Source organism: Nocardioides stalactiti (assembly GCF_014180715.1).
In the GTDB taxonomy this organism is placed as follows: domain Bacteria; phylum Actinomycetota; class Actinomycetes; order Propionibacteriales; family Nocardioidaceae; genus Nocardioides; species Nocardioides stalactiti.
This window is the reverse complement of sequence record NZ_JACEFC010000028.1, coordinates 1-42,646: the sequence shown is the minus strand read 5'-3', so window position 1 is coordinate 42,646 and position 42,646 is coordinate 1. Positions and strand designations below refer to the sequence as shown.

Sequence of the window (42,646 nt, the reverse complement as noted above, 5' to 3'; positions counted from 1 at the left end):
CGCCGACCAGGAGCACGACCGCGGCGGCAGCGAGGCCGCCGATAAGGAGCGGGGACCGGCTCCGCCGTGGCGCGGTGCTCGGCGTTCCGCCGGAGTACGGCGGCACCTGTCCCGGCACGTAGGGGGCCACCGGCCCCGGGGTGTAGGGCGCGAACGTGGCCGGCGCCGGAGCGGGCTGCTGACGCAGCACCCGGCGGAGGTCCTCGCTCAGGGCGTGGGCCGAGGGGTAGCGCTGCCCGGGGTGCTTGGCCATCGCGCTGCGCAGGACCCGGTTGATCTCGTGCTCGAGCGGGCCGGTCTCCACGACCTGCGGCACCGGGGCGCCGACATGGGCGCTGGCGAGCTGGAGGCCCGTCGTACCGCCGTAGGGAGCCTGGCCGGTGACCGTCGCCCACAGCAGGCAGCCGAGGGAGTAGATGTCCGTCGCCGGGCCGGGCGCCCCGGTCCCGGTGTGGAGCTCGGGCGCCATGTAGGCCGGCGTTCCGACGGCGAAGCCCTGGAGCGAGACGGTCTCGTGGAGGCCCGTGCGGCGCGCGATCCCGAAGTCGGCGAGGTAGGCGTTGACGTCCTCCCCGCGGATGCGCAGCAGCACGTTGGCCGGCTTGATGTCGCGGTGGACCAGGCCGGTCGCGTGCGCGTCGGCGAGGCCGGCCGAGATCTGGGCGAGGATGTCGAGCGCGATCCGGGGCGGCGGAGCGCCGGAGGTCCGGATCATCGCGCCGAGGTCGCCGCCCGGGATCAGCTGCGAGGCGATGTAGAGGTGACCGTCGGCCTCGCCGTGGGCGAACACCTGGACCACGTGCGGGGAGTCGAGGGAGGCCTGCGCCTGCGCCTCGTGGGTGAAGCGGACCCGGAAGTCAGGATCGTCCGCGAGGTGCGGCGAGATGACCTTGAGCGCCACCCGACGCTTGAGCACGGAGTCGGTGGCCTCGTAGACCACCCCCATCCCGCCCAGGCCGAGCTGGCGGACGACCTCGTAGGGGCCGATCCGCTCACCGGGCTGGGGGAACCCCTCCGCGGGCAGGGACATGGGACCTTCCTACCCTGCCCGCGGCGGGACTACTCAGCCGTTCTCAGAACAACCCGGCCGGATCAAAACAGCAAGGCGTTCGCCGGGTCGGCGACGATGTCGGCGACGTCGGCGAGGAACTGCGAGCCGGTCGCACCGTCGATGTGACGGTGGTCGAACGACAGCGCCAGTGTCGTCACCTGCCGCGGCACCACCTGGTCGCCCACGACCCACGGCTTGGGCTTGATCGCGCCCATGCAGAGGATCGCGGACTCGCCGGGGTTGATGATCGGCGTGCCGGCGTCGATGCCGAACACCCCCACGTTGGTGATCGTGAAGGTGCCGCCGGCCATGTCGGCGGGCTGGGTGCGGCCCTCGCGAGCGGTGGCCGTCAGTCCCTCGATCGCCTGGGCGAGCTCGACCAGGGTGAGCGCGTGGGCGTCCTTGACGTTGGGCACGACCAATCCGCGGGGGGTCGCCGCCGCGATGCCGAGGTTGACGTAGTGCTTGACCACGACCTCGCCGGCGGCCTCGTCCCAGTAGGAGTTGATCATCGGTGTACGACGCGCCGCGAGGACGACCGCGCGGGCGAACACCAGCAGCGGCGACACCTTGACGCCCTTGAACTCGCGCCGCTGCTTGAGCCGGGCGACGAGCTCGAGGGTCGCGGTCGCGTCGACGGTGACCCACTCGGTGACGTGGGGCGAGGTGAACGCCGACTCCGTCATCGCGGTGGCCATCATCTTGCGGACGCCCTTGATGGGCTCGCGGGTCTCGCCGCCGGCGACCGGTGCGGCGACCGCAGCGGGCACCGGGCTGACCGGAAGGACGGCGCCGAGCGCACCCTCGACATCGGCGCGGGTCACCGTGCCGCCGGGACCGGTCGGGGCGATCGTGCCGAGGTCGACGCCGAGGTCCTTGGCGAGCTTGCGCACCGGCGGCTTGGCCAGCGCCCGGACGTCCCCCGCCGGGGCGGGGACCTCCGGAGCCGTGGCCGGGACCGGCGAGGTCGGCGCGCCCGCGGCCAGTGCCTGGTCCTCGGCGTCGTCGAAGACCGCGTGGACGAGGTGCTTGACCTTGGCGTGCTGGTCGGTCGCGTTCTGGTTGTAGACGTCGTGGACGTCGGCCAGTGCGGTGCGGACGCCGGCCGCCTCCGCGAGCGGTCGCCGGGCACGACGCTGGGCGACCCGGTCGGCCTTGATCCGGCCGACGAGGGATTCGCCCTCGCCGCCGCCGCTCGCCGCGGGGTTGGAGAGGTCGATGTCCATGCCACCGTCGGCGCCACCGCCGGCGGGGACCTCGGAGGGGTCGCCGATCGCGATGATCGGGGTGCCGACCGGGACCGTCTCGCCCTCGGCGACGAGGATCGCGGTCACCGCTCCGGCGTACGGCGACGGCAGCTCGACGAGCGACTTGGCGGTCTCGATCTCTACGACGACGTCGTTGACGGCGACGAGGTCACCGACCTTGACCTTCCAGGAGACGATCTCGGCCTCGGTGAGGCCTTCGCCGACGTCGGGGAGGAGGTACTCGGGCACGGTCAGAACTCCAGGCTTCGGTCGACGGCGTCCAGGACTCGGTCGAGGTCGGGGAGCCACTCCTCCTCGAGCCGTGATGCAGGGTAGGGCGTGTCGAAGCCGCCGACCCGGAGCACCGGCGCCTCCAGCGCGTAGAAGCACTCCTCGGTGATCCGCGCGGCGATCTCCGAGCCGAGGCCGAGGTTGACGTGCGCCTCGTGGACCACGACCGCCCGGCCGGTCCGGCGGACCGATGCGAAGACCGGGTCGAGGTCGAGGGGCGAGAGCGTGCGCAGGTCGATGACCTCCAGCGACGTCCCCTCCCCGGCCGCGACCTCGGCGGCCTTCATGGCTGTCTTGACCGTCGGGCCGTAGGCGAGCACGGTCGCGTCGGAGCCGGGCCGCACGACCTTCGAGGTGAAGAGCGGGGCGGGGGTGGCGTCCTCGTCGAGCTCGGTCTTCTCGGCGTGGTACTGCCGCTTCGGCTCGAGGAAGATCACCGGGTCGTCGTGGGCGATGGCCTGCTGGATCATCCAGTAGCCGTCGACCGGGTTGGAGCAGGTGACGACCTTGAGGCCGGGGGTGTGCGCGAACTGCGCCTCGGGGGACTCCGAGTGGTGCTCGACCGCGCCGATGCCGCCGCCGAACGGGATCCGGATGACCATCGGCATCTTGATCCGGCCCTGGCTGCGGAAGTGCAGCTTGGCGACCTGGCACACGATCTGGTCGTAGGCCGGGTAGACGAACCCGTCGAACTGGATCTCGACGACGGGCCGGTAGCCACGCATGGCCATGCCGACCGCGGTGCCGACGATGCCCGACTCGGCGAGCGGGGAGTCGATGACCCGGTCCTCACCGAAGTCCTTCTGCAGCCCGTCGGTGATCCGGAAGACCCCACCGAGCTTGCCGACGTCCTCGCCCATGAGCAGGACCTTGTCGTCGGCCTCCATCGCCTTGCGCAGACCCATGTTGAGGCCCTTGGCGAGGGTCACCTTGCTGGTCGTGCCGGCCATCAGTGGCTCCCCTCGAACGAGGAGAGATAAGCCGTGAAGGCATCGCGCTGCTCGGCGAGCTCGGGCGTGATCTCGGCGTAGACGCGGTCGAAGATGTCGAGCGGCTTCGGGTCCGGCATCGCCTTGGTGCCCTCGCGCAGCGCGTGGCCGAGCTGGTCGGCCTCCTCCGCCAGGTCGGCGAAGAACGCGTCGTCGGCGTAGCCGTTGCGCTTGATGTAGACCTCCAGGCGCGAGATCGGGTCCTTGAGCTTCCAGCTCTCGACGTCGGCGCTGAGCCGGTAGCGGGTCGGGTCGTCGGTCGTCGTGTGGGCACCCATCCGGTAGGTGAACGCCTCGATCATCGACGGACCCTGGCCGTCCCGGGCACGCTGGAGCGCGGCCTGGGTGACGGCGTACGTCGCGAGCACGTCGTTGCCGTCGACGCGCACGCCGGGGAACCCGAAGCCGAGCGCCCGTTGGTAGAGGGGGATCCGGCTCTGGCGCTCGATCGGCTCCGAGATCGCCCACTGGTTGTTCTGGCAGAAGAAGACCACCGGCGCGTTGTAGGAGGCCGCGAAGATGAACGACTCGTTGACGTCGCCCTGGCTGCTGGCACCGTCGCCGAAGTGGGCGAGCACCGCCGCGTCGCGGTCGGGGTCCCCGGTGCCGACGACCCCGTCGCGCTGCATCCCCATCGCGTAACCGACGGCGTGCAGGGTCTGGGCACCGATGACGATCGTGTAGAGGTTGAAGTTGTGGTCGTGCGGGTTCCACCCGCCGTGGTCGACCCCGCGGAACAGGCTGATGAGGTGGAGCGGGTCGAGCCCGCGGCACCACGCGACGCCGTGCTCGCGATAGGTGGGGAACACGAAGTCGTTGGGGCGGACGGCCCGACCGGCGCCGATCTGCGCCGCCTCCTGGCCGAGCAGCTGCGCCCAGATGCCGAGCTCGCCGTGCCGCTGGAGGGCGGTGGCCTCGACGTCGATCCGCCGGACGAGCACCATGTCGCGGTAGAAGCCGCGCAGCTCCTCGGCGGTGAACTCCATGTCGAACTCGGGGTGGTGAACCCGCTCACCCTCCGGCGTCAGGAGCTGGATCAGCTCCGGCCCGCCGTCTTCGTGCTTCGGACCGAAGACCTCGACGAGGTCGGGCCCGAAACCAGTGTCCTGATGAGTCACAGCACTCCTTCGTGTCGCCGGACCGCGGGGTCTCCGCCGTCCGGTGGCCGGTGTCTTTTCCGAGCACGGGCCGCGGGGGTGGTGCGGCCATGTGAGCGGGGCCACAATCGTAGCGGCGCTCACGCTAGCCGCGTGCTTCGACGGCGGCGAATCAGTCAGGACTTCCGAATATCGGAGGTCCGATAGTCGGGCGCCCGAGCATCACCCCGGACATCACCCCTGGCGAGGGACACGGACCCGCGTCAGTGCATCTCGCCGAGGTCCTCGTGATCGCGGTGCGAGGCCGGCTCGACCTGGAAGGTCGTGTGCCGCACCCCGAAGTGGGTGGCGACGCAGTCGGCGAGCACGTCGAGCACCGCGCCGACGCCCTCGTCGCGCAACACGTCGTCCTCGACGGTCACGTGGGCGGAGAGGCTGGCCATCCCGCTCGTGATCGTCCACGCGTGGAGGTCGTGCACGTCGACCACACCGGGCGCGTGCGCGAGGTGGTGGCGGACGTCGTCGAGGTCGAGGTCGGCAGGCGCCAGCTCGAGCAGCACCCGGCCGGAGTCGCGGATCAGCAGCGCCGCGCGCGGCAGGATCATGACCGCGATGAGCAGCGAGGCGATCGGGTCGGCCTGCTGCCACCCCCACACCCAGATCACCACGCCGGCCGCGACCGCGAGGACCGAGCCGAGGAGGTCGGCGAGCACCTCGTTGAGGGCACCGCGCAGGTTGAGGGAGCCGGTGTCGCCGCCCGCGAGCACGCGCAGCGCGATCGCGTTGGCTGCCAGGCCGATGAGGGCGAAGGCGACCAGGCCGGGGCCGTCGACGTCGGGCGGGTCGGTCAGCCGGGTGAGCCCGGACCAGCCCAGGTAGCCGCAGACTCCGAGCAGGACGACCGCGTTGACGAGCGCAGCGACCACCTCGACCCGGTGGTAGCCGAACGTCGAGCGGGCGCTCCCGGGCCGCGAGGCGACGTACGACGCTCCGAGCGCGAGCACGACTGCCCCGGCATCGGTGGCCATGTGCCCCGCGTCGGCGAGCAGGGCGAGCGAGCCGGTGACCCAGGCGCCGACGAGCTCGACGACCAGGACCGTGCCGGTGACCGCGAGGACCCAGCGCAGGCGCNACCGTGCCGGTGACCGCGAGGACCCAGCGCAGGCGCACCCGGTCGGCGGCACGCGACCCCGCGTGCCCGTGCCCGTGACCGACGCCCATGGGGTCAGCCTAGGAGGCGGGCCGGGCTCGCGCCCGGCCCGCCTCCGCAGGGATCAGACCAGCTGGAACGCGCTGACCAGCCAGGGCAGCTCCGGGTCGGTGTTGGGACTGAGCACCCACGTCGCGGTGTACTGCGTGCTCGTGTCGGTGCTGTCCACCACGGTGGCGATGACCGTCACCGAGCCGTCGCCGTTGTCGATCGGGTCCTGGAACTCGTACTGGACGCTCGACATCTCCTGGGTGCCCGCGTCGCGCTTGCACGCCTTCTGGCTGCCGTAGGCGGCCGCCCACCACTCCGGCGTCGAGAGCCCCTCGACAGCAGGGCAGTTGCCGGTCACGAGCGAGTCGAGGTAGGCCTGCGCGGTGATCGCCGGGTCGGCCGACGGGTCACCGGACTCGGTCGTCGTCTCCGTGGTCGCCTCGGTCGTCGGCGGCGCGATGCTCGTCGTGACCTCGGTCGGGATCGAGGTGTCGACCGTGGTGGGGACGTCCGTCGGGGGGACCGTCTGGGTCACGGTCCTCTTGGGCTTGTCGTCATCGTCGTCACCGCCGAGCACGACGGCCGCCGCGATGCCGCCCCCGATGAGGACGAGCAGCGCGACGACGATCGCGACGATCAGGATGACCTTCTTGCCGCCACCCCCGCCGCTGGTCGGCGGAGCACCGAAGCCGCCGCCCGGAGGGCCCGGCGGGAAGCCGCCGCCCGGGTTGGCGCCGTAGGGCTGCTGCGGAGCCGGCGGGTAGCCGCCGGGCTGCTGCGGAGCCGGCGGGTAGCCGCCGGGCTGCTGCGGAGCCGGCGGGTAGCCGCCGGGCTGCTGCGGAGCCGGCGGGTAGCCGCCGGGTTGCTGGGGGGGTACGCCGCCACCGGGCGCCACCTGGGTCGGGGGGAGGTCTCCGGGCTGACCGGGGCCGGGGTAGTTGGTCACGTCGAGGAGCGTAAGGGGCGATCGGCGCAGAATTGGCCGATTTGGCCGTGAACCGTCCTCAGGAACGAACCGTCGCACCGTGGCTGCGGGTACGACCGCCGGGCACCAGCGACGCGCCGATGAACAGGGCGGCGACCACCAGGCCGCCGATCACGCCGGCCCAGGCGGACTCGTCCAGGGTGGACACGACCACCTCCACCACGAGCCGGGCGAGGTCCTGCTTCGCGGGGTCGACCTGGTCGACGACGGCGTCGGTGAGGGCGGGGGTGACGGCCAGGACCAGCCCGCCGCCGATGGCCGCACCGATCGCGGCGGCACCCGCGGCCCGCATCCGGCCCCGCATGCCCGGCGTCGCGATCACCGCGACGAGGACCAGGCCGAGCCAGAACAGCGGCACCCAGAAGGCCAGACCCTCCAGCACCTGGTAAGCCCCACGGGCCCGCTCCAGCTCGGACTCGGGCAGCACCGGCAGCGGCAGCGGCGGTGCTTCGACCAGCGCGGCCGGCGGGAAGGTCCGCGCGATCTCGTCGATGACCTGCTGGAGCAGGGGCTGGAGGTCGACGATCACGTAGCCGTCGTCGTCGACCTCCTGGCCGCGCTCGTGGACGATCGCGAGGAACTCGCGGTGCGCGTCAGCGTTGGCCTGCCGCCAGAAGTCCGGGAAGGCCTTGCTCTCCACGACCATCGTGGTCGCCCTGCGCACGCCCTCGCTGAACGCCGCGGGGAGACCGACGGGCACGCTGCTCTCCATCGCGCTGATCGCCGCGGCGGCCAGCTCCTCGCCGAGCTCCTTGCGCAGCGCCGGCTCGTCCGCGAGCGGAGCCACCGTGTCGACGTACGCGTCGGTGTTGTCGACGCGCAGCGACAGCCACGTCGACGTGATGCCGATCGGCACCAGCACGGTCGCCAGCACGACCGCGAACGCGGCGAGCCCGAGCCTCATCCGTGTCTCCCCCTCGACGCGTCAGCAGTCCTCGCTGTACTCCTCGTCGTAGTACTTCTCCTTGACCTTCCAGTCACCGTCCTCCTTGCAGAGGAGCGCGGTGCCCTTGTCGGAGGTCTTCTCGTCGCCACCGAGGTAGTCGTCGAGGTAGTCGTCGTTGTCGCCCTTGTACTCGGACGTGGTCCGCCACTCGACCTCGGCCTGGTCGTCGTCCTCCTCGACGTCCTTGATCTCGACCTCGAACTCGAAGTCGCCCAGGACGTCGTCGAAGGACTGGTCGACGTCCTCCTCGAAGTCCTCCTTCTGGTCCTCGAAGTCGTCCTCGACCTCTCCGAACCACTCACCGCAGTCCTCGGCGTCCTCCTCCTCGAACTGCTCCTTGAAGGCGTCCTCGACCGACAGCTCGCACAGGCGCTCCTGGTCGAACTCGAAGTCGGCCTTGAGGTAGTCCTCGGTGACGCTCTCGGGCGAGCCACCACCGACGACCTTGAAGAGGACGACGACCAGGATCACCACGAGGAGGAGCGCACCGACGCCACCACCGATGATCGCGATCAGCTTCTTGTTGCCGCCGCCGGAGGAGGCGCCGCCGCCGAACGACGGCTGACCGAACGCCGGCTGGCCGAACGCCGGCTGGCCGGCGGGCTGGCCGTAGACCGGCTGACCGGCGGGCTGACCGGTAGGAGCGCCGTAGACGCCCTGCGGCTGGGCCGGCTGCCCGGGCTGGCCCGGATAGTCAGCGGCGCGGTTGGGCGCGACCTGCGTCGGCAGGTCGGCGCCGGGGATGCTCGGAGCGGCCGGGGCGGCAGGCGCGGCCGGGGCGGCCGGGGCGGCCGGGGCGGCCGGGGCGGCCGGGGCGGCAGGAGCCGCCGGCGGCTGGGTGTGCTCGGTCCACTGGGTGCCGTCCCACCAGCGCTGGCCACCCTGGCCGTCGGGATACCACCCGGGAGGGGTCGAGGGCTGGTTCGGGTCGGACATCGCGCACTCCTGGCAGTCGGGCCGCCGTGGTGCACGGACGGCAATCGCCAGGAATCATCGCATCCCGGGCAGAACGATCAGTGCAGGACGCTGATGATGAGGACGAGGAAGGCGAAGCCGAGCAGGCCGATCGTGGTGATGAGCCCCATCAGGAAGCCGATGGTGCGCTTCTGGCTCGGCGGGGCCGGGGGAAGGCCCCCGCCGTAGCCACCACCGAAGCCACCACCGGGCACTCCTACCGGAGCACCCGCGGGCGGAGCGCCCTGGAGGTAGCCCGGGGCCGCAGCCGGCTGCGGCGGGTAGCCCTGCGGCGGCGCGGCCGGGTAGCCGGGCTGTTGCGGATAGCCCTGCGGAGCAGGCTGACCCGGATAGGGCTGCTGGCCGGGCTGCGGCGGTCCACCGTACGGGGGCTGGCTCATGGGCCCAGCCTAGTGGCGTGCGCGTGAAGTGTCTGGACGGTTGGCGTGTTCAGGGTGCGTGCATCGCAAGGCGCCGGCGCGCCGCCATACCGGGTCGTCTCGCAAGCGTCGGCAACGCCGCGAGGTGCGTGCCCTGGGCGCGCCAACCGTTCAAGAACTTTGCGCGCACGCCACTGAGTGACCTAGTAGGTGAAGAGGTCGGAGAAATTGGAGAAGTAGTCCGACAGGTACGACTCGAGCTCCGACGGGTCGGTCGGGAAGTCGGTCGGGAAGTCCGAGAACATGTCCGTCGGGAAGTCCGTGAAGTCCGTGTAGTCGGAGAAGTCCGTGTAGTCGGAGAAGTCGGTCTCGACGTCCGTGCTGCCGGTGACCGGCCCGGTCGGCGACTCCCCGCCGCTCTCGTCGAACTCGTCGACCAGCCACTCGTCGTCCTCGACGACCATCGCGAGCGTGACCGGCGCGGACTGTCCGGCGAAGGCCAGGTCGACCGGAACGGTGGCGGACCCGGCGTCCTCGTCGATGGTGGCGTCGCCGACGACCCACGTGAACTCCGCCGGCATGTCCTCGACCTCGCAGCCACCCTCCTCCTCGAGGAGGCGGTCGGTCACGAGGTCCTCGAGCGCGGCGCAGTCCTGCGCGAGCACGCCCGCCATGAACAGCTCGGCTGTCTCCTCCGGCGTGCGTGTCGGCAGGTCACCGCCAGCGCTGTTGTCGTCGCGCCCGCTCGCGTCGTCGTCGCTGTCTCCGCGGAGGAAGACCGCCCACGAGCCGACGGCGAGCACCGCGATGAGGACGATCGCGCCCACCACGCCGAGCGCGATGAGCAGGCCGCGGTTGCCGCCGCTGCTCGGCGGCGGCAGGCCGGGACCGCCCTGGCCGGGGCCGCCGGGGAACGACGGCTGCGGGACGGCGCCGTACGCCGAGGGCGGGCTCGGCGGGGTCGGCCCTGTCGGCGCGCCGGCACCGGGCCAACCCGAGGGCTCCGGGGACTGGACGGGGAACTGCGCGGTCGGGGTGGGCGCCCCACCGCCGTAGGCCTGGGTGAGGTCGGCGCCGCCGACGGCACCGCTCCCCGGCTGGACGTGGTCGGTCCACGCGGCTCCGTCGAACCAGCGCAGGGTGCCGTTCTGGTCGGGGTACCAGCCAGGCTGGCCGGGGGTCTCTCCAGGCACCGGGACTCTCCAGCAGGTCGGGGTCAGGTCGAGCGGGACGATCCAACGGTAGTGCCAACCGGCGGCGTGAGGGTGCGGAGGAGGTCGACGAGCCGGTCGGTCGACTCGGGCTCGGCCACGCTGACCCGCACGCCCTCTCCTGCGAACGGTCGGACCGCGAGCCCGACCTCCCCGGCCGCCGCAGCGAAGTCAGCGGCGCCGGCACCGAGGTCGAACCACACGAAGTTGCCCTGCGGGTCAGGAACCGACCAGCCGGCGGAACGGATGCCCGCGACCAGCCGGACGCGCTCGGCGACCAGGGAGTCGACCCGGGCCATCAGCTCGTCCTCGGCCGCGAGCGAGGCGACCGCGGCGGCCTGTGCCACCGACGACACCCCGAAGGGCAGCGCGACGGCGCGCAGCGCGCCGGCGACCTCGGCGCTCCCGACCGCGTAGCCCACCCGCAGCCCGGCGAGCCCGTAGGCCTTGGAGAACGTGCGCAGCAGGACCACGTTGGGGTGGGCGCGCACCAGGGCCGGCCCGTCGACGGGGTCGTCCATCCGCACGAACTCGAGGTAGGCCTCGTCGACGACGACGAGCACCCGGTCAGGGACGGCGCCGAGGAACGCCGCGACCTCGGCGTGGGTCAACGCCGGACCGGTCGGGTTGTTGGGCGTGCACAACAGCACGACGCGGGTGCGGTCGGTGATCGCCGCGGCCATCGCGGCGAGGTCGTGACGCCCGTCGGACGTCACCGGGACCTTCACCCCCGTCGCCCCGGCGGCGGTCACCGCGATCGGGTAGGCCTCGAAGGATCGCCATGCGTGGACGACCTCGTCACCGGGCCCGCAGAACGCGGCGAGCAGGTGATAGATCAGGGCGACCGAGCCGGTGGCCGCGGCGAGCTGGTCCGTCTCGACGTCGAGCCGGGTCGCGAGCGCGTCGTACAGCGCCGCACAGCCCATGTCGGGGTAGCGGTTCATCGCCGACGCCGCCTGCTCCGCGGTCGCGAGGACGCTGGCCAGGGGCGGGTAGGGGTTCTCGTTGGACGACAGCTTGTACGACGTCAGGCCGGGCCGGGCAGCCGGCGGCCGGCCCGGGACGTACGGCGGGATCTCGCGGACGTGCGGCAGCGGCTCGACCATGGTTCCGACCCTACGTCTCGGCCCGACGGGTCTCAGGCCGCCGGGTTCTCCTCGGTCGGTGGCGCTACCACCCGACCGCCCGCCACCACCGCGAGCTCGCGGCCGAGCCGGATGTCGAGCGGGTTGGTCATGCACCGGACCGAGCCGCCACCGAGGTGGAACTCGGAGACGTCGACGAGGACGACCTCGAAGCCCCCTGCCTCGATCTGCGCCCGCACCCGCGGCGGGCAGGCCGGCATGACGACGGTGCGGCCGACGACGACCGAGTTGGCGCACAGCGTGGTGATCGCCTCCTCCTCGGTGATCACGATCGGTTCGGGCACGAGCGCGAGGAGCGCTTCGGCCGAGGCCGGGTCGAGAGCGTCGGGGCAGACGATCGCGCGACGCTCGTCGAGCGGGCAGAAGGCCAGGTCGAGGTGATACATCCCCGGGTGGGTGATCCGCAGGCCGCGCACGGTGACCCCGAGGTCGGCGGCAAGGTGCTTGAGCGCGAGCTCGTCGGTCCGCGGGCCCACCCCGACCAGCAGGTCGCCGCCGAAGGGGAAGGCGTCTCCGGCCTCGAAGTGGGCGCCCACGCCGTCACGGCCGACGAAGGTGGTGGCGAAGCCCTCGGCCTCGAACCAGTCGCGGGCGCTGGGCGTCTCGTTGCGCCGCTGCGGGAAGCGCATGTGGGACAGGACGACGGCGCGGCGGCCGGCCTCCTCCCACTCCGGGCGCTGCACGGCGAAGCCGAGGTTCATGGCATAGACCATGTCGGGGCTATCGGCCCGGGCCGGGATCACGTCGACCCGGGCGCCGAGGCGCTCGAGGGTCGCGACCAGGTCCCGCCACTGCGTGGCGGCGCGTTCGGGATCGGGCTGCACGGACGGGTCCATGAAGGGGTTGATCGCGTAGTCCACGCGGAATTGCGACGGCTCGACCATCGCGTAGTGACGACCCCAACCGAGCTCCATCCCGGCATCCCTCCTCGACTCCGCACGAACCGCACGATTGTCAGACAATCTGACAATGAGATGAGCATACAGCCTGGAGGCCGATGCGGGAGAATGGAGGCATGCCGGCCACCCAGCCACGCTTCGACTCCCTCAGCGTCGAGCACGCCTCGACCGTCGAGCGCGTGACCGCCGAGCTGCGCCGCGCCGTGTTCGAGGGCGAGGTCGAGAGCGGTACGCCGCTGCGCGAGCTGGCCCTCGCCGAGTCGCTCGGCGTCTCCCGGCCGACCGTGCGCGAGGCGCTGATGGCGCTGGTCGCCGAGGGCCTGGCCACCCGCGAGCCCAACCGCGGGGTGAGCGTCGCGACGCCGAGGGCCGAGTCGGTTCGCGACGTGTGCTCGGCGCGCTGGGTGCTCGAGGGCGCCGGCGTGCACGCCTGGCCGGAGGCGAGCGACGCGGCCCGCAAGCGGGTGCGGCAGACGCTGGAGGCCTACACCAGTGCAGTGCGCAGCGGGCGGGCGTCGTACGAGGAGCTCAACGAACGGCACCTCGCCTTCCACGTCTCCCTGGTCGAGCTGACCGGCAGCCCGCGGCTGGTACAGATGGCCGAGAGCCTCATGGACGAGCTCAAGCTCGCACTGGCCCAGGTCGACCGGGTCCGGCGCAACGCCCACGACCAGGCCGAGTCCCACGAACCGCTGGTCCGGCTGCTCGAGGACGGCGACCTCGACGGCGCCTACGAGTTCCTGCACCGCCACATCGACGACGCGGCCGAGGAGATCGTCGAGGCACTGGCGCTGACCTGACGCCTGACAGACTCCACCTCATGGTGGAGTTCCTCGCCCGGTGGGCGATCACGAGCGTCGCGCTGGCGGCCGCCGCCCAGGTCATGGACGGCATCCGGTTCACCGGTCCGACCCAGGGTCAGGCCGAGCTCGAGCACAAGCTGCTGCCGCTCCTCGGCGTCGCGCTGATCCTGGCGCTGGTGACCGCGCTGGTGAAGCCGGTCCTCGTGGTGCTGTCGTTCCCGGTGATCCTGCTGACGCTCGGGCTGTTCCTGCTCGTCGTCAACGCGCTGCTGCTGCTCATCACCGACTGGCTCGCCGACCTGTTCGACGTCGGCTTCCGCGTCGCCGGGTTCTGGCCGGCCGTCGGAGGCGCGATCATCATCAGCGTCACGACCTGGGTCCTCGACGCCATCGTCGGCGTCGACAAGGACGACTGACGGTGCCGGCCGTCCCGCCGACCCTGCCGCCCGCGCGCGAGCCGGGCCGCTACCGGGTCGCGCTGGTGTGCCTCGGCAACATCTGCCGCTCCCCGATGGCCGACGTGGTGCTCACCGACCGGGTCCGGTCAGCAGGACTGGACGACCGGGTCGAGGTCGTCAGCTCCGGCACGGGCGACTGGCACGTCGGCCACCCGATGGACCGTCGGGCCGCGGCGATCCTCACCGGCGAGGGGTACGACGCCAGCGCCCACCGCGCCCAGCAGGTCCAGGCGTCCTGGCTCACCGACTGCGACCTGGTGCTCGCCATGGACCAGGACAACCTCCGCGACCTCCGGTCCCTGGCCGGCGGCACCGCCGACCCCGACCGGGTCCGCCTCTTCGGCGACTTCGACCCGCTCGAGCCCGGCGCCGAGGTGCCCGACCCGTACTACGGCGGCACCGATGGCTTCCAGGTCGTCCTCGCCATGGTCGAACGCACCTGCGACGTGCTGGTGGCCGCAATTCGGGACAGCCCCCCGGAGGACAACTGAGCCCCTAGGGCCGGCGCTCTCCCGGGGGGACCCTCCCTGCAGGGGAGCCTCGATTTCGGGCAACTACTTGGATGTCCTACTATTTGCTAGGACGTCCAACTAGTTGACCCGGGAGACCCCATGGCACCCGCGCCGCTGCACAAGCCGACCCGGCCGATCCGGCTGGTCACCGCCTCGAGCCTGTTCGACGGTCACGACGCTGCGATCAACATCATGCGGCGGATCTTCCAGAGCCAGGGCTGCGAGGTCATCCACCTCGGGCACAACCGGTCGGTCGCCGAGATCCTCGAGGCCGCGCTGGAGGAGGACGTGCAGGGCATCGCCGTCTCGTCCTACCAGGGCGGGCACGTGGAGTACTTCGAGTACCTCGCCGCGGAGCTGCGGCGGCGCGGAGCGGAGCACATCAAGATCGTCGGCGGCGGTGGCGGCGTGATCGTCCACGACGAGATCGAGCGCCTGCGCCGGTCCGGCGTGATCATCTTCAGCCCCGAGGACGGCCAGCGGATGGGCCTGCCCGGGATGATCAACTCGGTCGTCAAGGCCTGCGACGTGGACCTGTGGTCGGCGCGCGCGGTCACGGCCGACGACGTCATCACCGGCGACCGTTCCGCGCTGGCCCGGATGATCACCGGCGTCGAGAGCGGCGCCGTCGACGACGCCACGCTCGCCCGGCTGCGCGAGGCCGCGCAGAGCCGGACCATCCCCGTCCTCGGCATCACCGGCACCGGAGGCAGCGGCAAGAGCTCGCTCACCGACGAGCTCGTCCGCCGCCTGCGGATCGACCAGCACGACAAGGTCCGCGTCGCGGTGCTGGCCGTCGACCCGACCCGGCGCAAGGGCGGCGGCGCGCTGCTCGGCGACCGGATCCGGATGAACAGCCTCGATCTCGACGGTCCCGGGCTCGACCGCGACCGGGTCTACTTCCGCAGCCTCGCCACCCGCGGCGCCCACGAGCTCCCCGACCACCTCGCCGACGTCATCGCGACCGTCAAGGCCGCCGGCTTCGACCTGGTCGTCGTCGAGACACCCGGCATCGGCCAGGGCGACGCGGCGGTCGTGCCCTTCGTCGACACCAGCCTCTACGTCATGACGCCCGAGTACGGCGCCGCGTCGCAGCTCGAGAAGATCGACATGCTCGACTTCGCCGACGCCGTCGCGATCAACAAGTTCGAGCGCCGCGGCGCGGCCGACGCCCGCCGCGAGGTGGCCCGCCAGCTCGTGCGCAACCGCGAGGCGTTCGGCCAGCAGCCCGACGACATGCCGGTCTTCGGCACCTCGGCCGCGACGTTCGCCGACGACGGCGTCACCGGGCTCTACCAGTTCCTCCGCGACCAGCTCACCGGCCACGGGCTCGCCGTCGACGCCGGCACCCTGGCCCCGGTGACCGGCAAGACGTCGACCCGGATCCAGCAGGTGCTGCCGCCCGAGCGGGTCCGCTACCTGGCCGAGATCGCCGACACGGTCCGCGACTACCACGAGCAGACCGAGCAGCTCGCCGCCCTCGCGCGGCGCGCCCAGGCGTTCGAGGTCGTCGCCGGGGAGGCCGCCGCCACGGGCGAGGACGCCACGGTGGCGGCCCGGCTCGCCGCCCTCGCCCCCGAGACCCCCGCCTGGCTGCGCGACCGGCTCGCGGAGTGGCCCGAGCTCGTCGCGAGCTATGCCGCCGAGGACACCGGGCGCGAGTCGCTGTCGGGCAACCGGATCCCGCGCGTCGCCGTACCGTCCTTCGAGGACCACGGAGAGCTGGTGCGCTTCTGGCGCCGCGAGAACCTGCCGGGCTCCTTCCCGTTCACCGGCGGCGTCTTCCCGTTCAAGCGCGAGAACGAGGACCCTGCCCGGATGTTCGCGGGCGAGGGCGACCCCTTCCGCACCAACCGCCGCTTCAAGCTGCTCTCCGAGGACCAGCCGGCGACCCGGCTGTCGACGGCGTTCGACTCCGTCACGCTCTACGGCCGCGACCCCGCTGAGCGGCCCGACATCTACGGCAAGGTCGGCACGTCGGGCGTCAGCGTCGCGACGCTCGACGACATGAAGGCGCTCTACGACGGCTTCGACCTCGGCTCGCCCACGACGTCGGTGTCGATGACCATCAACGGTCCGGCGCCGACGGTCCTCGCCTTCTTCCTCAACACCGTGATCGACCAGGCCAAGGACAAGGGCATCGACCCGGCCGAGGCGCTCCGCACCGTGCGGGGCACGGTCCAGGCCGACATCCTCAAGGAGGACCAGGGCCAGAACACCTGCCTGTTCTCCACCGAGTTCTCGCTGCGCTGCATGGCCGACATCCAGGAGTGGTTCATCCAGCAGGAGATCCGGAACTTCTACTCGGTCTCCATCTCCGGCTACCACATCGCCGAGGCCGGGGCGAACCCGATCAGCCAGCTCGCCTTCACCCTCGCCAACGGCTTCACCTACGTCGAGTCGTACCTCGCGCGCGGCATGGACATCGACGACTTCGCGCCCAACCTGTCCTTCTTCTTCTCCAACGGCATGGACCCGGAGTACACCGTGATCGGTCGGGTCGCCCGGCGGATCTGGGCGATCGCGATGAAGGAGCGGTACGGCGCCAACGAGCGCTCGCAGCGGCTGAAGTACCACGTCCAGACCTCGGGTCGCTCGCTGCACGCCCAGGAGATGGCGTTCAACGACATCCGCACCACTCTCCAGGCACTGTGCGCGATCTACGACAACGCCAACTCGCTGCACACCAACGCCTACGACGAGGCGGTCACCACCCCGACCGACGAGTCCGTGCGCCGCGCCCTGGCCATCCAGATGATCATCAACCGCGAGTGGGGCCTGGCGGTCAACGAGAACCCGCTCCAGGGCTCGTACGTCGTCGACCAGCTCACCGACCTGGTGGAGGAGGCCGTCCTCGCGGAGTTCGAGCGGATCTCCGAGCGCGGCGGTGTCCTCGGCGCGATGGAGACCGGCTACCAGCGGGGCCGGATCCAGGACGAGTCGATGCTCTACGAGCACCGCAAGCACGACGGCACGCTGCCGATCATCGGCGTCAACACCTTCCGCTCCCCCGGAGCCGATGACGGGACCCCCGACCACGTGGAGCTCGCCCGGGCGACCGAGGACGAGAAGCGCTCCCAGCTGGAGCGGGTCGAGAAGTTCCGCTCGGCGCACGCCGACGAGGCCGAGGCCGCGATCGAGCGGCTCAAGGCGGCCGCGACCAGCGGGGAGAACATCTTCGCCGTGCTGATGGACGCCGCGCGGGTGTGCTCGCTGGGCCAGGTCACCGAGGCGTTCTTCGAGGTCGGCGGCCAGTACCGCCGCAACGTCTGACGCTCGTCGTACCCGGTCCACGGGTCGTGATTTGGCTGATTCACGACCGGTAGACCGGGTGCGACGCTAGTTTCCGGCGCGGGAGGGGCTTTCCCGCGTTCGAGAAGAGGCAGTCCCATGCGTCAGTTCCGCACCTTGCTCCCCGCGATCGTGCTCGCCCTCGCCGTCACCGGCTGCGGCGAGGACAGCAGTGATGACGACGACAACGACGACAGCAGCGACACCCCCTCGGTCTCGGTCCCGACGGACCTGCCGACCTCGGTCGACACCTCGATCCCGACCGACGTCGAGACCGACCTCGCGACCGACGACGGCGAGGACACGGGCGCGACGGGCTGCATCCTCACCGACGACGACATCCTGGCCCTGACCGAGATCGACGGTGCGGCCGAGGACGGCAGCGTCGCCGGCACCACGATCTGCAACTGGACGTCCACCTCCGGCGCCAACGTCAACCTCAGCATCAAGGCCGAGACGGGCACCTTCGACGCGACGGTCTCCGCGACCGAGTCGGTCGTCGGACCGGCCGAGGACCTTCCGGGGGTCGGCGACGAGGCCGTGATCATGTACACCGAGGCGACGCTCCCGCAGGCCGCCGTCATCACCCAGGTCGGCGATCAGCTCGTCGCGCTGATCTACACCGACTTCAGCGGCGTGGAGGCCGACATGCGCAGCGCGATCACCGACATGGCGACCGCGGTGGCCAACGGCCTCTGACGTGCACCGACCCATCGCTCGCGCCGTCGTCGTCCTCGCCGCCCTCCTCGCTCTCGCGGGATGCGGCGAGGACGACGAGGGTCCCTCCGCCCAGGACCTCGCCGACGCCCGTTCGGCGCTGAACCTGCGGCCCGGGTGTGACTACCTCACGTCGGACGACATCGAGGCCGTCGTCGGCTGGACCGGGATCACCCCCGTCGAGGACGAGTCGCTCGGCATCGCCAGCTGCCGGTGGACGAAGAAGAGCGGCGAGATCCTCTCCGTCATCGCCCACTCCGATCCCGACTCCTTCGACCAGACCGCCGACAGCACCGAGGTGCTCTTCGGACCGCGCATCCCGTTCGACGGGGTGGGCGAGCGGTCACTCGGCTTCTTCGAGGAGGGCGAGCGCGCCGACGCAGCCGTGCTCGCGCAGTCCGAGCGAGGCCTGATCCTCCTCACCCTCGCCCGGACGACCGAGAGCAAGGACGACGCCCTCGCCCTCCTCGGCCAGCTGGCAGACCTGGCCCTCGGGCGGCTCTGACGCGCTGGTCGGAGCGCCGTCCGGGGCGGGTGACGGTCGGGCATGCTGACCTCGTGCGGATCGGAGTCGTCGGAGCGGGCCTGGCCGGCCTGGTGTGTGCCTGGAGGCTGCACCGAGAAGGTCACGACGTCGTCGTGCTGGAGGCGCGCGACCGGGTCGGCGGCCGGACCTGGTCGACCGCGCTGCCCGACGGGACGGTGGTCGAGCGCGGCGGGGAGTGGATCGACGCCGACCAGCACACGATCCGCGGCCTGTGCGCCGAGCTCGGGCTGCCGCTCGCGCCGCACGGTGTCCGGTTCCACCGGCGCCGCCTCGACGGCGTCGTGCCCGACCTGGCCGCGCTCGAGGCGACGCTGACCGCGGTCGCGGCGCAGATCCCCGAGGACGACACGACCGTCGCAGCGGCGTTCGCCGCCGCCCTCGGACCGGGGTACGCCGCCGACCCGGCCTACCTGCGGATCGCGACGTCGACGGCGGGAGACCCCGCACGAGCCAGTGCGCGCTTCCACGTCGCGCGGGCCGACGGGGCCCGGGTCGACGCGGCAGCACGCGTCGTCGGCGGCAACCAGCGGATCTGCCTCTCGATGGCCGCGGAGCTCGGCGACCGGGTGCGGCTCGCGACCCCCGTGACCGCCGTCGACGCCCGGGACGATGACGTGGTGCTGACGACGGGCGGCCGCGAGGAGGTCGTCGATCGCGCGGTGGTCGCCGTCCCGCTCGCGCTGCTGGAGCACGTGCGGTGGATCCGCGGGTTCCCCGCCGCCTGGCAGCGCGGGCTCGACGGGATCGCCACCGGGACCGCGGCCAAGCTGTCGGTGCCGACGCGGGGCGCCGTCGCGCCGGACGGCGTCCAGGCTCCCGGCGAGTCGTGGTGGTCGTGGACCTCCCGCGACCCGGCCGGCGACGGCGCGGTGACCGCGACCTCCTGCTTCGCCGGCAGCGCCGCGGCGCGCGACCGCCTCGCGGTCGCCGACGGTCCCGCCACCTGGGTCGATCGGCTCGCCACCCTGCGTCCCGACCTCGACCTCGTCGCGGAGCAGGCACTCCTCACCGACTGGCAGCGCGAGGAGTGGACGCGCGGCGGCTACTCCTACGTCCTCGCCGGCCGGGCCGCGGACGCCGCCGCCCTGCTGGCGGAGCCGGCGGGTCCTCTCGTCCTCGCGGGCGAGCACACCGCCGGCGCCCACTCCGGGACGATGGAGGGCGCCCTGCGCAGCGGCGTGCGCGCCGCGCAGGTGGCGGGGACAGTCAGCCGTTGACCGCGCGCGGCGACCGCGGGGACGTGCCCTCGGTCGCCTGGGCGACGACCTCGTCGACCAGCTCGAGGAAGAGCGGCTTCCACCGCGGGAGGTCGAAGATGAGCGAGGTGTGCCCGCCGGGCGCCTCCCGCACGATCGCGCCCGGGATCGCGGCACCGAGCTGACGCTGCCGCTCGGTGGGGATCGCGTGGTCCTTGGCGGTGACCAGCACCGCGGCCGGCACGTCGATGTCGCCGATCCAGGCGGCGGAGTCGAAGCGACCGAGCTCCGCCATGACGACGGGGAACGCCCACAGGCTCGTCGTCCGGAGCTCGGTGAGGGCCCAGTCCCGCAGCCCCTCGAGGGCGAGCTCCTCCGCCGGCACCAGTGCCTCGCCCTGGCGCGCCACCTTGGCGGCCGCGATCTGGAGCAGGAGGACGTTGAGCGCACGGAGCGACTGGAAGAAGACCCGCTCGCCGAGGTGACCCTCCCAGTGGCCCGCGGTCGAGCACAGCACCAGCCCGGCGATCCGCTCCGGGTGGCGCTGCCACATCACCTGGGCGCTCGCACCACCCATCGAGTAGCCGACGACGACCGCCTTGTCGATGCCGAGGACGTCGAGCACGGCGGCCGCGTCGTCCGCGCAGTCGTCGAGCAGGAACTTGTCCGACCGGATGCCACGGCCGTGCCAGCGCTGGTCGAAGGTCACGACCCGGTAGTGCTGCTGGAGCTCCTCAAGGACCGTGAACCAGGTCAGCGGCCCGGTGGTCGCGATGCCGTGCATGAGCAGCAGCGTCGGTGCCTCGGCCGTCGGGCCGGGGATGTCGAGCACGTGCGTCGTACCGCGCCCCGGCAGCTCGACAGCACGCCCGGCCGGCGGGATCGGGACGTCCGGGGTGAGCTCCTCGGTGGCGGACCGCAAGGTCCGCAGCATCACCCGTCCGGTGAAGCGCACGGCCTTGCCGCCGACACGAGTCGTGTGCCGGCCGATGGTCTGGAAGGTCATGCACTCTCCTGGTTGCCCGGATGGTTGCCCGGCTCGGGGGTGTCCTGCTGGTCCTCGGCGACGGGCTCGGCTGCCGCACCGGGCTCGGGCTCGCCGAGCAGCTCTGCCAGTGCGGCGGGGACGTACGCCGCCAGCACCTCGACGTCCGGCAGCAGGTCCGGGCACGCGAGGAGGGAGAAGTTCATGTGGTCCATGTAGGACCAGACCGTCACGTTGAGGCCGATGCCCTCGGTCAACGGTCCGACGCTGAAGACGTCGGACAGCTGCGAGCCGGCGATCTTCACCCGCTCCCGCGGGCCGGGGACGTTGGAGACGATCACGTTGAACGCGGCCGGGTGGAACCGGGCGCCGCGCACCCGGGAGTAGGCGCGCACCGCGGCCGCGAACGGCGCCGGCGGCGCGAACTGCGACCAGTCCATGAGGGAGGTGCCCAGCCGCTGGTTGATCGCCTTGGCGTGCCGGGTCGTGATCGAGATCGTGCGCAGCCGCTCGACGGGATCGTCGACGTCGGTCGCGAGGGTGGTGAACAGGTTCGAGACGTTGTTGCCCATCAGGCGCGGCTCGATGTCGTTGGCGTCGAGGCCGACCGGGACCCCGGCGAGGAGCGAGCGGAGCGGGAACTCGCCCTGCGCGGCGAGCCACCGACGCAGCGCCCCGGAGGTGACGCCGAGCACCACGTCGTTGAGGGTGAGCCCGTCGATCTCGGTGGCGTGGGCCGCCCGGGCCCGCTTGAGCTCGGCGAGCGGGATGGTGACCGTCGCAAAGCTGCGACGACGAGTGAGCGGACCGTTGAACGACGTCCGCGGCGCGTCCTTGACCGGCGTCGGCACGCTCCCCTCCATGGCCCGCCGGTAGCGGACCACAGCGAGGATCCGGCGCACGGTGGTCGTGATGAGCTTGGGGAAGTCGAGGATCTGCCGGGCTCCGTCCCGCAGGGCGTGCCGGACCAGGAGGCTGTGGCTCGGGTCGTCGACACCGTCGTGGGTCTCCCCGCGCGCGCCTCCGGGGCGCAGGTCGGTGGACGCGACGTCCATGACGTTGGCGAGCATCGCGTTGGCCGCGAGCCCGTCGGCCAGTGCGTGGTGGATCTTGCCGACGATCGCGACCTTCCCGTCCGGGAGGCCCTCACACAGGTGCAGCTCCCACAGCGGCACGCTCCGGTCCAGCGGCGTGCTGCAGATCTCGCCGATCAGCTTCTCGAGCTCCCTCATGGTGCCGTCGCCGCCGATGTCGTGGCGGAAGAAGTGGCGCTCGGGGTCGATGCTGCGTTGCGTCACGAGCACGGGGTGGTTGAGCCGGAACGGCACCTGGACGACCCGCCGACGCATCGGTGGCAGCAGCCGCAGCCGCTCGGTCATCCGCTCGATCAGGTTGTCGAACGTGTTGTCGGTCGACGGGTCGAGGACGGCGATCTTGAGGGTGTGCATGTGCATCGACGGGGTCTCCATGTAGAGGAAACCCGCATCGAAGCCCGACATCCGCGTGATCGACGCCATCTGTCCCGTCGCCTCCCGACCTCAGCCGACGCCCGGCAGGTCGCGCACGACGACCTTGCCCGACGCGTTGCGGGGCAGCTCGTCGAGGAGCACCACGTCGCGCGGGACCTTGTAGCCGGCGAGTCTCGACCTCACGTGCGTGCGGACCGCGTCGGCGTCCACGCCGTCGGGCTGCGTCGGTACGACGTACGCCGCGAGCCGCTGGCCGAACTTCTCGTCGTCGACGCCGACGACGACGACCTCCCGCACCTCCGAGAGCTCGCCGATCGCCTTCTCGACCTCGACGGGGTAGACGTTCTCGCCGCCCGAGACGATCATGTCGTCGTCGCGGCCGACCACGTAGAGCCGCCCGTCGGCGTCCATCCGCCCGACGTCGCCGGAGACCATGAAGCCGTCGAGCGAGGCCTTGGTGTCGCCCGTCGTGTAGCCGTCGAACTCCGACGCGCCCCGCAGGACGATCCGACCCACCTCGCCGACCTGCACGTCGCGACCGTCGTCGTCGACCAGGCGGACGACCGTGCCGGTGACGGGCCGGCCCGCCGTGTCCGAGGCGTGCCGAAGGTCGGCCGGGACGGCGATGCTGATCTGGCCCGCCTCGGTGGCGTTGTAGCTGTTGTAGACCTTGTCGCCGAACCGGTCCATGAAGGCGATGACCGACTCCCCGCGCATCCGGGAACCGCTGGCCGTCACGAACCGCACGCTGTCGAGGCGGTACTTGTCGAGCACCTCGCCGGGCAGGTCCATGATCCGCTCGAGCATCACCGGCACGACCGCGATGCCCGTGGCCCGGTGCTCGTCGGCCAGCGCCAACGTCGCCTCCGGGTCGAACCTGCGACGCATCACGATCGTGCACGCCATGGTGGCGGCGATGACCATCTGCCCCATGCCCCAGGCGTGGAACGTCGGGGCGGCGACCACGACGGTCTCCTCACCCTGCCACGGGATCCGCTCGAGCATCGCGGCGAGCTCGGCCGGCCCGCCGCCGCTGCGGTTGGCGCCCTTGGGCGTCCCCGTGGTGCCAGAGGTGAGCAGCACGACCCGACCGGGGCGGGTGACCGGCGGCTGCTGCCCGCGGTGGGACTCGATCAGGCCGTCCACCGTCGCCCCCTGGACAGCGTCGGGCTCATCGACCCAGGCCAGCACCTCGGCGAGACCGGGGATCCGTCCCCGAGCCTCCGCGACGAGGCCGGCGAACTCCTCGTCGTACACGATGAGGGTCGATGCCTCCCGCTCCAGGACGTCGGCCAACTGCGGCGCGGAGAAGCCCGTGTTGAGCAGCAGCCCCGGGACGCCGAGCTTGCCGGCGGCGAGGAACGCGTCGACGAACCCGCGGTGGTTGCGACACAGGATCGCGACCGAGGTCGGGGGCTGGTCGCCCAGCCCCGCCAGGCCGACTGCGAGCGCCTCGGCCCGGACCTGGATCTCACGCCAGGTCAGCGTCCCGCGCTCGTCGACGAGGCCGATCCCGTCGGGACGACGGTTGGCCGACAGCGCGAAGCCGGTGGTCGCGTGCGGGCCGTAGCTGCGAAAGATCTTCGCCATGCCGGCGACCTTGCGCGGGCCCATCGGCACCATCATCCGGCTCCGGAGGAGGTGCCCGGTGGCCCAGAGCTGGGTCCGCAGCCTGCCGCGGCTCTTGGGGGGCGTCATGGCCTGGCTCATCCGAGCACCGGGAAGCGACGCTCGCGGGCCAGCTCGTCGAGCGCGGCCTGCATCCGCCCGCGGACCACCTCGTCGATCTCGGCGACGGCCGCGTCGGTGTCAGCCCCGAACTCGGCCGCGATCTCCCTGGGGTCGATCGGGTCCAGCACCTGGGTCACGATCTTGGTCGGCAGCGGGATGTTGCCGACCCCCGCCGGGACCAGACCGAAGGGGAAGCCGATGGTCAGGGGCAGCAGGTCGGTCCGCATCACCTTGCGCAGCGGCGACATCCGTCCCAGCCACTCCCCGCGGGTGAGGTGGAACTGCGACTCCTGCCCGCCGATCGAGACGACCGGGACGATCGGGACGCCGACCTTCAACGCCGTGCGGACATAGCCCTTGCGGCCGGCGAAGTCGATGACGTTGGCCTTGAGCGTGGGCCGGAAGGTGTCGTAGTCACCACCGGGGAAGACGATCGTGACCGCCCCCGACGCCAGCACCTCCTCGGCGCTCGCGCGGTCTGCCGGGACGAAGCCGAACTTGCGCATGACCGGACCGGCGGCGCCGGTGAACAGCATGTCGTGAGCCAGGCAGTAGAGCGGGGTCTCCGGTCCGAACGCCTCGGCGTAGGCGACGGCGATGATCGGGACGTCCATCGCCATGATCCCGCCCGAGTGGTTGCCGACCATGAGCGCGCCGTCCGTCGGCACCCGCTCGATGTCCCTGACCTCGGAGCGGAAGTAGCCCTTCATGGCCAGTCGCAGGAACGGCAGTGCCTTCGCGATGTAGGCGGGGTCGCGCTCGTCGAGCGGGCTGCGGCTCATGCTGCTCCCCACTTCTGCGCCAGCGCGCGACGCCAGGAGAACTCGTGCCAGTCCTCGAGGTCCTGACTCAGTCGGTCGACGACCACGTCGAGGACCAGCGGGTTGGCGACCATGCCGACGTGGCTGCTCGGGACGGCCACGTTCTCGGCGCGCGGATAGACCGAGACGTCGACCCGGCAGCCGCGCCACGGCACGATGCCGTCGGTCTTGGACCAGACCGCGGTCGTCGGCACGGGGACCGGCCCGCGCAGCAGGTCGATCATCGGCTTGGCCCGGTCGGAGATGCCGTGCTTGCGGCGCGACCGCTCGAACATGGCGGTCGCACGGGTCTTCTCGCCGTCGGCGCGCCACGGCGAGCCGAGGCACACGATCTGGCGGACGTCGCCGGGGTAGGTGTGGGCGAGCCCGCGCGCGAGCACGCCGCCGAAGCTCCAGCCCACGACACTCACCGGCTCGTCGTACCGCTTCCGGATCTCCTCGAAGCGGTCGGCCAGCCCGTCGATCAGCTCGTCGGTGAGGCCGATGTTGGCGCCCTGGCCCCAGCCGTGGACGCGGAAGTCGTGCCGCTTCAGGTGGCTCCGGAGCCGACGGGTCAGGCCGTCGGTCGCGTGGAAACCGGGGATGACGAGCACCGGGCGGCCGTCCCCGGTGGGGCGGCGGGGCGCGACCAGGTCGACGGCGCGCGAGGCGGCGTACTCCCCCGCGACCCGCGGCAGCTCGAGGAGCAGCAGCGCACGGGCCGGCCCGTCACCGCCCGGGGTCCCCTCGGAACCCTTGTCACCTTCGAAGTCGTACACCCGGTCTCCCACGAATCTAGAACACGTTCTACCTTTGTCAGGAGTATGGAGGCCAGCGCGGTCCCGCGCCAACCCCGACGTGCTGTGACCTCCGTCCCGCGCCCGGACCGTCGCCGCGTGCACGGTCGCCCCGGGCACCGTGCACGGCCCTTCCGTGAATGTAGTGACGATCACACCCGAGGACACCGGTTCGTAACGAAACGTTGGTTTGCCGGGGACATCCGCGCGCCACTCTGGGGGACATGGACGAGAACACCACCGAGGTGACCCCCGAAGGGACGATCGATCGCACCATCGACCGCACGCTCGCGCGGCGAGCCGCCCTGCGCGACCGCCATGCCGAGGGCCTGACCCGGCTGATGGCCGAGCGCCGCGACCTGCGCGGCGTCCACGCCCTCGCCGACTTCGTCGACGACGCAGTGCGCTGGACCGCCTGACCGCTCCGGTCGGCGGGCGCCCGCGGACTAGCGGCGGGCGGCGCCGAACATGCCGCGGACGACCTCCCGGGTCGCGGTGCGCATGAAGTCCTTGAACGCTGACGACTTCACGACCTCGCTCACCACCCCGCCGGACTTCGGCTTGGCGGGCTTCTTCCTGGCGGCTTCCTTCTCCGCCCTCTCGGCCGCTTCCGCCTTCTCCTCCACGGCGGCTTCCTCCGCGGCCTTGCGGGCGCCCTCCTCGAGCCGCTTCGCGAGGATCTCGCGGGCCGACTCGCGGTCGACGACCTGGGAGTACGACGCCGCGCGCGGGCTCGCCGCGACGGTGGCCGCCATGGACTCGGGCGAGCTCGGCGCCATCAGCGACTCGGGCGCGCGCAGCCGGGTCCAGGCCACCGGGGTCGGGGCACCGCGCTCCCCCATCACCGTGACGACCGCCTCGCCGATGCCGAGGGTGGTGATGACCTCGCCGAGGTCGGCGTACGCGCTGTGGGGATAGGTGTTGACGGTCGCCTTGAGCGCCTTGGCGTCGTTGGGCGTGTGGGCCCGCAGCTGGTGCTGGACCCGCGAGCCGAGCTGGGCCAGCACGTCGTCCGGCACGTCGGTCGGGCTCTGGGTGACGAAGAAGACGCCGACGCCCTTGGACCGGATCAGCCGGACCGTCTGCGCGATCTGGGCGAGGAAGTCCTTGGACGCGTCGGCGAACAGCAGGTGCGCCTCGTCGAAGAAGAAGACCAGCTTGGGCTTGTCGACGTCGCCGACCTCGGGCAGGTCGTGGAACAGGTCCGCGAGCAGCCACATGAGGAAGGTGGAGAAGACCGCCGGCCGGTCGACGAGGTTCGGCAGCTCGAGCAGCGAGATCAGGCCGCGGCCGTCGGCGGCGGTCTGGATCAGGTCGCTCGAGGCGAACTCCGGCTCACCGAAGAATGCGTCGGCGCCCTGGTCGGAGAACGCGATCAGCTCGCGGAGGATCACACCGGCAGTGGCGGACGACAGGCCGCCGAGCGCCTTGAGCTCTGGCTTGCCCTCCGCGCTGGTCAGGTGCTGGACGACCGCGCGGAGGTCGGTGAGGTCGAGCAGCGGGAGGCCCTGCTGGTCGGCGTAGTGGAACACCAGCCCCAGGCTGGACTCCTGGGTGTCGTTGAGCCCGAGCACGCGGCTGAGGAGGACCGGGCCGAACGAGGAGATCGTCACCCGGATCGGGATGCCGGTGCCGAGCCCACCGATCGCGTAGTACTCCACCGGGAAGCCGGTCGCGGTCCAGGTCTGGCCGACCGAGGCGGCGCGGGCAGTGATCTTGTCCCCACCCTCGCCGGGCGTCGCCAGCCCGGACAGGTCGCCCTTGATGTCCGCGGCGAAGACGGCCACCCCCGCGGCGCTGAGCTGCTCGGCCAGGAGCTGGAGGGTCTTGGTCTTGCCGGTGCCCGTGGCACCGGCGATGAGACCGTGCCGGTTGACCATCGCCAGCGGGATCCGGATGGGGGTGCCGGTGAGGGTCTGCGCGTCCGCCATCAGCCCGCCGAGCTCGAGGGCCGGGCCCTCGAACGCATAACCGGGTGCGACCGTCGCCTCGATCGAGGGCTGCTCCGTCATGCCGGGAACTGTAGAAGCAAGACCCTCAGGCCGACATCCCCCATCGATCTAGACTCACCCCTCGTGATCTTCAAGCGCGTCGGCACCGACCGGCCCTACCCCGACCACGGCCTCGGGTCTCGGGAGTGGGCTGCGGTGCCGCCGCGCCAGGTGCGGCTCGACGAGCTGGTCACCACGAAGGACACCCTCCACCTGGCGACCCTGCTCGACGAGGACGGCACCTTCTTCGGCGACCTCTTCGCCCACGTCGTGCTGTGGCGCGGCGAGCTCTACCTCGAGGACGGGCTGCACCGCGCCCTGCGCGCCGCGCTCCAGCAGCGGAGCATCCTGCATGCCCGCGTCATCCGGATGGAAGACCCAGCCTAGATCCACCGGGGGCCGGTGGATCTAGGCTGACCGCGTGGATACGAAGGCGCGCGCCACTTCGGCGGGGACCCTGGCCGTGCTCGCCGTGGTCTTCATCATCGGCGTCGCCTGGGCGTGGTCCTCGGTCACGGAACCGTTCCCCGAGAAGGAGGAGCAGGCCGCCTGCCTCGACACCACCGTCGCGGCCGGCGAGAAGGTGAGCCCGCCGCAGGTCCACGTCAACGTCCTCAACGCGAGCAGCACCGAGGGACTGGCGGGCGAGACGATGGACGCACTGGTCCGCAAGGGCTTCGGCGAGGGCTCCCGGGGCAACACCGCCGCCGCCACCGGGTCCAGCGGAGCGGTCATCTGGACCACCGACCCGACCGGTCCCGCCGCCGAGTTGCTCCAGACCTATCTCGGCGACGACACCGAGATCGTCCAGCAGGCGACGTCCGAGCCGGGGATCACCGTCGTCGTCGGCGAGGGCTTTCCCGGGCTCCAGAAGGGCCGCAAGAACATCAAGGCCGACAGCGACGGCACCGTGTGCAGCCCGCCCGAGCTGGTCGCGCCGACGCCCTGAGCCTCACCGACCGCGTTCGGTCTCGATGCCGTCGGCACCCAGCCACTGGGCGAGCCGGCCACCGAGGCTGACCTGCCGCAGCCGCTGCTCGGTCGCCTCGCGGAGCTTGCGTGGCGTGACGACGAGCAGGTCGTCGCCGTGGCGCAGCACGGTCCGCTTCTCCGGGACCAGCGTCTGCCCCTCGCGCACGATGAGCGCGACCGACGCCCCCGGTGGCAGCCGCAGCTCTCCGATCTCGACGCCGTGGAGCCGTGAGCGCGGGCTGATCGCGACCTGGAGCAGGTCGGCGGCCACGCGGTCGAGCGGCGCGGCCTCGAGCTCGATGTCGCGCGGCTCGGAACGGCGGGCGACCCGGAGCACCTTCGCGACCCAGGGCAGGGTCGGGGCGGTGAGCAGGGTGTCGATGACGACGAGCACGAAGACGAGGTCGAAGAGCAGGTCGGCGTCGCCGACGTCCTCGGCGAGCGGGATGGTCGCGAGCACGATCGGTACGGCGCCGCGCAGGCCGGCCCAGGAGATGAAGACCATCTCCCGGAGCGACATCCGTTGCGCGATCGTGCTGAGCACCACCGACAGCGGCCGAGCGACAGCGGTGAGGAGGAACCCGGCGCCCAACGCCATCAGCACCGTCTCGGCGGTGATCCGCGAGGGCGAGAGCAGCAGCCCGAGCATGACGAAGAGCCCGATCTGCGCCAGCCAGGCGAGCCCCTCCGAGAAGGAGCGGGTCGTGGCCCGGTGGGGCAGGTCGGCGTTGCCGAGGACGAGCGCGGCGACGTAGACGGCAGCGAAGCCGCTGGCGTGGACGTAGGCCGCGGCGCCGTACGCGAAGAGGGCGAGACAGAGCACCGCGATCGGGTAGAGGCCGGACGCGGGCAGCGCGGCGCGGCGCATCAGCCAGGCGCCGCCGATCCCCGCGCCGAGCCCGATCCCGACACCGGCCACGAGCTCGAACACGATGATCGCGGCCAGCACGAACGGCCCGTGCTCGGCGGCGGCGCCGCTGGAGATGAGGGTGACCAGGACGACGGTCGGCGCGTCGTTGAAGCCGGACTCGGCCTCGAGCGCGCCGGTGATCCGGCGCGGCAGCGGGACCACCCGGATCACCGAGAACACCGCGGCCGCGTCGGTCGGCGACGTGATCGCGCCGAGCAGCACGGCGAGCTCCCACGGCAGCCCGAGCAGGTAGTGGGCACCGAGCGCCACCACGCCGACCGAGACGGTGACGCCGATGGTGGCCAGCGCGAGGCCGAGCCGGACCGATCCCTTGGTCTCGCGCCAGCTGGTGGTCAGGCCACCTTCGGCCAGGATCACGGCCAGCGCGCCGAAGCCGATCGCGTGCGCGAGCTCGGCGTCCTCGAAGCCGATGCCGATCACCGACTCCCCGAGGACCACGCCCATGAGCAGGTAGACGAGGAGGCTGGGCAGCCCGGCCCGGGAGGAGATCCGCACCGCGAGCACCGCGAACAGGGTGACGGCGGACCCGACCAGCAAGAAGGTGTCGAGCTGGTGGGCGTCGAAGGTCATGTCACCTCAGCAGGTCTGCGTCACGTCGACGTCGGGGCGCGGAAGCGCAGTCTATCGGTCCGGGGGCCGTCGCGCTCTCGCCCCAAACTGGAACGTGTTCTACATTTGTCCCATGACCGAGCCCGCAGGCCTGGCGATCCCCGCCACCGTCCCCGCCGCCGACGTCCCCGCGGACGCCGAGACCTTCGACGTCGTCGTCGTCGGCTTCGGCATCGCCGGCGGCTGCGCCGCCCTCGAGGCCGCGCGCGCCGGAGCTCGCGTGCTGCTGCTGGAGCGCGCCGCGGTCCACGGCGGGACGTCGAGCATGTCCGGCGGCCACTTCTACCTGGGCGCCGGCACGGCCGTGCAGCAGGCCACCGGCCACGAGGACTCCGTCGAGGCGATGGCGGCGTACCTGATGGCCAGCACCAAGGACCCCGATCCGGAGAAGATCCGGCTCTACGCGGAGGGCTCGGTCGAGCACTTCGAATGGCTCGAGGCGCTGGGCTTCCAGTTCGAGCGGTCCTACTTCCCGGGCAAGGCGGTCATCCAGCCGGGCACCGAGGGCCTCATGTTCACCGGCAACGAGAAGGTCTGGCCGTTCCGCGAGGACGTCCCGCCCGCCCCACGCGGCCACAAGGTCCCCGTGCCCGGTGACACCGAGGGCACCCGGATCGTGATGGACCTGCTCAAGGAGAAGATCGAGGAGGCCGGCGTCGAGGTCCGCTACGAGACCGGCGCCTCCCAGCTCGTCGTCGAGGCCGACGGCGCCGTCGCCGGCGTCGCCTGGAAGTCCTTCGACCGGACCGGCGTCGTCCGCGCCCCCGCCGTCGTCATCGCGGCCGGCGGTTTCGTGATGAACGCCGACATGGTCGAGCGCTACACCCCCGCCCTCGGCTCCAAGCTGTTCACGCTGGGCTCGACGTACGACGACGGCCTCGGCATCCGGCTCGGGCAGTCGGTCGGCGCGGCCCTGGAGAACATGGAGGAGCCGTTCATCACCGCTCCGTTCTATCCGCCGTCGTCGCGGTGCAAGGGGATCATCGTCAACAAGGCCGGGGTGCGCTTCGTGGCGGAGGACAGCTACCACGCCCGGACGTCGCAGCGCGTCATGGAGCAGGAGGACTCGGTCGCCTACCTGATCGTCGACAGCGAGCACCTGGGCGAGGACCACATGCCCCTGGTGCCGCTCAAGGACGGCTACGAGACGCTCGAGGAGATGGAGGCCGGCCTCGGCATGCCCACGGGCACCCTGGTCGCGACCGTCGAGCGCTACAACGAGCACGCCGCCGCGGGCGAGGACCCCGACTTCCACAAGCACCCTGACTGGTTGGCGCCGCAGACGGCCGGCCCGTGGGCTGTCCTCGACCTCTCCCTCGGCGTCGCGCTCTATGCGGGCTTCACCATCGGCGGGATGGCGGTCACGGCGGACGGTGCGGCGAAGCGGGCCGACGGCTCGGTCATCCCCGGCCTGTACGCCGCCGGAGCGTGCGCCTCCAACATCGCGCAGGACGGCGCCGGCTACTGCTCCGGCACCCAGCTCGGCGAGGGCTCGTTCTTCGGTCGCCGGGCCGGGGTCGCGGCTGCGCTCAGCGCCGCGACAGTTTCACCGTCCGGACGGTGAAACTGTCGCTTGGACGACGCAATAACACCGTCCAAGCGTGAGTTTTGACGTCCAAGTCGCCATGATCACCCGATGAGCCCCCGGTACGGCGCTGCCCAGCGCGCGAACGTCCCGCCGTTCCACGTGATGGACCTGCTGGCGCTCTCGGCGGAGCGGCAGCGGACCCACGGCGACCTGGTCAACCTGCTGGCCGGCCAGCCGAGCAGCGGCGCGCCCGCCCCGGTCACCGCGGAGGCGGTCCGGCTCCTGGGCTCGGGCGACCCGCTCGGCTACACCCCGGCCACCGGGATCGTCGAGCTCCGCGCCGCCATCGCGGACCACTACCGGCGGCGCTACGCGATCGACGTGACCGCAGACGACGTCGTGGTGACGACCGGGTCCAGCGGAGGTTTCCTGCTGGCCTTCCTCGCTGCGTTCGACGCCGGCGCCCGGGTGGCGATCGCTCGGCCGGGCTACCCCTGCTACCGCAACGTGCTCGCGGCCCTCGGCTGCGAGGTCGTGGAGATCCCCACCGGGCCCGAGACCCGGTTCCAGCCCACGGTCGACCAGCTCGCCGAGCTGCACGCACGGGAGCCGATCTCCGGCCTCGTCGTCGCCAGCCCGGCCAACCCGACCGGCACGATGCTGCTGCCCGAGGAGCTGTCCGCGATCGCCCGCTGGTGCGAGGGGGCGGGGGTCCAGCTGGTCTCCGACGAGATCTACCACGGCATCACCTACGGCGACGGCGGGTCGCACAGCGCGTGGGAGACCAGCCGCGAGGCGGTCGTCTTCGGGTCGTTCTCGAAGTACTTCTCGATGACCGGCTGGCGGTTGGGATGGATGCTCGCCCCGGAGCGGTTGCTGCGCCCGGTCGACGTCCTCACCGGCAACTTCAGCATCTGCCCGCCGGTGCTCGCGCAGCGCGCGGCGATCGCCGCGTTCGACCGGGCGTCGTACGACGAGCTCGACGGTCACGTCCGGCGCTACGCCGGCAACCGGGCGCTTCTCATCGACGGGCTGCAGCGGCTCGGGATCGACCGGCTGGCCCCGGCCGACGGCGCCTTCTACGTCTACGCCGACGTCGGGCACCTCACCGGCGACTCGATGGCGTTCGCCCGCGACGTGCTGGCCCGCACCGGGGTCGCGATGGCCACGGGCGTCGACTTCGACACCGTCGACGGCGGTCGATTCGTCCGGTTCAGCTTCGCCGGCACGGCCGCCACGATCGAGGAGGCGCTGGACCGCCTCGACGGCAACCTGCTGCGCTAGTGCGCGAGCTCGTGGATGAACTCCTCGAGCTGGGTGAGGTTGCGGCACTCGATCATCGAGACGATCTCGCGGTAGGTCTTCGCCGCCGAGTCGCCCGCACCCCAGCTGCTCACCGGCTCGGGGTTGAGCCAGTAGGAGCGCTTCACCGAGCCGGCGAGCCGCCGCAGCGTCGCGTCCTCGAGGTCGCTGTAGTTGCTGCGCGCGTCACCGAGGATGAGCAGGGTCGTCTTCGGCCCGAGGGCGTCGGCGTGCTCCTGCTCGAACTTCGTGAACGCCCGGCCGTAGTTGGTGCGGCCCCACAGCGCCGCATAGCTGGTCGCCGCGGCGAGCTTCTCCAGCACCTCGACCGGGTCCGCCCCCGGCTCGAGGTGCTCGGTGACCTCGTGGACGTGGTCGATGAAGGTGAACGCCCGCATGCTCTGGAAGACCTCGCGCAGCGCGAAGACGAAGAGCAGGGTGAACTGGGCGAAGTTGGCGACCGAGCCGCTGACGTCGCAGAGCACGACGAGGTCGGTGCGGTGCGGACGCTTGGGCCGGTGGTGGGTCGTGAGCGGCACGCCCCCGGTGGCGATCGACGCGCGCACCGTACGGCGGAAGTCGAGCGACCCGCGCCGGTGGGCGTGGTGCTCCTTGGTCAGCCGCGTGGCGAGCCGTCGCGCCAGCGGGAAGATCTGGCGCCGCATCTCCTCCAGGTCCGAGCGTCGGGCCGCGGTGAACGCGAGCTTGTCGATGCTCGGGCGGATCGCGACGTCGGCGACGTGGTCGGGCCCCTTCTCCTCGGCGATCCGGCGCCGGGCGTCGTCCTCGACCATCGTCGTGAACGCGCCGACCCGGCGGTTGGCGAGCCGGCGGGCGTCCGCGAGACGCACCTCGCCGTCGCCGTCGCCGCTCTCGCCGAGCAGGCCGGCGACGATCCGGTCGATGAGCTCCTGCGGTGCGACCCGCTGGAGCGCCGTGTAGGCCGACCACGACGACATCCCCGGCCCCCGGCCCGGCATCGCGCCGAAGGTGCCGACCATCTGGGCCGCCAGGCGCCGCAGCTGCTGGTCGTCCCCGCCCTCCAGCGCCTGCGCGAGCTCGTCGCGGAAGGCCTGCAGGGCGGCGGCGTTGTCGCGGACGCCGGACTCATCGGCACTCGCCGCCTCGTCCGTCGTACGGCCGGCGACGCCGTCGCCGACGAGCGCCGGGAAGTAGACGTCGAAGAGGGCGTCGAACGTCGTGCGCTGCGCCTGCCGCTTCAGCAGCGTCGCGGCGAGCACGTCACGGACGTGGCCGCGGTCGCTCCAGCCCACGGCACCCAGCGCCGCGACCGAGTCGAGGTCCTCGGCGAGCGACACCGACAGCCCGGCCCCGCGCAGCGCCTCGATGAACGAGAGGTGCCGGTCGAGGAGGCCGGACGTCTCGGGAGCGGGCACTCGGCCCGCGGACCGGGAGCCCCTCCTAGCCACGGTTGAGCCGGAGCTCCTTGACGGCGCGCTGCTGGTCCGACGCGTGCTTGAGCACGGCCCCCAACGTGTCGGTGATGGCCTTGTCGTCGAGGTCGCGGATCTCGAGCGCGATGAGGGTGCGCGCCCAGTCGACCGACTCCGCGATCGAGGGCGCCTTCTTGAGCTCGAGGTCCCGGAGCTTGCCGACGGTGGCCACCAGCTGCTCGGCGATCCGGTCGTCGAGGTCGGGGACCTGGGCCTGGAGGATCTCGCGCTCGCGCTCCGCGTCCGGGTAGTCCAGGTGCAGGTAGAGGCAGCGGCGCTTGACCGCCTCGGACAGCTCCCGACTGGCGTTGGAGGTCAGGACGACGTACGGACGGCGGGTAGCGGCGACGGTGCCGAGCTCGGGGATGGTGACCTGGAAGTCGGAGAGCACCTCCAGCAGCAGGCCCTCCACCTCGATGTCGGTCTTGTCGACCTCGTCGATGAGCAGCACCGTCGGCTCGTCGCGCCGGATCGCCGTCAGCAGCGGCCGGGTGAGCAGGAACTCCTCGGTGAAGATGTCGTCGTGGGTCTGGTCCCAGTCGGCGCCGTCGGCCGAGCCGGTCTGGGCCTGGATCCGCAGCAGCTGCTTCTTGTAGTTCCACTCGTAGAGAGCGCGCGCCTCGTCGAGACCCTCGTAGCACTGGAGTCGGACCAGCTCGGCTCCGGTCGCCCGTGCCACGGCCTTGGCGAGCTCGGTCTTGCCGACACCCGCGGGACCCTCGAGGAGCAGCGGCTTCTCCAGCGCGCCCGCCAGGAAGGCGGTCGTGGCCGTCGCCGCATCAGCGAGGTAGCCCGCTTCGGTGAGCTGCGCGGCGGCCTGCGAGGGGGACGAGAACCAGGTCATGCCTCCCATCCTGCCTGGGATTCGCCTCGCTGGTCACCCCGGGTGGTCCCCACCTCGGTCGTGACCCGGCGGGCCCCCCGTCGTTGAGATGGCAGCGGTCGAGAAGGCCGGTCCCTGGGGGGAAAGAGCGGAGAAGAGACGTTGGACGCTGGACGCAAGGCGCTGCTGCGGACCGCAGTGACGTCGCTCCGCACGGCGATGACTGCCGGCGCGCTCACGCTGCTCGTCGGCCTCGGTGCCGTCAGCGTCCTCACGGCGCCCCAGCCGCCAGCCGAGCACATCGGGCTCTCCGTCCAGGACAAGGCGACCAGCCGGATCCTCGAGCGCAACAACTGCTCCACCACCGGCTTCGAGCCCGAGGTCATCCCGACCACGGCGGTCATCCGCGACCGCGTCGGCCGCACCCGCGTCGTGTCGTTCGACCACGGCTGGGCGGTCTTCAACCGCGAGCGTCCCGGCGAGCTGGTCGCTGTCTGCCTCGGCCCCGAGCGCGCGTCCGCCGCGGGCCACCGCTAGGACGGGCCCGGCGCCGCCTCAGAGTGACGCGGCGAGCTCGTCGATCGGCACCGTCGGGTCCAGCTCGACGCCGACCTCGCGTGCCTGGCCGTCGATCTGGAACCAGATCCACCGGCTCAGCAGGCGCGACAGCGCCCGGGCACTCATGGTGCGCTCGGGTCGTCGTACCCACTGGTTGACGCTGCCGCGCACCTGTCCCACGATCCCGACCACGAGTACGTCGAGGGTCGCGACCTGGTCCTCGTCGAGCTCGTGCCCGAGGAGCGTCGCGCCGGCCTGGAACAGGTCGTAGATGTCCGAGCTGAGCCGTTCCACGGCCTTGTCGAGCTCGGCCGGCTCACCGTCGCCGAGCGGCCGCTGCGCCATCTCGTGGAGGTTCGGGTGGTCGGCCACCCAGCCGACGTAGCCGCCGACCAGTCCGCCGATGATGTCCTCGATGCTCCCGGCGAGGACGAGGTTCTCGTCGAGCACCTTCCGGATCATCCCGACGAGGTGCTCCTGCACGGCCCGGTTGAGGTCGTTGCGATTGCTGAACAACCGGTACACGACGGTGCGGACCAGCCCCGCCCGCTCGGCGATCTGCTGGACGTGCACGTCGCTCCCGAGCGGGAGCTCCTCGATCAGCTCGACGGCGGCGTCGAGGACCCGCTGGCGCCGTTCCTCGTTGTGGTCCTGCCAACGCGTCTGACGCCCGTCGAGGCCGGGGACCCGGGGCACGTGCACCATGGCGCGCACTCTAGATGACCTCGCCTGCTGCACCCCGGGAGCGTCGCCGTTCGTCAGCGGCGCAGCAGGCTCCGCCGCGGACGCTCGACCGGGCGGTGCGCCCGCTCGGCGGCCGCCACCAGGTCGCCCCGGTCGGTGACCTTGACCCGGGGTCGGCCGGCCTCCGCACCGGCGGCGCGCTCGTGCTCGTCGATGGCCCGCCAGCCGGCCGCGTCGATCTCCCACGGCAGCTGCTCGACCTCGGTCGACGGACGCTCCAGGAGGCCCGCGTCGAGGTCGGCGAGGAGCTGCTCGACGGTCTCCCGCGAGCAGGACTTGTTGGTGCCGAGGAAGCCGGTCGGGCCGCGCTTGATCCAGCCCGCGACATAGACGCCCGGCTCGACCCGGCCGAGGTCGTTGGGCACGACCGCGCGGGCGTCGTCGAACGGCAGACCGGCGACGGGGCGGGCGCGGTAGCCGATCGCGCGCAGCACGAGGCCGGCAGGGAGCAGCTCGGTGTCCTCGGTGAGGACGGCCCGGCCGTCGATCGTCGTGGTGCGCGCCACCTCGAGGGCACGCGTGTGCTGGTCGCCGACGACCCGCACCGGGGCGGTGTCGAAGCGGAGCACGATGCGGCGCAGGCCGGGTCGCCGCGGGCGGGCGGCGATCTCGGCGAGGATCCGGGTCTTCGGGGAGGTCACCTCGACCTCACCCTCGACGACGACGTCGATCCCGTCCAGGGCGGCCAGGCCGAGCAGCTCCGGCAGCGTGAACGCCGCGTCGGCGGCGCCGCGGCGTCCGAGCACCACGACCTCCTCGATCGTGCTGTCGCGCAGGGCGGCGAGCGCACGGTCGGAGATGTCGGTCCTCGCGAGTGCCTCGGGGTCAGCGGTCAGGATCCTGGCCACGTCGAGGGCGACGTTGCCGTTGCCGATCACGACCGCGCGGGCCGAGCCGAGCGGGAACGAGCGGTCGTCGCCGTCGGGGTGGCCGTTGTACCAGGCGACGAACTCGGTCGCCGAGACGCTGCCCGGGAGGTCCTCGCCGTCGATGCCGAGGCGCCGGTCCGTGGCCGCGCCGACGGCATAGACCACCGCGTCGTACGACGCGCGCAGCTGGTCGTGGGTGATGTCGGTGCCGACCTCGACGTTGAGGCGGTAGCGGAACCCGGCCTCGCGCTCGATGGCACCGAACAGGTCGATGACCTGCTTGGTGCTGGGGTGGTCGGGCGCGACGCCGTACCGGGCCAAGCCGTGCGGGGTCGGCAGCCGGTCGAAGACGTCGACGCTCACGCCGGCGTGCTTGAGCAGCTCGTCGGCGGCATAGAGGCCCGCCGGGCCGGCGCCGATGATCGCGACCCGCAGGCCGCGGGCGTCGACGACGGGCCGCTCCGCGACCGCCGCGAGGATCGGGCGGTCGGCGTGCGGGTTCTCGACGTAGTACGCGGCGTTGAGCTCGATGAACGGCAGCTGCTTCTCGGTGAGCTTGGTGTGCGGCAGCAGCGCGTCCACCGGGCAGGCGGTCGCACAGGCGCCGCAGTCGACGCACGAGATCGGGTCGACGTGGAGCATCTCGGCGGTGGCGAAGCCGGGCTCACCCGGCGCCGGATGGATGGCGTTGACCGGGCAGGCGACGACACACGCCCCGTCGCTGCAGCACGACTGGGTGACGACGTAGGGCATGGGGTCCCCTAGGCAGCCTTGGCTGCGTCTGCGGCGGTGCCGTGGCCGCCGCGCTCGTGGACCTCGCCGCGGAAGCGGGCGGGGCGACCGTCGATCCCGAGCACCTTCCACAGCGGCCGGGTCAGCCGGTTCCGCACGCCGATGTCCTCGGCGAGCATCCGCAGGTCGGCGAACGTCTCGGAGAGGAGCTCGGTGCTCTGCGGGCCACCCCAGTAGGCCTCCTTGATCACCCGGCGCGGGATGCCGAGCTCGCGGTACGACGACCGGCTCGGGGCCAGGATCATGTCGCACATCAGGCGGTAGACGATCGGGGTGAGGACGCCCAGGAGACCCTTGCGGACCGGCCCCATCTCCGCCGAGCGCTCGGCGAGGTAGCGGTGCGCGAAGGAGATGTGGCGCGCCTCCTCGGCGACGTGGATCGACACGATCCGCTTCACCAGCGGGTGCATGTCCCAGTCACTGCGCAGGATCATCTTCTGCGCGTGGTCGATCGGCTCCTCGCCACCGAGCACCAAGGTGAAGAAGAACTCCGGGAACAGGGTCGCCATCGACGGGATCAGGGCCTGGAGCGGCATCGTCTTGGTCCACCGCCGCATGCCGGGCGCGTTGACGCCCGAGCGGTTCGTGAACTCCTGGAACATCTGCGTGTGGTGGGTCTCCTCGGTCGCCTCGTGGGTGACGTAGCGGTACTCCGGAGAGCCGTTGGGCAGGTTGAAGACGTACTGCATGAGGCCGCGGATGAGCAGGTTCTCGAACTGCAGACCCACCTTCATCATCTGGGCGATCATCCAGAGGCCGATCTCCTTCTGCCGGTCCTCGGGCAGCGCCTGGTACCAGGCGGTGGCGCCCAGCGGGTGCTCCACAGGCAGGATCCAGCAGTCGGCGTCGGGGTCGATGACCGAGGACGGGTCGTCCCAGTCGATGTCCTCGAACGCGTCGAAGTGGAGACGCACCGACCCCTCGGACAGGGTCAGGAGGGCCTCTTCGTAGGTCTGCTCGATCGTCATGGTGCTCCTCAGGTCAGGCGGGAGTGTCAGGTGGAGGTGGGGACCAGCGCCTCAGCGGCGCTGGTGGAGCGGAACTCGAGCGCAGGGTCGGCGATCTTGCCGCGGCGCAGCACCGGGGCGTCCCGGAAGTAGTCGTTGCGGATCAGCCACGGCATCCGCTTGCCCTGGCGGGGCATGATCGCGTCGCCACGCTGGATGTATCCCGAGCGCATCGACGCGCCCATGACCGAGGTCTCGGCGCGGTCGTCGGGCTCGGCGACCGGCACGACCTGGTCGTGGCCGTTCTCGTCCATGTGGTTGATGAGCCGGCAGAAGTACTCGCTCGCCAGGTCGGCCTTGAGCGTCCACGACGCGTTGGTGTAGCCGATGACGAACAGCGAGTTCGGCACGCCCTCCATCAGCACGCCCTTGTAGAGCAGCTGGTCGCGGGTGTTGACGCGCTCGCCGTCGACCTCGATCTCGGCGCCGCCGGCCAGCTGGATCTGCAGGCCGGTCGCGGACACGATGATGTCGGCGTCGAGGTGCTCGCCGGACTTCAGCTGGATGCCGGTCGCGTCGAAGTGGTCGATGTGGTCGGTGACGATGTGCGCCTGGCCCTTGCGCAGGACGCGGAACAGGTCGCCGTTCGGCACCACGCACAGGCGCTCGTCCCACGGGTTGTAGGACGGCGTGAAGTGCTTCATGTCAACGTCCGGCCCGAGCTGGGCACGGATGGCGGTCAGCAGCACCTTGCGCGCGGCCGCGGGCTGCATGCGGCACAGCTTGTAGATGGCCTGCTGGAGCACGATGTTGCGCGTGCGGCCGCTCTTGTAGACGGCGCCGACGGGCACGCGCAGCTTGGAGAGCGGCACGGCGACGGGGTCGTTGGCCGGCACGGCCATGATGTAGGACGGCGAGCGCTGCAGCATGGTCACGTGACCGGCCCTGGGCGCCATCGCCGGGACCAGCGTGATCGCGGTCGCGCCGCTGCCGATGACGACGACGCGCTTGCCCTCGTAGTCGAGGTCCTCGGGCCAGAACTGCGGGTGCACGATCTGGCCCTCGAAGTCGGCCGCACCCGGGAAGTCCGGCTGGAAGCCCTCGTCGTAGTTGTAGTAGCCGCTCGCGCCGACGAGGAACTGGGCGGAGTAGACCTCGCGCTTCCCGTCGACGTCGGCCTCGACCGTCCACCGACCCTGCGCCGAGGACCAGCTGGCCTTGACGACGCGGCGCCCGAAGCGGATGTGCTCGGTGATGCCGTACTCGTCGGCCGTGTCGATCACGTACTGCTTGATGCTGGCGCCGTCGGCGAGCACGCTCGTACCGACCCAGGGGCGGAAGTTGTAGCCGAAGGTGAGCATGTCGGAGTCCGACCGGATGCCCGGGTAGCGGAACAGGTCCCAGGTGCCACCCATGGCGTCGCGTCGTTCCAGCACCGCGAACGTCTTGCCCTGGGTCTCACGGACCAGGTGGGCGGCAGCGCCGATGCCGGACAAGCCGGCACCCACGATGAGGACGTCGAATTCAAGGGGCTCAGTCATGGTCTCTCCCAGGATCAGGCGACGTGCGCGGTGATCGAGCGTAGGCCCTGCGAGGAGCCTTGGAGAAGGACGTCGACGACCGAGTCCACGTCGTCCGACATCGGCACGTGGCCGCTGCCCCGGAGCCAGACGTGGTCGGCGTGCGGGAGCTCGCGACGAGCGTGCTCCGCCTGGTGCGGCAGCAGGACCCGGTCCTTGTCGCCCCAGGCGATGGTGACGGGGATGCTGGGGTCGATCTCGCTCTCCCAGGCCGTGCCGGCAGCAATGATCCGCCGCAACGCGGTGCGGGCACCCAGCATCGCGTGGAGGTCTCCCACCACCCGGTCGGCGTCGAGGTTCTCGCCGTGGACCATCAGCGAGGAGAGCATCAGCCTCCGGCCGAGGTCGTACTTCGCCAGGGTCGGCGCGATCGGTGCGACCACCTGCGCGCCGATGTTCAGGAGCAGGAAGTGCGTCTTGATGTAGGCGAAGTCGATCGGGTGCTTCCAGAAGCCGGCGGGCGCCAGCGCGGTGGCACTGCTGACCAGGCCGTCGGCGGCGGCCTCGAGGGCGATCCGACCGCCGAGCGAGTTGCCGGCGATGTGCGGCTGCTCGAGACCGAGCTCGTCGAAGAAGTCGATCAGCTGGCCCTGGAGCACGTCCTTGACCGGTCGGCCGTCCATCACCAGCTCGGGCGACTCTCCGTGGCCCGGCAGGTCGAAGAGGATGACCTCGCGGTGCTCCGCGAGACGCTCCGCGACCGGGTACCACGCCTGCCGGCGGTGGCTGATCCCGTGGACGAGCACCAGGGGCTCACCGGTTCCGAATCGCTCGTACGCCAACATGCCTAGGACCACCTCACCCGGGCAACGCTGCCCGAAGTTAGCTGTACACGCTGTACAGGTATGGGTCAGATGTCTACTAGGTGACGGCGGTCGGAGCGAGACTTTGTGATCCAGGCCACGTCCGACGGCACCTCCGCTGAGCGGTAGCGTGTGCCCTGGCCCACAGGGGGGAAGCAGCGATGGACCACCAGGTCGAGAACAAGATGTGCTCCTTCTGCGGCGAGCAGGGCAGCCAGCAACGGCGACTGGCCGGCGGTCTCGGGGCGATGATCTGCTTCCCGTGCCTGGAGTCGTACTACGAGGACACCCGCTCGCCCGAGCGCGTCGCCGCCCGGTCGCGCGCGGTCTGGGACGAGATGTCCGACCTCGAGCTGCTCGGCTACCTCCCCCTCATCGTCCGCTCGGCGGAGCAGAACGCAGCGTTCGTGCACGACTGGGTCGCCCTGCTCCGCGACCGCAAGGTCTCCTGGGCCCAGGTCGGCAAGGCCCTCGGTGTCTCCCGGCAGGCCGCCTGGGAGCGGTTCGCGAGCAGTGCCGCAGAAAAAAGTGAGATGAAGGACGGAACGGCGTAAGGAACAGCCCCCTTTCGACGTCCACCTCCCAGGGAGTCAGCCCCGCCGCCCGGCGGGGGTCCCTGACCTGAGGAGGGAACATGCAGTTTCTGGGGTTGCTCGTGATCGGGCTCGTCATCGGCGTGGGGGCGAGAATGCTGCGGCCGGGGCCACAGGACCTCAACCTGGGGTGGACGTTCGGACTGGGCCTCGCCGGCGCGCTCGTCGGCGGGCTGGTGGCGAGCTCCCTCGGCACCGGCGACGTGCTGGAGCTCAACGTCCTCGGCACCCTGGTGGGGGTCGCCACCGCGGTCCTGCTGGTCGGGGCGGCCGAGGGACTCGTCGGCCGGCGGAAGGGCTGAGGCGCCGTGCGACCGACCACCCGGCGCTGGCGCGCAGCACTGGCCGCGCTGACCTGCGCGGCGCTGACGGCGTGTGCCCACGGCTCCGACCGGCCGGGCGAGCCGGACCAGGACCCGCCGTCGGGCTCGGCGGTCTCCTTGGCCGA

Annotated in this window: 41 protein-coding genes; 15 read left to right on the top strand and 26 right to left on the bottom strand. The window is 71.7% G+C overall.

Annotated features, from left to right (window positions below; all coding sequences use genetic code 11):
- From H0487_RS08105 to H0487_RS08050, 12 genes are all read right to left on the bottom strand, one after another.
- The coding region (locus H0487_RS08105; protein WP_183093728.1) for a serine/threonine-protein kinase at nucleotides 1-1,030 on the bottom strand (1,030 nt) is incomplete at its 3' end.
- Nucleotides 1,031-1,092: 62 nt separating this feature from the next.
- Nucleotides 1,093-2,547, bottom strand: coding sequence for a dihydrolipoamide acetyltransferase family protein (locus H0487_RS08100; protein WP_312855861.1), 1,455 nt, complete (start codon nucleotides 2,545-2,547; stop codon nucleotides 1,093-1,095).
- 2 nt (nucleotides 2,548-2,549) lie between these two features.
- A complete protein-coding gene (locus H0487_RS08095) occupies nucleotides 2,550-3,539 on the bottom strand; it encodes an alpha-ketoacid dehydrogenase subunit beta (RefSeq protein ID WP_183093727.1) in 990 nt (329 codons plus the stop codon).
- Nucleotides 3,539-4,696 carry a pyruvate dehydrogenase (acetyl-transferring) E1 component subunit alpha gene (pdhA, locus tag H0487_RS08090; RefSeq protein ID WP_183093726.1) on the bottom strand — a complete coding sequence of 386 codons (1,158 nt, stop codon included), beginning with the start codon at nucleotides 4,694-4,696 and terminating at the stop codon, nucleotides 3,539-3,541. Before pdhA ends, H0487_RS08095 begins: the two co-directional genes overlap by 1 nt.
- A 242-nt stretch (nucleotides 4,697-4,938) precedes the next feature.
- On the bottom strand, nucleotides 4,939-5,859 hold the full coding sequence (locus tag H0487_RS08085; protein WP_312855860.1) for a cation diffusion facilitator family transporter: 921 nt from the start codon (nucleotides 5,857-5,859) through the stop codon (nucleotides 4,939-4,941).
- Between the two features lie 90 nt (nucleotides 5,860-5,949).
- Nucleotides 5,950-6,822, bottom strand: a complete 873-nt coding sequence (locus H0487_RS08080; protein WP_183093725.1) for a hypothetical protein — start codon at nucleotides 6,820-6,822, stop codon at nucleotides 5,950-5,952.
- A 58-nt stretch (nucleotides 6,823-6,880) separates the two neighbouring features.
- Nucleotides 6,881-7,765 carry a hypothetical protein gene (locus tag H0487_RS08075; protein ID WP_183093724.1) on the bottom strand — a complete coding sequence of 295 codons (885 nt, stop codon included), beginning with the start codon at nucleotides 7,763-7,765 and terminating at the stop codon, nucleotides 6,881-6,883.
- Nucleotides 7,766-7,786: 21 nt separating this feature from the next.
- Nucleotides 7,787-8,743 carry a DUF2510 domain-containing protein gene (locus H0487_RS08070; protein WP_183093723.1) on the bottom strand — a complete coding sequence of 319 codons (957 nt, stop codon included), beginning with the start codon at nucleotides 8,741-8,743 and terminating at the stop codon, nucleotides 7,787-7,789.
- Nucleotides 8,744-8,820: 77 nt separating this feature from the next.
- Nucleotides 8,821-9,162 carry a hypothetical protein gene (locus tag H0487_RS08065; protein ID WP_183093732.1) on the bottom strand — a complete coding sequence of 114 codons (342 nt, stop codon included), beginning with the start codon at nucleotides 9,160-9,162 and terminating at the stop codon, nucleotides 8,821-8,823.
- Nucleotides 9,163-9,344: 182 nt separating this feature from the next.
- The gene (locus H0487_RS08060; protein ID WP_183093722.1) at nucleotides 9,345-10,334 is read right to left on the bottom strand and encodes a DUF2510 domain-containing protein; all 990 of its coding nucleotides are present in this window, start codon (nucleotides 10,332-10,334) and stop codon (nucleotides 9,345-9,347) included.
- Nucleotides 10,335-10,357: 23 nt separating this feature from the next.
- A complete protein-coding gene (hisC, locus tag H0487_RS08055; RefSeq protein WP_183093721.1) occupies nucleotides 10,358-11,458 on the bottom strand; it encodes a histidinol-phosphate transaminase in 1,101 nt (366 codons plus the stop codon).
- A gap of 32 nt (nucleotides 11,459-11,490) precedes the next feature.
- Complete coding sequence (locus tag H0487_RS08050) at nucleotides 11,491-12,411, bottom strand: dimethylarginine dimethylaminohydrolase family protein (protein WP_183093720.1); 921 nt, start codon at nucleotides 12,409-12,411, stop codon at nucleotides 11,491-11,493.
- A 101-nt stretch (nucleotides 12,412-12,512) separates the two neighbouring features.
- Here H0487_RS08050 and H0487_RS08045 point away from each other — a divergent pair, with 101 nt between their 5' ends.
- The 7 genes from H0487_RS08045 to H0487_RS08015 all read left to right on the top strand — a co-directional run bounded on the left by H0487_RS08045 (nucleotide 12,513) and on the right by H0487_RS08015 (nucleotide 19,941).
- Nucleotides 12,513-13,196 (top strand): GntR family transcriptional regulator, encoded by a 684-nt coding sequence (locus H0487_RS08045; protein WP_183093719.1) that lies wholly within the window; start codon nucleotides 12,513-12,515, stop codon nucleotides 13,194-13,196.
- Nucleotides 13,197-13,216: 20 nt separating this feature from the next.
- On the top strand, nucleotides 13,217-13,615 hold the full coding sequence (locus H0487_RS08040) for a phage holin family protein (protein WP_183093718.1): 399 nt from the start codon (nucleotides 13,217-13,219) through the stop codon (nucleotides 13,613-13,615).
- 2 nt (nucleotides 13,616-13,617) lie between these two features.
- The gene (locus H0487_RS08035) at nucleotides 13,618-14,148 is read left to right on the top strand and encodes a low molecular weight protein-tyrosine-phosphatase (protein WP_312855859.1); all 531 of its coding nucleotides are present in this window, start codon (nucleotides 13,618-13,620) and stop codon (nucleotides 14,146-14,148) included.
- A gap of 120 nt (nucleotides 14,149-14,268) precedes the next feature.
- A complete protein-coding gene (gene icmF / locus H0487_RS08030) occupies nucleotides 14,269-17,442 on the top strand; it encodes a fused isobutyryl-CoA mutase/GTPase IcmF (RefSeq protein ID WP_183093717.1) in 3,174 nt (1,057 codons plus the stop codon).
- Nucleotides 17,443-17,559: 117 nt separating this feature from the next.
- Complete coding sequence (locus H0487_RS08025; RefSeq protein ID WP_183093716.1) at nucleotides 17,560-18,159, top strand: hypothetical protein; 600 nt, start codon at nucleotides 17,560-17,562, stop codon at nucleotides 18,157-18,159.
- A 1-nt stretch (nucleotide 18,160) separates the two neighbouring features.
- The gene (locus tag H0487_RS08020; protein WP_183093715.1) at nucleotides 18,161-18,682 is read left to right on the top strand and encodes a hypothetical protein; all 522 of its coding nucleotides are present in this window, start codon (nucleotides 18,161-18,163) and stop codon (nucleotides 18,680-18,682) included.
- A gap of 53 nt (nucleotides 18,683-18,735) precedes the next feature.
- Nucleotides 18,736-19,941, top strand: a complete 1,206-nt coding sequence (locus tag H0487_RS08015) for a flavin monoamine oxidase family protein (protein WP_312855858.1) — start codon at nucleotides 18,736-18,738, stop codon at nucleotides 19,939-19,941.
- Here H0487_RS08015 and H0487_RS08010 read toward each other — a convergent pair.
- Genes H0487_RS08010 through H0487_RS07990 form a run of 5 tightly spaced genes read right to left on the bottom strand, consistent with a single transcriptional unit; the run spans nucleotide 19,931 to nucleotide 25,696 of the window.
- Entirely contained in the window at nucleotides 19,931-20,926 is a 996-nt protein-coding gene (locus H0487_RS08010; RefSeq protein ID WP_183093714.1) for an alpha/beta fold hydrolase, read from the bottom strand. The genes H0487_RS08015 and H0487_RS08010 overlap by 11 nt on opposite strands.
- The gene (locus H0487_RS08005; RefSeq protein ID WP_183093713.1) at nucleotides 20,923-22,422 is read right to left on the bottom strand and encodes a WS/DGAT/MGAT family O-acyltransferase; all 1,500 of its coding nucleotides are present in this window, start codon (nucleotides 22,420-22,422) and stop codon (nucleotides 20,923-20,925) included. The genes H0487_RS08010 and H0487_RS08005 overlap by 4 nt, the downstream gene beginning before the upstream one ends.
- Before the next feature lie 21 nt (nucleotides 22,423-22,443).
- Nucleotides 22,444-24,072 (bottom strand): AMP-binding protein, encoded by a 1,629-nt coding sequence (locus H0487_RS08000; RefSeq protein WP_183093712.1) that lies wholly within the window; start codon nucleotides 24,070-24,072, stop codon nucleotides 22,444-22,446.
- A gap of 8 nt (nucleotides 24,073-24,080) precedes the next feature.
- The gene (locus H0487_RS07995; RefSeq protein WP_183093711.1) at nucleotides 24,081-24,887 is read right to left on the bottom strand and encodes a 1-acyl-sn-glycerol-3-phosphate acyltransferase; all 807 of its coding nucleotides are present in this window, start codon (nucleotides 24,885-24,887) and stop codon (nucleotides 24,081-24,083) included.
- Nucleotides 24,884-25,696 carry an esterase/lipase family protein gene (locus H0487_RS07990; protein ID WP_183093710.1) on the bottom strand — a complete coding sequence of 271 codons (813 nt, stop codon included), beginning with the start codon at nucleotides 25,694-25,696 and terminating at the stop codon, nucleotides 24,884-24,886. Before H0487_RS07990 ends, H0487_RS07995 begins: the two co-directional genes overlap by 4 nt.
- A gap of 230 nt (nucleotides 25,697-25,926) precedes the next feature.
- Here H0487_RS07990 and H0487_RS07985 point away from each other — a divergent pair, with 230 nt between their 5' ends.
- Nucleotides 25,927-26,121 (top strand): hypothetical protein, encoded by a 195-nt coding sequence (locus H0487_RS07985; RefSeq protein ID WP_183093709.1) that lies wholly within the window; start codon nucleotides 25,927-25,929, stop codon nucleotides 26,119-26,121.
- Nucleotides 26,122-26,148: 27 nt separating this feature from the next.
- Here the strand turns inward: H0487_RS07985 and H0487_RS07980 are convergent, their stop codons facing one another.
- Nucleotides 26,149-27,714 (bottom strand): helicase HerA-like domain-containing protein, encoded by a 1,566-nt coding sequence (locus H0487_RS07980; RefSeq protein WP_183093708.1) that lies wholly within the window; start codon nucleotides 27,712-27,714, stop codon nucleotides 26,149-26,151.
- Between the two features lie 63 nt (nucleotides 27,715-27,777).
- On the opposite strand from H0487_RS07980, the gene H0487_RS07975 reads away from it, so the two are divergent.
- A complete protein-coding gene (locus H0487_RS07975; RefSeq protein WP_183093707.1) occupies nucleotides 27,778-28,080 on the top strand; it encodes a type II toxin-antitoxin system VapB family antitoxin in 303 nt (100 codons plus the stop codon).
- A 34-nt stretch (nucleotides 28,081-28,114) separates the two neighbouring features.
- Nucleotides 28,115-28,642, top strand: coding sequence for a LytR C-terminal domain-containing protein (locus tag H0487_RS23830; protein ID WP_183093706.1), 528 nt, complete (start codon nucleotides 28,115-28,117; stop codon nucleotides 28,640-28,642).
- A gap of 3 nt (nucleotides 28,643-28,645) precedes the next feature.
- Here H0487_RS23830 and H0487_RS07965 read toward each other — a convergent pair whose 3' ends face one another.
- A complete protein-coding gene (locus H0487_RS07965; protein WP_183093705.1) occupies nucleotides 28,646-30,166 on the bottom strand; it encodes a potassium/proton antiporter in 1,521 nt (506 codons plus the stop codon).
- A 112-nt stretch (nucleotides 30,167-30,278) separates the two neighbouring features.
- On the opposite strand from H0487_RS07965, the gene H0487_RS07960 reads away from it, so the two are divergent.
- Both H0487_RS07960 and H0487_RS07955 read left to right on the top strand, forming a co-directional pair.
- The gene (locus H0487_RS07960) at nucleotides 30,279-31,769 is read left to right on the top strand and encodes an FAD-binding protein (RefSeq protein WP_183093704.1); all 1,491 of its coding nucleotides are present in this window, start codon (nucleotides 30,279-30,281) and stop codon (nucleotides 31,767-31,769) included.
- A gap of 72 nt (nucleotides 31,770-31,841) precedes the next feature.
- A complete protein-coding gene (locus H0487_RS07955; RefSeq protein ID WP_183093703.1) occupies nucleotides 31,842-33,017 on the top strand; it encodes a pyridoxal phosphate-dependent aminotransferase in 1,176 nt (391 codons plus the stop codon).
- Here H0487_RS07955 and H0487_RS07950 read toward each other — a convergent pair.
- Both H0487_RS07950 and H0487_RS07945 read right to left on the bottom strand, forming a co-directional pair.
- Nucleotides 33,014-34,432, bottom strand: a complete 1,419-nt coding sequence (locus H0487_RS07950) for a vWA domain-containing protein (protein ID WP_183093702.1) — start codon at nucleotides 34,430-34,432, stop codon at nucleotides 33,014-33,016. The two genes, H0487_RS07955 and H0487_RS07950, sit on opposite strands and share 4 nt — an antisense overlap.
- 25 nt (nucleotides 34,433-34,457) lie before the next feature.
- The gene (locus tag H0487_RS07945; protein ID WP_183093701.1) at nucleotides 34,458-35,333 is read right to left on the bottom strand and encodes an AAA family ATPase; all 876 of its coding nucleotides are present in this window, start codon (nucleotides 35,331-35,333) and stop codon (nucleotides 34,458-34,460) included.
- 141 nt (nucleotides 35,334-35,474) lie between these two features.
- Here H0487_RS07945 and H0487_RS07940 point away from each other — a divergent pair, with 141 nt between their 5' ends.
- Complete coding sequence (locus H0487_RS07940; RefSeq protein ID WP_183093700.1) at nucleotides 35,475-35,849, top strand: hypothetical protein; 375 nt, start codon at nucleotides 35,475-35,477, stop codon at nucleotides 35,847-35,849.
- 18 nt (nucleotides 35,850-35,867) lie between these two features.
- On the opposite strand, the gene H0487_RS07935 is transcribed toward H0487_RS07940, so the two are convergent.
- From H0487_RS07935 to H0487_RS07915, 5 genes are read right to left on the bottom strand one after another with little or no spacing between them, the layout of a single operon-like run.
- Nucleotides 35,868-36,575 (bottom strand): TetR/AcrR family transcriptional regulator, encoded by a 708-nt coding sequence (locus H0487_RS07935; RefSeq protein ID WP_183093699.1) that lies wholly within the window; start codon nucleotides 36,573-36,575, stop codon nucleotides 35,868-35,870.
- 53 nt (nucleotides 36,576-36,628) lie between these two features.
- A complete protein-coding gene (locus H0487_RS07930; RefSeq protein WP_183093698.1) occupies nucleotides 36,629-38,236 on the bottom strand; it encodes an FAD-dependent oxidoreductase in 1,608 nt (535 codons plus the stop codon).
- 8 nt (nucleotides 38,237-38,244) lie between these two features.
- Nucleotides 38,245-39,243 carry an AurF N-oxygenase family protein gene (locus H0487_RS07925; protein ID WP_183093697.1) on the bottom strand — a complete coding sequence of 333 codons (999 nt, stop codon included), beginning with the start codon at nucleotides 39,241-39,243 and terminating at the stop codon, nucleotides 38,245-38,247.
- A 26-nt stretch (nucleotides 39,244-39,269) separates the two neighbouring features.
- Entirely contained in the window at nucleotides 39,270-40,763 is a 1,494-nt protein-coding gene (locus tag H0487_RS07920) for a flavin-containing monooxygenase (protein WP_183093696.1), read from the bottom strand.
- A gap of 14 nt (nucleotides 40,764-40,777) precedes the next feature.
- The gene (locus H0487_RS07915; RefSeq protein WP_183093695.1) at nucleotides 40,778-41,587 is read right to left on the bottom strand and encodes an alpha/beta fold hydrolase; all 810 of its coding nucleotides are present in this window, start codon (nucleotides 41,585-41,587) and stop codon (nucleotides 40,778-40,780) included.
- Nucleotides 41,588-41,766: 179 nt separating this feature from the next.
- On the opposite strand from H0487_RS07915, the gene H0487_RS07910 reads away from it, so the two are divergent.
- On the top strand, nucleotides 41,767-42,159 hold the full coding sequence (locus H0487_RS07910; protein ID WP_183093694.1) for a ClpX C4-type zinc finger protein: 393 nt from the start codon (nucleotides 41,767-41,769) through the stop codon (nucleotides 42,157-42,159).
- Between the two features lie 80 nt (nucleotides 42,160-42,239).
- On the top strand, nucleotides 42,240-42,500 hold the full coding sequence (locus H0487_RS07905) for a GlsB/YeaQ/YmgE family stress response membrane protein (protein ID WP_183093693.1): 261 nt from the start codon (nucleotides 42,240-42,242) through the stop codon (nucleotides 42,498-42,500).
- Nucleotides 42,501-42,646 lie beyond the last annotated feature (146 nt).

What these genes read in the sequence shown, in the direction of transcription:
- H0487_RS08095 (WP_183093727.1), bottom strand. Translation starts at nt 3,539, where the DNA reads ATGGCCGGCACGACCAGCAAGGTGACCCTCGCCAAGGGCCTCAACATG.
- H0487_RS08075 (WP_183093724.1), bottom strand. Translation starts at nt 7,765, where the DNA reads ATGAGGCTCGGGCTCGCCGCGTTCGCGGTCGTGCTGGCGACCGTGCTG.
- H0487_RS08070 (WP_183093723.1), bottom strand. Translation starts at nt 8,743, where the DNA reads ATGTCCGACCCGAACCAGCCCTCGACCCCTCCCGGGTGGTATCCCGAC.
- H0487_RS08065 (WP_183093732.1), bottom strand. Translation starts at nt 9,162, where the DNA reads ATGAGCCAGCCCCCGTACGGTGGACCGCCGCAGCCCGGCCAGCAGCCC.
- hisC (WP_183093721.1), bottom strand. Translation starts at nt 11,458, where the DNA reads ATGGTCGAGCCGCTGCCGCACGTCCGCGAGATCCCGCCGTACGTCCCG.
- H0487_RS08050 (WP_183093720.1), bottom strand. Translation starts at nt 12,411, where the DNA reads ATGGAGCTCGGTTGGGGTCGTCACTACGCGATGGTCGAGCCGTCGCAA.
- H0487_RS08045 (WP_183093719.1), top strand. Translation starts at nt 12,513, where the DNA reads ATGCCGGCCACCCAGCCACGCTTCGACTCCCTCAGCGTCGAGCACGCC.
- H0487_RS08040 (WP_183093718.1), top strand. Translation starts at nt 13,217, where the DNA reads ATGGTGGAGTTCCTCGCCCGGTGGGCGATCACGAGCGTCGCGCTGGCG.
- icmF (WP_183093717.1), top strand. Translation starts at nt 14,269, where the DNA reads ATGGCACCCGCGCCGCTGCACAAGCCGACCCGGCCGATCCGGCTGGTC.
- H0487_RS08025 (WP_183093716.1), top strand. Translation starts at nt 17,560, where the DNA reads ATGCGTCAGTTCCGCACCTTGCTCCCCGCGATCGTGCTCGCCCTCGCC.
- H0487_RS08010 (WP_183093714.1), bottom strand. Translation starts at nt 20,926, where the DNA reads ATGACCTTCCAGACCATCGGCCGGCACACGACTCGTGTCGGCGGCAAG.
- H0487_RS08005 (WP_183093713.1), bottom strand. Translation starts at nt 22,422, where the DNA reads ATGGCGTCGATCACGCGGATGTCGGGCTTCGATGCGGGTTTCCTCTAC.
- H0487_RS08000 (WP_183093712.1), bottom strand. Translation starts at nt 24,072, where the DNA reads ATGACGCCCCCCAAGAGCCGCGGCAGGCTGCGGACCCAGCTCTGGGCC.
- H0487_RS07995 (WP_183093711.1), bottom strand. Translation starts at nt 24,887, where the DNA reads ATGAGCCGCAGCCCGCTCGACGAGCGCGACCCCGCCTACATCGCGAAG.
- H0487_RS07985 (WP_183093709.1), top strand. Translation starts at nt 25,927, where the DNA reads ATGGACGAGAACACCACCGAGGTGACCCCCGAAGGGACGATCGATCGC.
- H0487_RS07980 (WP_183093708.1), bottom strand. Translation starts at nt 27,714, where the DNA reads ATGACGGAGCAGCCCTCGATCGAGGCGACGGTCGCACCCGGTTATGCG.
- H0487_RS07965 (WP_183093705.1), bottom strand. Translation starts at nt 30,166, where the DNA reads ATGACCTTCGACGCCCACCAGCTCGACACCTTCTTGCTGGTCGGGTCC.
- H0487_RS07960 (WP_183093704.1), top strand. Translation starts at nt 30,279, where the DNA reads ATGACCGAGCCCGCAGGCCTGGCGATCCCCGCCACCGTCCCCGCCGCC.
- H0487_RS07955 (WP_183093703.1), top strand. Translation starts at nt 31,842, where the DNA reads ATGAGCCCCCGGTACGGCGCTGCCCAGCGCGCGAACGTCCCGCCGTTC.
- H0487_RS07945 (WP_183093701.1), bottom strand. Translation starts at nt 35,333, where the DNA reads ATGACCTGGTTCTCGTCCCCCTCGCAGGCCGCCGCGCAGCTCACCGAA.
- H0487_RS07935 (WP_183093699.1), bottom strand. Translation starts at nt 36,575, where the DNA reads ATGGTGCACGTGCCCCGGGTCCCCGGCCTCGACGGGCGTCAGACGCGT.
- H0487_RS07930 (WP_183093698.1), bottom strand. Translation starts at nt 38,236, where the DNA reads ATGCCCTACGTCGTCACCCAGTCGTGCTGCAGCGACGGGGCGTGTGTC.
- H0487_RS07925 (WP_183093697.1), bottom strand. Translation starts at nt 39,243, where the DNA reads ATGACGATCGAGCAGACCTACGAAGAGGCCCTCCTGACCCTGTCCGAG.
- H0487_RS07920 (WP_183093696.1), bottom strand. Translation starts at nt 40,763, where the DNA reads ATGACTGAGCCCCTTGAATTCGACGTCCTCATCGTGGGTGCCGGCTTG.
- H0487_RS07915 (WP_183093695.1), bottom strand. Translation starts at nt 41,587, where the DNA reads ATGTTGGCGTACGAGCGATTCGGAACCGGTGAGCCCCTGGTGCTCGTC.
- H0487_RS07910 (WP_183093694.1), top strand. Translation starts at nt 41,767, where the DNA reads ATGGACCACCAGGTCGAGAACAAGATGTGCTCCTTCTGCGGCGAGCAG.
- H0487_RS07905 (WP_183093693.1), top strand. Translation starts at nt 42,240, where the DNA reads ATGCAGTTTCTGGGGTTGCTCGTGATCGGGCTCGTCATCGGCGTGGGG.